This is a genomic window from Mesorhizobium sp. 43Arga (genome assembly GCF_053714255.1).
In genome coordinates, this window is the sequence record NZ_JBSKBO010000010.1 from 168363 (window position 1) to 223530 (window position 55168).

At 63.4% G+C, this 55168-nt stretch carries 60 protein-coding genes and 1 tRNA gene (1 of these 61 running past the window's edge); 39 read left to right on the plus strand and 22 right to left on the minus strand.

Annotation, left to right across the window (positions count from 1 at the left end; genetic code table 11):
* Positions 1 to 150 precede the first annotated feature (150 nt).
* On the minus strand, positions 151 to 555 hold the full coding sequence (locus ACWGS8_RS28545) for a hypothetical protein (RefSeq protein WP_454584062.1): 405 nt from the start codon (positions 553 to 555) through the stop codon (positions 151 to 153).
* Here ACWGS8_RS28545 and ACWGS8_RS28550 point away from each other — a divergent pair.
* Positions 549 to 755, plus strand: coding sequence for a hypothetical protein (locus ACWGS8_RS28550; RefSeq protein WP_454584063.1), 207 nt, complete (start codon positions 549 to 551; stop codon positions 753 to 755). The genes ACWGS8_RS28545 and ACWGS8_RS28550 overlap by 7 nt on opposite strands.
* A 416-nt stretch (positions 756 to 1171) precedes the next feature.
* Positions 1172 to 1558: a YkvA family protein gene (locus ACWGS8_RS28555; protein WP_454584173.1), complete on the plus strand. Its 387-nt coding sequence runs from the start codon at positions 1172 to 1174 to the stop codon at positions 1556 to 1558.
* Between the two features lie 174 nt (positions 1559 to 1732).
* On the opposite strand, the gene ACWGS8_RS28560 is transcribed toward ACWGS8_RS28555, so the two are convergent.
* Entirely contained in the window at positions 1733 to 2551 is an 819-nt protein-coding gene (locus tag ACWGS8_RS28560; RefSeq protein ID WP_454584064.1) for a DUF2066 domain-containing protein, read from the minus strand.
* A 184-nt stretch (positions 2552 to 2735) separates the two neighbouring features.
* Here ACWGS8_RS28560 and ACWGS8_RS28565 point away from each other — a divergent pair, with 184 nt between their 5' ends.
* The 3 genes from ACWGS8_RS28565 (at position 2736) to ldtR (ending at position 4952) form a co-directional block, all read left to right on the plus strand.
* The gene (locus ACWGS8_RS28565; protein WP_454584065.1) at positions 2736 to 3779 is read left to right on the plus strand and encodes an enoyl-CoA hydratase/isomerase family protein; all 1044 of its coding nucleotides are present in this window, start codon (positions 2736 to 2738) and stop codon (positions 3777 to 3779) included.
* Positions 3776 to 4198, plus strand: coding sequence for a DUF6163 family protein (locus tag ACWGS8_RS28570; protein ID WP_454584066.1), 423 nt, complete (start codon positions 3776 to 3778; stop codon positions 4196 to 4198). The genes ACWGS8_RS28565 and ACWGS8_RS28570 overlap by 4 nt, the downstream gene beginning before the upstream one ends.
* A 238-nt stretch (positions 4199 to 4436) precedes the next feature.
* On the plus strand, positions 4437 to 4952 hold the full coding sequence (gene ldtR, locus ACWGS8_RS28575; RefSeq protein WP_454584067.1) for a transcriptional regulator LdtR: 516 nt from the start codon (positions 4437 to 4439) through the stop codon (positions 4950 to 4952).
* 101 nt (positions 4953 to 5053) lie between these two features.
* On the opposite strand, the gene ACWGS8_RS28580 is transcribed toward ldtR, so the two are convergent.
* Positions 5054 to 5587: a hypothetical protein gene (locus tag ACWGS8_RS28580; protein WP_454584068.1), complete on the minus strand. Its 534-nt coding sequence runs from the start codon at positions 5585 to 5587 to the stop codon at positions 5054 to 5056.
* A 356-nt stretch (positions 5588 to 5943) separates the two neighbouring features.
* On the opposite strand from ACWGS8_RS28580, the gene ACWGS8_RS28585 reads away from it, so the two are divergent.
* Positions 5944 to 7197, plus strand: a complete 1254-nt coding sequence (locus tag ACWGS8_RS28585) for a L,D-transpeptidase family protein (RefSeq protein WP_454584069.1) — start codon at positions 5944 to 5946, stop codon at positions 7195 to 7197.
* Between the two features lie 61 nt (positions 7198 to 7258).
* Here ACWGS8_RS28585 and ACWGS8_RS28590 read toward each other — a convergent pair whose 3' ends face one another.
* Complete coding sequence (locus ACWGS8_RS28590; RefSeq protein ID WP_454584070.1) at positions 7259 to 7984, minus strand: helix-turn-helix domain-containing protein; 726 nt, start codon at positions 7982 to 7984, stop codon at positions 7259 to 7261.
* Between the two features lie 406 nt (positions 7985 to 8390).
* Here ACWGS8_RS28590 and ACWGS8_RS28595 point away from each other — a divergent pair, with 406 nt between their 5' ends.
* From ACWGS8_RS28595 to ACWGS8_RS28675, 17 genes are all read left to right on the plus strand, one after another.
* The gene (locus ACWGS8_RS28595) at positions 8391 to 10034 is read left to right on the plus strand and encodes a Na+/H+ antiporter (RefSeq protein ID WP_454584071.1); all 1644 of its coding nucleotides are present in this window, start codon (positions 8391 to 8393) and stop codon (positions 10032 to 10034) included.
* Between the two features lie 194 nt (positions 10035 to 10228).
* Complete coding sequence (glyA, locus tag ACWGS8_RS28600) at positions 10229 to 11542, plus strand: serine hydroxymethyltransferase (RefSeq protein ID WP_019857608.1); 1314 nt, start codon at positions 10229 to 10231, stop codon at positions 11540 to 11542.
* 95 nt (positions 11543 to 11637) lie between these two features.
* Complete coding sequence (locus ACWGS8_RS28605; RefSeq protein ID WP_454584072.1) at positions 11638 to 12216, plus strand: hypothetical protein; 579 nt, start codon at positions 11638 to 11640, stop codon at positions 12214 to 12216.
* A gap of 33 nt (positions 12217 to 12249) precedes the next feature.
* Positions 12250 to 12579: a GlpM family protein gene (locus tag ACWGS8_RS28610; protein WP_454584073.1), complete on the plus strand. Its 330-nt coding sequence runs from the start codon at positions 12250 to 12252 to the stop codon at positions 12577 to 12579.
* A gap of 79 nt (positions 12580 to 12658) precedes the next feature.
* A complete protein-coding gene (nrdR, locus tag ACWGS8_RS28615) occupies positions 12659 to 13138 on the plus strand; it encodes a transcriptional regulator NrdR (protein WP_010915593.1) in 480 nt (159 codons plus the stop codon).
* Positions 13139 to 13140: 2 nt separating this feature from the next.
* Positions 13141 to 14271: a bifunctional diaminohydroxyphosphoribosylaminopyrimidine deaminase/5-amino-6-(5-phosphoribosylamino)uracil reductase RibD gene (gene ribD / locus ACWGS8_RS28620; RefSeq protein ID WP_454584074.1), complete on the plus strand. Its 1131-nt coding sequence runs from the start codon at positions 13141 to 13143 to the stop codon at positions 14269 to 14271.
* Positions 14272 to 14413: 142 nt separating this feature from the next.
* Positions 14414 to 15031, plus strand: a complete 618-nt coding sequence (locus tag ACWGS8_RS28625; RefSeq protein WP_454584075.1) for a riboflavin synthase — start codon at positions 14414 to 14416, stop codon at positions 15029 to 15031.
* A 73-nt stretch (positions 15032 to 15104) separates the two neighbouring features.
* Positions 15105 to 15365: a CopG family ribbon-helix-helix protein gene (locus tag ACWGS8_RS28630; RefSeq protein ID WP_140767921.1), complete on the plus strand. Its 261-nt coding sequence runs from the start codon at positions 15105 to 15107 to the stop codon at positions 15363 to 15365.
* A complete protein-coding gene (locus tag ACWGS8_RS28635) occupies positions 15365 to 15640 on the plus strand; it encodes a type II toxin-antitoxin system RelE/ParE family toxin (RefSeq protein ID WP_454584076.1) in 276 nt (91 codons plus the stop codon). The genes ACWGS8_RS28630 and ACWGS8_RS28635 overlap by 1 nt, the downstream gene beginning before the upstream one ends.
* Before the next feature lie 79 nt (positions 15641 to 15719).
* Positions 15720 to 16214: a 6,7-dimethyl-8-ribityllumazine synthase gene (gene ribH, locus ACWGS8_RS28640; RefSeq protein WP_284278656.1), complete on the plus strand. Its 495-nt coding sequence runs from the start codon at positions 15720 to 15722 to the stop codon at positions 16212 to 16214.
* A complete protein-coding gene (nusB, locus tag ACWGS8_RS28645) occupies positions 16211 to 16711 on the plus strand; it encodes a transcription antitermination factor NusB (protein ID WP_454584077.1) in 501 nt (166 codons plus the stop codon). The genes ribH and nusB overlap by 4 nt, the downstream gene beginning before the upstream one ends.
* A complete protein-coding gene (locus ACWGS8_RS28650; protein WP_454584078.1) occupies positions 16708 to 17925 on the plus strand; it encodes an MFS transporter in 1218 nt (405 codons plus the stop codon). The genes nusB and ACWGS8_RS28650 overlap by 4 nt, the downstream gene beginning before the upstream one ends.
* Positions 17926 to 18105: 180 nt before the next feature.
* Complete coding sequence (gene osmF, locus ACWGS8_RS28655) at positions 18106 to 19017, plus strand: glycine betaine ABC transporter substrate-binding protein OsmF (RefSeq protein WP_454584079.1); 912 nt, start codon at positions 18106 to 18108, stop codon at positions 19015 to 19017.
* 55 nt (positions 19018 to 19072) lie between these two features.
* Entirely contained in the window at positions 19073 to 20236 is a 1164-nt protein-coding gene (locus tag ACWGS8_RS28660; RefSeq protein WP_454584080.1) for an ABC transporter permease, read from the plus strand.
* On the plus strand, positions 20233 to 21171 hold the full coding sequence (locus ACWGS8_RS28665) for an ABC transporter ATP-binding protein (protein ID WP_454584081.1): 939 nt from the start codon (positions 20233 to 20235) through the stop codon (positions 21169 to 21171). Before ACWGS8_RS28660 ends, ACWGS8_RS28665 begins: the two co-directional genes overlap by 4 nt.
* Positions 21168 to 21917, plus strand: a complete 750-nt coding sequence (locus ACWGS8_RS28670; protein WP_454584082.1) for an ABC transporter permease — start codon at positions 21168 to 21170, stop codon at positions 21915 to 21917. Before ACWGS8_RS28665 ends, ACWGS8_RS28670 begins: the two co-directional genes overlap by 4 nt.
* Positions 21918 to 22179: 262 nt before the next feature.
* Positions 22180 to 24321, plus strand: coding sequence for a sodium-translocating pyrophosphatase (locus ACWGS8_RS28675; protein ID WP_454584083.1), 2142 nt, complete (start codon positions 22180 to 22182; stop codon positions 24319 to 24321).
* 232 nt (positions 24322 to 24553) lie between these two features.
* Here the strand turns inward: ACWGS8_RS28675 and ACWGS8_RS28680 are convergent, their stop codons facing one another.
* Positions 24554 to 25069: an outer membrane protein assembly factor BamE gene (locus tag ACWGS8_RS28680; protein WP_454584084.1), complete on the minus strand. Its 516-nt coding sequence runs from the start codon at positions 25067 to 25069 to the stop codon at positions 24554 to 24556.
* Between the two features lie 115 nt (positions 25070 to 25184).
* On the opposite strand from ACWGS8_RS28680, the gene ACWGS8_RS28685 reads away from it, so the two are divergent.
* The 7 genes from ACWGS8_RS28685 to ACWGS8_RS28715 all read left to right on the plus strand — a co-directional run bounded on the left by ACWGS8_RS28685 (position 25185) and on the right by ACWGS8_RS28715 (position 30042).
* Entirely contained in the window at positions 25185 to 25730 is a 546-nt protein-coding gene (locus ACWGS8_RS28685) for a ubiquinol-cytochrome C chaperone family protein (protein WP_454584085.1), read from the plus strand.
* Entirely contained in the window at positions 25730 to 26278 is a 549-nt protein-coding gene (locus ACWGS8_RS28690; RefSeq protein ID WP_454584086.1) for a YceD family protein, read from the plus strand. The genes ACWGS8_RS28685 and ACWGS8_RS28690 overlap by 1 nt, the downstream gene beginning before the upstream one ends.
* A 113-nt stretch (positions 26279 to 26391) precedes the next feature.
* Positions 26392 to 27462, plus strand: coding sequence for a phosphate acyltransferase PlsX (plsX, locus tag ACWGS8_RS28695; RefSeq protein ID WP_032929906.1), 1071 nt, complete (start codon positions 26392 to 26394; stop codon positions 27460 to 27462).
* A gap of 9 nt (positions 27463 to 27471) precedes the next feature.
* On the plus strand, positions 27472 to 28443 hold the full coding sequence (locus ACWGS8_RS28700; protein ID WP_454584087.1) for a beta-ketoacyl-ACP synthase III: 972 nt from the start codon (positions 27472 to 27474) through the stop codon (positions 28441 to 28443).
* 102 nt (positions 28444 to 28545) lie between these two features.
* Positions 28546 to 28869, plus strand: coding sequence for an integration host factor subunit alpha (locus ACWGS8_RS28705; RefSeq protein ID WP_010915609.1), 324 nt, complete (start codon positions 28546 to 28548; stop codon positions 28867 to 28869).
* Positions 28870 to 29077: 208 nt separating this feature from the next.
* Positions 29078 to 29617: a MerR family transcriptional regulator gene (locus ACWGS8_RS28710; protein WP_027046741.1), complete on the plus strand. Its 540-nt coding sequence runs from the start codon at positions 29078 to 29080 to the stop codon at positions 29615 to 29617.
* A gap of 122 nt (positions 29618 to 29739) precedes the next feature.
* The gene (locus tag ACWGS8_RS28715; RefSeq protein WP_454584088.1) at positions 29740 to 30042 is read left to right on the plus strand and encodes a hypothetical protein; all 303 of its coding nucleotides are present in this window, start codon (positions 29740 to 29742) and stop codon (positions 30040 to 30042) included.
* 521 nt (positions 30043 to 30563) lie between these two features.
* On the opposite strand, the gene ACWGS8_RS28720 is transcribed toward ACWGS8_RS28715, so the two are convergent.
* Complete coding sequence (locus ACWGS8_RS28720) at positions 30564 to 31178, minus strand: hypothetical protein (RefSeq protein ID WP_454584089.1); 615 nt, start codon at positions 31176 to 31178, stop codon at positions 30564 to 30566.
* Between ACWGS8_RS28720 and ACWGS8_RS28725 the strand changes: the two genes are divergently transcribed.
* From ACWGS8_RS28725 to ACWGS8_RS28735, 3 genes are all read left to right on the plus strand, one after another.
* Positions 31168 to 31347 carry a hypothetical protein gene (locus tag ACWGS8_RS28725; protein WP_454584090.1) on the plus strand — a complete coding sequence of 60 codons (180 nt, stop codon included), beginning with the start codon at positions 31168 to 31170 and terminating at the stop codon, positions 31345 to 31347. The two genes, ACWGS8_RS28720 and ACWGS8_RS28725, sit on opposite strands and share 11 nt — an antisense overlap.
* 109 nt (positions 31348 to 31456) lie before the next feature.
* A complete protein-coding gene (locus ACWGS8_RS28730) occupies positions 31457 to 31741 on the plus strand; it encodes a helix-turn-helix domain-containing protein (RefSeq protein WP_454584091.1) in 285 nt (94 codons plus the stop codon).
* A 183-nt stretch (positions 31742 to 31924) separates the two neighbouring features.
* A complete protein-coding gene (locus ACWGS8_RS28735) occupies positions 31925 to 32410 on the plus strand; it encodes a YbaK/EbsC family protein (RefSeq protein ID WP_454584092.1) in 486 nt (161 codons plus the stop codon).
* 76 nt (positions 32411 to 32486) lie between these two features.
* Here the strand turns inward: ACWGS8_RS28735 and ACWGS8_RS28740 are convergent.
* From ACWGS8_RS28740 to ACWGS8_RS28760, 5 genes are all read right to left on the minus strand, one after another.
* Positions 32487 to 32563, minus strand: a tRNA-Pro gene (locus ACWGS8_RS28740).
* Positions 32564 to 32617: 54 nt separating this feature from the next.
* Positions 32618 to 33889, minus strand: coding sequence for an O-antigen ligase family protein (locus ACWGS8_RS28745; protein WP_454584093.1), 1272 nt, complete (start codon positions 33887 to 33889; stop codon positions 32618 to 32620).
* On the minus strand, positions 33886 to 35421 hold the full coding sequence (locus tag ACWGS8_RS28750; RefSeq protein ID WP_454584094.1) for an undecaprenyl-phosphate glucose phosphotransferase: 1536 nt from the start codon (positions 35419 to 35421) through the stop codon (positions 33886 to 33888). Before ACWGS8_RS28750 ends, ACWGS8_RS28745 begins: the two co-directional genes overlap by 4 nt.
* Positions 35422 to 35509: 88 nt before the next feature.
* Positions 35510 to 36640, minus strand: a complete 1131-nt coding sequence (locus tag ACWGS8_RS28755) for a glycosyltransferase family 4 protein (protein ID WP_454584095.1) — start codon at positions 36638 to 36640, stop codon at positions 35510 to 35512.
* Between the two features lie 10 nt (positions 36641 to 36650).
* Positions 36651 to 37214 carry a polysaccharide biosynthesis/export family protein gene (locus ACWGS8_RS28760; RefSeq protein ID WP_454584096.1) on the minus strand — a complete coding sequence of 188 codons (564 nt, stop codon included), beginning with the start codon at positions 37212 to 37214 and terminating at the stop codon, positions 36651 to 36653.
* A 256-nt stretch (positions 37215 to 37470) separates the two neighbouring features.
* Between ACWGS8_RS28760 and ACWGS8_RS28765 the strand changes: the two genes are divergently transcribed.
* Positions 37471 to 39750 (plus strand): GumC family protein, encoded by a 2280-nt coding sequence (locus ACWGS8_RS28765; RefSeq protein ID WP_454584097.1) that lies wholly within the window; start codon positions 37471 to 37473, stop codon positions 39748 to 39750.
* A 16-nt stretch (positions 39751 to 39766) separates the two neighbouring features.
* Here the strand turns inward: ACWGS8_RS28765 and ACWGS8_RS28770 are convergent, their stop codons facing one another.
* The 6 genes from ACWGS8_RS28770 to ACWGS8_RS28795 all read right to left on the minus strand — a co-directional run bounded on the left by ACWGS8_RS28770 (position 39767) and on the right by ACWGS8_RS28795 (position 45713).
* Positions 39767 to 40600 (minus strand): GNAT family N-acetyltransferase, encoded by an 834-nt coding sequence (locus tag ACWGS8_RS28770; RefSeq protein ID WP_454584098.1) that lies wholly within the window; start codon positions 40598 to 40600, stop codon positions 39767 to 39769.
* A gap of 5 nt (positions 40601 to 40605) precedes the next feature.
* On the minus strand, positions 40606 to 41352 hold the full coding sequence (locus ACWGS8_RS28775) for an aspartate/glutamate racemase family protein (protein ID WP_454584174.1): 747 nt from the start codon (positions 41350 to 41352) through the stop codon (positions 40606 to 40608).
* A 2-nt stretch (positions 41353 to 41354) separates the two neighbouring features.
* Entirely contained in the window at positions 41355 to 42173 is an 819-nt protein-coding gene (locus ACWGS8_RS28780; protein ID WP_454584099.1) for an ABC transporter permease, read from the minus strand.
* Position 42174: 1 nt separating this feature from the next.
* A complete protein-coding gene (locus tag ACWGS8_RS28785) occupies positions 42175 to 43086 on the minus strand; it encodes an ABC transporter permease (RefSeq protein WP_454584100.1) in 912 nt (303 codons plus the stop codon).
* Between the two features lie 214 nt (positions 43087 to 43300).
* The gene (locus ACWGS8_RS28790; RefSeq protein WP_454584101.1) at positions 43301 to 44590 is read right to left on the minus strand and encodes an ABC transporter substrate-binding protein; all 1290 of its coding nucleotides are present in this window, start codon (positions 44588 to 44590) and stop codon (positions 43301 to 43303) included.
* Positions 44591 to 44624: 34 nt separating this feature from the next.
* Positions 44625 to 45713 carry an ABC transporter ATP-binding protein gene (locus tag ACWGS8_RS28795; RefSeq protein ID WP_454584102.1) on the minus strand — a complete coding sequence of 363 codons (1089 nt, stop codon included), beginning with the start codon at positions 45711 to 45713 and terminating at the stop codon, positions 44625 to 44627.
* Positions 45714 to 45976: 263 nt separating this feature from the next.
* Here ACWGS8_RS28795 and ACWGS8_RS28800 point away from each other — a divergent pair, with 263 nt between their 5' ends.
* Positions 45977 to 46687: a GntR family transcriptional regulator gene (locus tag ACWGS8_RS28800; RefSeq protein WP_454584103.1), complete on the plus strand. Its 711-nt coding sequence runs from the start codon at positions 45977 to 45979 to the stop codon at positions 46685 to 46687.
* Between the two features lie 3 nt (positions 46688 to 46690).
* Here the strand turns inward: ACWGS8_RS28800 and ACWGS8_RS28805 are convergent, their stop codons facing one another.
* The gene (locus tag ACWGS8_RS28805) at positions 46691 to 47920 is read right to left on the minus strand and encodes a GNAT family N-acetyltransferase (protein WP_454584104.1); all 1230 of its coding nucleotides are present in this window, start codon (positions 47918 to 47920) and stop codon (positions 46691 to 46693) included.
* Between the two features lie 90 nt (positions 47921 to 48010).
* Here ACWGS8_RS28805 and ACWGS8_RS28810 point away from each other — a divergent pair, with 90 nt between their 5' ends.
* Complete coding sequence (locus ACWGS8_RS28810; protein ID WP_454584105.1) at positions 48011 to 49069, plus strand: polysaccharide deacetylase family protein; 1059 nt, start codon at positions 48011 to 48013, stop codon at positions 49067 to 49069.
* A 71-nt stretch (positions 49070 to 49140) separates the two neighbouring features.
* Here ACWGS8_RS28810 and ACWGS8_RS28815 read toward each other — a convergent pair whose 3' ends face one another.
* A complete protein-coding gene (locus ACWGS8_RS28815; protein WP_454584106.1) occupies positions 49141 to 49356 on the minus strand; it encodes a DUF2842 domain-containing protein in 216 nt (71 codons plus the stop codon).
* 152 nt (positions 49357 to 49508) lie between these two features.
* Between ACWGS8_RS28815 and ACWGS8_RS28820 the strand changes: the two genes are divergently transcribed.
* Positions 49509 to 50600 (plus strand): COX15/CtaA family protein, encoded by a 1092-nt coding sequence (locus tag ACWGS8_RS28820; RefSeq protein WP_454584107.1) that lies wholly within the window; start codon positions 49509 to 49511, stop codon positions 50598 to 50600.
* An 11-nt stretch (positions 50601 to 50611) separates the two neighbouring features.
* On the opposite strand, the gene ACWGS8_RS28825 is transcribed toward ACWGS8_RS28820, so the two are convergent.
* Genes ACWGS8_RS28825 through speB form a run of 3 tightly spaced genes read right to left on the minus strand, consistent with a single transcriptional unit; the run spans position 50612 to position 53430 of the window.
* A complete protein-coding gene (locus ACWGS8_RS28825; RefSeq protein WP_454584108.1) occupies positions 50612 to 51469 on the minus strand; it encodes an aminoglycoside phosphotransferase family protein in 858 nt (285 codons plus the stop codon).
* Positions 51466 to 52392, minus strand: coding sequence for an N-acetyl-gamma-glutamyl-phosphate reductase (argC, locus tag ACWGS8_RS28830; protein ID WP_454584109.1), 927 nt, complete (start codon positions 52390 to 52392; stop codon positions 51466 to 51468). The genes ACWGS8_RS28825 and argC overlap by 4 nt, the downstream gene beginning before the upstream one ends.
* A 30-nt stretch (positions 52393 to 52422) precedes the next feature.
* The gene (gene speB, locus ACWGS8_RS28835) at positions 52423 to 53430 is read right to left on the minus strand and encodes an agmatinase (RefSeq protein WP_454584110.1); all 1008 of its coding nucleotides are present in this window, start codon (positions 53428 to 53430) and stop codon (positions 52423 to 52425) included.
* Between the two features lie 123 nt (positions 53431 to 53553).
* On the opposite strand from speB, the gene ACWGS8_RS28840 reads away from it, so the two are divergent.
* Positions 53554 to 54762: an acyltransferase family protein gene (locus ACWGS8_RS28840; protein WP_454584111.1), complete on the plus strand. Its 1209-nt coding sequence runs from the start codon at positions 53554 to 53556 to the stop codon at positions 54760 to 54762.
* Positions 54763 to 54858: 96 nt separating this feature from the next.
* A protein-coding gene (locus ACWGS8_RS28845; RefSeq protein WP_454584112.1) for a glycerophosphodiester phosphodiesterase family protein crosses the window boundary here: on the plus strand, positions 54859 to 55168 show its start. The gene runs 749 nt beyond the window's last position; the window shows 310 of its 1059 coding nt (coding positions 1-310); it begins with the start codon at positions 54859 to 54861; its stop codon lies beyond the right edge, outside the window.

Sequence of the window (55168 nt, forward strand, 5' to 3'; positions counted from 1 at the left end):
CCACGAGCCCTTGCCGCTGACCAATGCGACACGATTGTGCCAGCCCGAAGCCGCCAATCTCCCCCTCTGTAACGCGCAACATCGGATGGCATCTGCCGGCTAAAGCTGGGAAAAGATGATAATCGGCGGGAAAGGCCGCCACGGCTGGCGTTATCGCAGCGGTCCGACCGTGCAGCGGCGTAAGATCAAGTGTTTCGACGAAAAGGAGATGCATATCATCGGCGTGCAGCGCGCACCGGGAAAGGCTGCCAGGTGTTGATGGCAGACGCCGGCCGCTGCAGAGGCGGCGCCTTCGTCGCGTTCAAGGCAGATAAGCGCAAAGCGCTCTGGGACCGCGTGCAGGGCAAGGTTGGCGGCCCAGTGCCCAAGGGGCATAAGATGGACAAGGCCGAATGGCTGAAGCCCGGCCTCGTCGGCAGGGTGAAAACGCTGTAGGGCGCGCAGGATCTCCGCCACGCCAAGCTGCTCGATTTCTGGGAGGAGAATTGATGGGTTGCCTTTGGCGGGCGCTGTGATTTTATCGCAGCGTCCGGTTGTTGAGGTGAGCAATGCCAATCCGACACAAGGCTCGTGAGGCTGGGAACTTTGAGCCATCCGAGGTTGAACTGCTGGGGCGTGTTTTCGACCGGCTCAAGGATGATCTTCCACATGATGCGCGCGAGGCGCTCGCGTCCCGGATCATCGCGAACTATATGGCTGGAGTGACCGACGAGGCCGAACTGCTCGCTCTTTCGAAGCAGCCGCTCGGCCGGTAGGGGGAACGGGATGGCCTAGCGAAGAAAGATCAGGAGCACGCCAATTATGCCTGGATGTATCGCGTCCAGGCCCGCAAGGACGGTAAAGAGCGTGCCGTGCCGGAGTATTGGCAGGAGCACGTTGAGGTCTTGCTACAGGGTTTCGACGGGGAGCCTTTGGACGGGGCCGTTGCCCGGAAGCCCGTAAGCAACAACATCGAAGCGGAGCTCGACGAAGCCGCCGTGAACAAGTCGGGAACCTAAAACGGGTAGTGTTCTTATCGCGTCATGACAACTCGCGGCATCAATTTCCTAGACCAGGGCTGGCGGGTAGTGTCTCAGTTTGAATTTTCAATTCTCTGTTCGATGGAAGACCTTCGCGAGAGCTGTTGCGCCAAGGCCCGGCAAGCGCGGCACCTACAAAAAGCGAGTTCCGCCTGACCGTACTTCAATCAGTCAGGCAATGGGCAAAGGCCATCAAGCGCGATGTGCTGGCGTTGTGGTTGGCCGCGCGCGATCCTCGCGTCCCATGGTACGCTAAGGCTATTGCCGGCGCTGTCGCTGCCTATGCGCTCAGCCCTATCGACTTGATACCGGACTTCATTCCGGTCATCGGCTATCTGGACGATCTGATCATCGTGCCGCTCGGCATCATGCTTGCCGTCAAGCTGGTACCTGCCGACCTCATGCAGGAGTTCCGAGACGAGGCGACAAGGCAAGCCAAGCCTGTGAGCCGTGCAGGCATGGCGTTTGTTGTCGCGGTCTGGATTGTCGCGGCGCTTATGCTCGCTTGGTATCTTTGGCCGCCCAAAAATTCAATCTGAGACACTACCGGCTGGCGAACAACGTCCCCGAGACGACCAAGGCGGACGTCACCGGGGACCTAGAAGTTAGTGCCAAATGAAGTTGCGCGGAGGTGCCAAACGATTTTGCGCGCTACACCCTCGTGGGAGATGCTCGGCAGAGCAGAGGGGCGCTGTCCCGTCATGCCCATCCGGTCAAGGCTGGCCATTGCCGGAAAGAATCTGTGCCGCGCCGCCGATTGCCACACGGAACGCCTCGTCGAAGCTGACGCCGCGTACCTGCCAGCGATAGGTCTTGCCGTGACCGGCCAGTCGCCAATCGGCGATCCAGCCGAGCTCCTTGTCGCTCCATACGATGCTGCCGACGAGCGCTTGCGCGCCACCGGCCTGTTTGGCCAGCAGGTCCAGCCTTGCCATGTCGTCGGTGCGCAGCGCTTTTTCTAACCCGGCCAACTGCGCTGCCTTCGGAAATGCCACATGCATCAACAGCGGCTCGCAGGCATTGGCGAAAGACTCGCGCATCGTCTTGCCACGCTCCTCCTGGGCGCTGAGCGCGAAATGCCTCGCGCCCTGTTCGACGGTCAGAAAGACGGTAAGCGTCGGTCGATCGCCAAGCCAGGGCTTGCTGCCGAGCTGCGCGAGCAGCTTGTCGATCGTGGCGGGCTTGTAGAGACAGGTCAGATCATGCGGCCGGTCATGCGTGCCTTGCTCGTCATGGATCGGAATGCCTTCCAGCCGGTCGTGGTAGCGGAAGGTGTCGACGAAGTCGCCGGCCTTGTCGCGCAGAGCGGCGATTTCGGGTTTCGCAAGCAGGCGTTGATCGCCTGAAGCCCTGACCAGAACCCGGTCCAGGCAATCCCTGAAGCCTATCCTGCGGTTCACCTCGCCTTGTCCGGTGACGATGGTCCGCGACTGGTAGAGATCGTCGGTCGTGATGGCGAATGCAGCACGCGGTGCAAGGCCGGTTGTCACAAGTACGACCGTCAAAAGCACGGCACGAAGAAATCCGGGCATGGCCAACTGTTCCCCGAAGCCGTCCACGCCGCAATATCGGCGTCGCTTGCGACGGCGGCGATCTTCGTAGCACCGGCCGCCGCCGGTCGCCAAGACCACGGCGCGGAGGCTGCTGCCATTGACGCACCCAGGCGCCGCCTTTAGCACTTCAGTCCCGCAGGCGCGGGGGAGGGATTCTCTGGCGATGGACTTTGATGGAGGCGACGACATTCGCTTCGAGCGCTTGGGCAGGGCCGGCGTCGTCACGCTGACGCGGCCGCAGGCACTCAACGCCGTCACCCATCGCATGGTCAAGGCGCTGGGCGCGGCCCTGCGTGCCTGGGAGCGCGACGACGGCGTGGATGTCGTCGTCGTCAAGGCCGAGGGCAGGGCGTTTTCGGCCGGAGGCGACATCCTGCACGTCTATCAGGCCGGCCGGGCCGGGAAGCCGCCGGTCGAGTTCTTCGCCGACGAGTATCGGTTGAACGCCCGCATCAACAGCTTCAAGAAGCCCTACGTGGCGCTCATTGACGGCATCGTCATGGGCGGCGGGGTCGGCATTTCCTTTCACGGCTCGCATCGGGTGATGACCGAGAATGCCCAGTTCGCCATGCCGGAGGTCGGCATCGGCTTTTTCCCGGATGTCGGCGCCAGCCATCTGCTGCCCGACCTTGGCGGCTCCTTCGGCATGTATCTGGCCTTGACCGGCAACCGCATCCGCTATGGCGATGCGCTGTGGTCGGGGCTGGCCACCCACACCATCAAGGCCGAAGACCAGGCAAGCTTCCTCGATCGGCTGGCGCTGACCGGCGATCCGGAATCGGTGCTGCGCGGTTTCTTCGTCCCGGCAAAGCGGGAGACCGACAGGCCGACGCTGGAAGCGATCTCCCGCCATTTCGCCCAGCCGTCGCTGCAGGATGTCATCGACAGCCTGAACTGCGCGGCGGGCACCGACGAATTCGCGGCCAAGACGCTGGCGACGATGCGCACGCGCTCGCCCACCAGCCTTCGCGTCGCCTGGCGGCAGATCAGCGCCGGGCAGACCTTGTCGATGGACGAGTGCATGAAGATGGAGTTCCGCATCCTCAACCGCATGCTTGCCGGCCACGATTTCTACGAAGGCATCCGCGCCGCCATCATCGACAAGGGGTCGAAGCCGCAATGGCGGCCGGCAAGCCTCGACGCGGTCGGCGAGGTGGAGGTCGAGGCCTATTTCGCTCCGCTCGGCGACCGGGAACTCCAGGTATGAGCGAGGTGACGTCGAGACGCGTCTTGCTGCAGCCCTCGACGGTCGAGGTGATCTTCGCCTGGTTCCAGCGCGTCATCGCGGGTTACTGCCTGCTGTTCGGCATCCTGTACTGGATCAAGCTGATCGGCTTCTATCCGGGTCCGCTGTGGCGCTTCGATCTGATGCCGGTGCACTGGCAGGTGGCGGCGGTGGTGCTCGCCGTGTTTTTCCCCTTTGCCGCGGCGGGGTTGTGGATGCTGGCCTCGTGGGGGCCGGTTATCTGGTTCATCTGCGCGGTCACCGAGACGGTCATGTATGCGGGTTTCCCCGAGCTTTTCGGCCATCGGCTGCTGGTTGTCATCTCGCACGCGGCGGTGGCGCTGCTCTATATCGTCTTTCGCGTCGTCATCTGGCTGCAGAAACGCCCGGTTCGGCACTAGGCCTTTGAGCACATTGACGACTTGGCGAACGCCCGGATTGAGCCTTGCGATAAGTGCCTAAGCCTTTAGGTTAATTATCCTTGCTCGGGTGACCGTTCGTTAAGCCTCTTCTGAAACCTCTTACCGGTAAGCTCTTGTTAGCCCTAGCGTTTAAGTCGAATTTTATGAGTATTCGATAGTGTCGCGATCAAGGTGAAAAACAAAAAATCACCAGGGCGACAAACGAGAGGCAAAGACAATGATCAATTCGCGTCCGGCGGCGAAGACCGCCACCGTTTCCGATGACCGCCGCGAGGCTATCCGCTCGCTGTACATGGAATCGCTGCAACTGGTCGAGAGGCTGCACCGCCGTCTGCTTGATGTCATCAAGGACGAATTCGACCGCAACGGTCGTTCCGACATCAATGCCATCCAGGCGCTGCTGCTCTTCAACATCGGCAATTCCGAGCTGACCGCCGGTGAGCTGCGCTCGCGTGGTTATTATCTCGGCTCGAACGTGTCCTACAATCTGAAGAAGCTGGTCGATCTCGGCTTCATCAACCACCAGCGCTCGCGCATCGACCGTCGTTCGGTCCGTGTCTCGCTGACGCCGAAGGGCAACGAGGTGGCTGACGTCGTCGCTGGTCTCTATGAGCGCCATGTCGGCTCGATCGAGCAGGTCGGCGGCATCAACACCGACGAGTTCAAGCAGATGAACCGGGCCTTGCAGCGGCTCGACCGCTTCTGGAACGACACCATCGCCTATCGGATGTAAGCCATCCGCACCAGATCTGGCCCGCGCCATAGAAGCGCGGCCGAAATGTCGACCTCTGGTCAAGGCCGGTGCCGAAAGGCATCGGCCCTTTCTTTTTGGGCCTACGGCTTCAGCGGGCAGAATTCCTCGTGGAAGTAGGCAAGCGCCTGTTCGGCCTGGCCTGGCTCGCCGAAGAACGGACCGATCGTTTCGGGCTCACGCGTCAGGTCGCAACTGCCCTCGGTGTCGGTCGTGCATATCTTCATTAGTCCCTTCAGCGCGATGGTTGCAGGCGGATTGTCGAACGACACGCCGGTTACGCCGCCAAGCCGCAGTTCGTAGGTCAGGCGGTAGTAGATGGCGCCGTCCTCCTCAAACTGCTGTTCGGCTCTGTAGGTGCAATCGTCCAGCCGGGTGACGATGAACCTCAGCGTTTCAGTTCTGTCGCCAACCTCGTTCGGGCCAGTACTGGTAAAGATCGCCGGCGATCTGGACACCTGCTTGAGCGGTTCATCGGCCTGCTGCCCGTATTTGGGGATCGCGCCCCGTTCCAGGCCGTGCACGAAATAGGCAACCGTTTCCTCCGGCGTCGGGGGGCTGCCGTTCGGGCCTCCGGCCAAGGCGAAGGCCGCGACGACTGACAGGACACCAAGCATGGGATCGTTCCTCGCGTTGGACTGGCCAGTCAGCATACCATCAAGAGCGTGTGGTTCATTGGTCGATGTCACGGCCGGCTATCGCGGATCGGTACCGAAATGGCACGTACATTTCTTTTCGTGCGGACGGCCGAAGCAAATTGCGGGCCAAGGCCACGTTGCCGCCATATTCCAATGGAACCGAGGATGCCGGTGATGCTGCGGTCAAGGCCGTGCGTTCACCCGGAACCGGATGGTGCGTCACGCGTTTGTGGCCGACCGATGCGGACATGGTTGGCTAATTGTTAAGATTGCCAACTTTAGAGTGCGGGCAAATAGCCCCTTGATCGAATGCTACAAGAATGTCTGGAACGTCCATGAGAACCAGCCGCCGCTTTTTCCTTTCCGGAGCCTCGTTACTCGCCGCCGCCATGGTGGCCGGCCGTGCGAGCGCGCAGGATGTGATCGGGGATATCCTGAAATCCTCGGCCCGCGGCAATTGGGACGACCAGTTCGACGCCCGCGCCAGCGAAGGCGGCAAGGTGGCCTCGACGCTGCCGATCTTCAGCCCGCAGACCGTTGCGTTCACCGAACAGGCGGTCGCGCAATATCAGAATATTGTTGGGCAGGGCGGCTGGGTAGAGGTTCCCGCGACCAAGAAACTGGAACTCGGCGTCGATGACCCGGATGTGGTGCCGTTGCGCAAGCGCCTGATGGTTGCGGGCGACCTGTCGCAGAGCGCCGGTATTTCGACAGCCTTCGATTCCTATGTCGATTCGGCCGTCAAGCGGTTCCAGTTGCGCCATGGCTTGCCGGCTGACGGCTCCATGGGCAAATACACCTATGCGGCGATGAATGTTTCGGCGCAGGTCCGGCTGGGCCAGTTGCAGACCAATCTGCAGCGGCTGAAGGAGAAGGCCGGCACGCTCGGCAGCCGCTATGTGCTGGTCGACATTCCGGCCGCACAGATCGAAGCGGTCGAGAATGACCGGGTCGTGCTCCGCCACACCGCGATCGTCGGCAAGATCGATCGCCAGACGCCGATCGTCAATTCCAAGATCAACGAGATCATCGTCAATCCGTACTGGAACGCGCCGGTCTCGATTGTGCGCAAGGACATCATTCCGCTGATGCGCAAGAACCCCGATTATCTGAAGGACAGCCATATCCGCCTGTTCGCGCCGGACGGCAGCGAGGTCGATCCGCTCACTGTCGACTGGTCGACCGACGACGCCGCCAAATATCGCTTCCGCCAGGATCCGGGGGCGGGCAACGCGATGGCCTCGGTCAAGATCAATTTCCCCAGCCCCGACGGCGTCTACATGCACGATACGCCGCAGCAGAGCCTGTTCGGCAAGATGATGCGTTTCGATTCCTCGGGCTGCGTGCGCGTGCAGAATGTGCGCGACCTCGTCACCTGGATCCTGCGCGACACGCCGGGCTGGGACCGTCAGCATTTCGAGGCGGCGATCAAGACGGGCGAGAATACGCCGATCCAGGTCACCAATCCGGTTCCGGTCCACTTCCTTTATCTCTCGGCCTGGTCGACGGCGCCGGGCGTCGTGCAGTTCCGCGACGACGTCTACGCGCTCGACGGCGCCAGCGAACTGCAGATTACCTCGTCGCTCTAAGAGACTGATAATTCTGACGAAAGGCCGCTCGAAGGGGCGGCCTTTTTTGTTTGCGGGATCGTTAGATCAGCCGCTGGTTGACCAGCCGCGCCACCGCTTGCGCGCGGTTGACGGCGCCGAGTTTGCGCCTGGCATTGTCGACATGGAAGCGCACCGTCGCTTCGGCAATGCCGAGAATGACCGAGATTTCCCAATCCGTCTTGCCTTCGGCGACAAGCGCCAGGCTGTCGCGCTCGCGCGCCGTCAGCCGGACGATGGCGGTGGGCGGTGGCGTCGTCAGGCTCATCAGCCGTTCCGTCAGCACGAGGCCGGCCATCTGGATGGCAAAGCTCTCTTCACCGGTGAAGTCGCGTTGGTGGAAACCGAGATGCAGCGAGGCTATGGCACCGTCGGCGCCATAGGAAGTGGAACACAGTGCGTCATTGATCCCGGCTTCGCCGAGCGCCTCCCAGTAGGTACCGAATTGCGTGCTGTCGCGGGGGGCAAAATCGGAGAAGCGGTAGCGCGTGCGGTTTTCGCGGATCGCGCCCAGCAGCGGATTGCACTCGAAACAGACATAATCGAATGCCGGGCTGCCGGGCCAGTCCGCCGGCGCCAGCCGCGTGATGAAGCCGCCGGCCGCCCAATGGCTGGCCGAAGTCAGCGTCGTTGACGGCCTTCGATAGAGGCGGGTCTGCAGATAGGAAGCGCCGAAGCTTTCCATCGCCGCGAAATAGGCGGTGCTTGCGTCCTCGGCCGTTTCCGACGTCAAGGCCGCTTCGGCATGTGCCAGGATCCGTGACAGCATCGATCGAACCCCCCGCTCGCCAGCCGTCATGCAGCGTGGCACAGCCGTATGTCAGCTGCAAGGCGGCAGCCCGGTGCAAGCCATCTGTCAACCCCGCGCTATCGGGAGGTTGATGCTGGACGATGATCGATTATCCAGAAGAGGAGCAGCGCCGGCATCCGGCACTCACGTGCGAATATCTGGACGCTGGCGCTCTGCATACGCACGCCGACCGTTGGGGGGCGGCGTGCGGCCGGCCACCTGGTGCCCCTAGGCAGCTCTGCGCTGACGCCAGGTGCCGGCCTCTTTCTGTAATCAGCTCGATGCCGTTAATACGGGTCTGCTGCCCGTGCGCCGTTGCCGTCGGCGCTGTCTGGACGCGACGCCGACGATTGCGCATGGTTCGCCAAACAGCCGGAATCGCGCCATGCAAGCCGCCATCTTCGTCCTCGTCGTGCTGGTCTTCGTCGCCGTTTCCGGCGCGCTGGTGCGGTTGGTGCGGCTGCCGCTGCCGGTCTTGCAGATCGCCATAGGCGCTGCCCTTGCCTGGCCGGTGCGCGGCATCCATGTCGAGATCGATCCGGAACTGTTCCTGCTGGTGTTCATTCCACCGCTGCTGTTCAGCGACGCCTTCGGCGCACCCAAGCGCGAACTGATGGCACTGCGCGGGCCGATCCTCGACCTCGCCATCGGCCTCGTCTTCTTCACCATTGTCGGTTTCGGCTATGCCTTGCACTGGCTGGTGCCGAGCATTCCGCTGGTCGTTGCCTTCGCGCTCGCGGCGGTGTTGTCGCCGACCGATGCGGTGGCCGTCTCCTCGATCGTCGACAGGAACGTCGTCCCGGCGCGGCTGATGCACATTCTGGAAGGCGAGTCCCTGCTCAACGATGCGTCGGGTCTGGTCATGTTCCGTTTTGCCGTCGCCGCGGCATTGACCGGCAGCTTTTCCTTTGCCGCCGCTTCGCTGAGTTTTCTCTACGCCGTGGGGGGCGGCATCCTGGCCGGCGTGGCGGCCTTGTTCGTCGCCGCCAAGGCGCTGCAACTCTTGAACCGCATCGGCGGCGTGCCGGCCGAGGCGCAGGTGCTGATCACCATCCTGCTTCCCTTCGTCGCCTATCTCGGCGCCGAGCACTTCGGGGCCTCGGGCATCCTGGCGGCGGTGACCGCCGGTCTCTTGACCGGGAGCACCGGCATATTCCGCTTTCTCGGCGTCTCGGCGCGCATGCAGACGATCGCGCTGTGGACGACGTTTTCCTTCGTCTTCAACGGCGCGCTGTTCATCGTGCTTGGCCTTCAGCTTCCCGAGATCATCCGCAAGGTTCCGCCCGAGCTGTCCAGCCGCCATTGGCTTTTTGAGCCGGTGCTGACGGTTCTGCTGCTGACCCTTTGCCTGATCGCGCTCCGCTTCGTCTGGATCTGGATTGGCGACATCACGGCGGGTTTTGCGGCGCGGCTCGGCAAGCGCAAGGCTGAGCCGTTCGGCCTGCGCGTGCGGCTCGCCGGATCGGTGGCTGGTGTGCGCGGAGCCATCACACTGGCCGGCATATTGTCGCTGCCGCTGGCCTTGCAGGACGGCTCGCCATTCCCCGCGCGCGACCTGGTCATCTTCCTTGCCGCCGGCGTCATCATCTGCTCCCTGTTGATCGCCAGCCTGGCCTTGCCGGTGATCGCGCGCGGCCTGGTCGAGCCCGGGGAAGACGCCGGCGCCGCCGAGGAACGCATGGCGCGTGTCGGCGCGGCGAAGGCGGCGATCGCCCACCTCGAAAGCATCGCGCAGACCGATGAAGAGGAGGGCGATGTGCCCGGCCTCAAGCTCGCCGCCGCCAACGGTATTGTCGCTGCCTATCGGCGCCGCATCGCGGCCTCCGACGAGGCCGATGAGGCGCGCGCCGAGATGCGCGAGGCGGGAAGGTTGGAGATCGACCTGAGGCTCGCCGGCATCGCCGCAGAGCGTGACGCGTTGCGCGCCATGCTTCGCCGTGGCGAGATCAACGACCACACCGCGCGGGCGCTGTTCACCGAGATCACCCTTACGGAAGCCCTTTTGAACGGCAGGCAGACACGGAAATAGGACCGGCGATGCTTGGGCGGCTGCGGATTTGCAGTCTCTGCCGCAAACCGGCCAGCAAATTTCGCGCCGCAAACGTGGCGGGTCGAAAACAACTGTGTTAATGGCGCGGCAATGCGTGTCGCCCAAAAGTGCGCAGCGGTTTTGGGGCAACGATAAGCATGGACAAATTGCCCCGAACCGGAGGATTTCAGGCCATGGCAACAGCAGCGGCAGCGTCGAACAAATTCGAATCCTTCTTCGAAACCACGCTGGAAGACGCCGATCCGGAGATTTTCGGCGCCATCCGCAACGAGCTTGGCCGCCAGCGCCACGAGATCGAGCTGATCGCCTCGGAAAACATCGTTTCCCGCGCGGTGCTCGAGGCGCAGGGATCGATCATGACCAACAAATACGCCGAGGGCTATCCGGGGAAGCGCTACTATGGCGGCTGCCAGTTCGTCGACGTGGCCGAGGAGCTGGCCATCGAGCGGGCAAAGAAGCTGTTCGGCTGCAATTTCGCCAACGTCCAGCCGAACTCCGGCAGCCAGATGAACCAGGCGGTGTTCCTGGCGCTGCTGCAGCCCGGCGACACCTTTATGGGCCTCGACCTCAATTCCGGTGGCCATCTCACCCACGGCTCGCCGGTCAACATGAGCGGCAAGTGGTTCAAGGTCGTCTCCTACGGCGTGCGCAAGGAAGACCATCTGCTCGACATGGACGCCATCGAAAAGACCGCGCATGAGACCAAGCCGAAGCTGATCCTGGCCGGCGGCACCGCCTATTCACGCATCTGGGACTGGAAGCGCTTTCGCGAGATCGCGGATGCGGTCGGCGCCTATCTGATGGTCGACATGGCGCATATTGCGGGCCTCGTCGCCGGCGGCGTGCATCCCTCGCCATTGCCGCACGCCCATGTGGTGACGACCACCACGCACAAGTCGCTGCGCGGCCCGCGCGGCGGCATGATCCTGTGCAACGACGAAGACATTGCCAAGAAGATGAACTCGGCGGTGTTCCCCGGCCTGCAGGGCGGACCGCTGATGCATGTCATCGCCGCCAAGGCCGTGGCCTTCGGCGAGGCGCTTAAGCCGAGCTTCAAGGTCTATGCCGAGAGTGTGGCCGCCAACGCCAAGGCGCTGGCTTCGAGCCTCAAGGAAACGGGCCTCGACATCGTCTCCGGCGGTACCGACAACCATCTGATGCTGGTCGATTTGCGCCCCAAGAACGCCACCGGCAAGCGCGCCGAGGCAGCCCTTGGCCGCGCCAACATCACTTGCAACAAGAATGGCATTCCCTTCGACCCGGAAAAGCCCTTCGTCACCTCGGGCGTGCGTCTCGGCACTCCGGCCGGCACCACGCGCGGCTTTGGCCAGGCCGAATTCCGCGAGATCGGCAAGCTGATCGCCGAAGTGCTGGATGGTCTCAAGGTCGCCAATTCCGACGAGGGCAATGCCGCGGTCGAGGCAGCGGTCAAGGCCAAGGTCGTGGCGTTGACCGATCGTTTTCCGCTCTATCCTTACCTTGGCTGAACGTCCTTAGCGATTGACCAGGCGCGAAGCGTCATCTTTTATCCGCCGTCGGCGCCACCCCTGATCGGGTGGCGCATGGAACTGGAGAAACGATGATGCGCAATTTTCGTATCGCCTCACTCGGCGCTGTCGGCTGGCTGGCCATCTGTGGGCCTGTTTCGGCGCAGACACAGCCCGCTCCGGACATGCCTGCCACGAGCACCTTCGGCCGATGGACAACCATGGTCGATACACTCGACACCGGCCAGGATGCGCACAAGACCTGCGCGGCTTCGACGGCGTTCTTCGATGCGAGCGGCAATTCGGGCACGCTGACCTTGTCGATCTCGACCGGCGATGCGCTGCCGCCTGATGCCTATCCGGCCATCATGCTCACCGTCGACAACAAGCAACTGCCGACCGGCAAGAAGATCGCGGCAACGTTCGGCGATCCCGGCGTCAAGGTTTCGGCGACGGTCTATTCCAACGATGCCGGCATCGGCCGTCCGAGCTGGACGGTCGACAATCAAGCCAAGACCAGTCTCGCGCTGCTGCGAGCCATGCGTCAGGTCGTCTCGCTCGACGTGGCTTTCGGCAAGCAGGCCTTCGCCAGCATCCCGATGGACGGCTTCACCAAGGCCTACCGCAACCTCGGGACGTCTTGCGGCTTCCCGACCAAGGACGTCGCGCCGTGACGGCTCGGTCGCGGTAGGGACCGCGCATGGACATTGTCTGGAAGGTCGGCGGCTGGTGACGGCGCTGATCGTCTGGGCGTCCAAACGGGCAATGTCCTGCCAGGTATCCCGCCGCTGGCGCCGACCTTTGCCGTCATTGCCTTGCTCGCCGTCGGCGCCAAGGGCGATGCGGGCGATTTCCGCTATGCCTGCCTTGCCGGGATGAAGACAATTCCCGCCTACCTTGCCTTCCTCGGCGCCTGCTGGTTATTCATCGACAAGGTCGACTATTGCCTGGCCGTCGCGAGCGGCATCGCCGTCTGGCTGGCCGCCGCGCTGGCAATCTTCCTTGCGCCTCGCTATCTCTGTGCGGCAGTCCGTTGAAGAGACGGAACGGCTTCAATCCCGGTCGGAAAGGCTCTAAGCCTTTCGCCTCACCAGATTCGCGAACCCAAGGCTCTCCATGCGCTGTCCCTATTGCCAGTCCGAAGATACGCAGGTGAAGGATTCGCGCCCCGCCGAAGACGGCGCGGCGATCCGCAGAAGGCGTGTCTGCCCCGACTGCGGCGGCCGTTTCACCACCTTCGAGCGCGTGCAGTTGCGCGATCTGGTCGTGGTCAAGAAATCGGGCCGGAAAGTGCCGTTCGACCGCGACAAGCTGCTGCGCTCGGTCGAGATCGCGGTGCGCAAGCGCAATGTCGATCCCGAACGCATCGACCGCGCGGTGACCGGCATCGTGCGCCAGCTCGAAAGCTCCGGCGAGACGGAAGTGGCCTCCGGCGAGGTCGGCCGGCTGGTCATGGAGGCGCTGAAGTCGCTCGATGACGTCGCCTATGTGCGTTTTGCCTCGGTCTACCGCAATTTCCGCGAGGCCAAGGATTTCCACGAATTGCTGGGCGAGTTGAAGGGCGACGAAGACAAGAGTGAAGAGGACGCCGGCTGAGCATGGTAGCATCGCAACCGAGCGAGGCCGAACAAGCGGCCCTTGATCGCCGTTTCATGGCCGCCGCCTTGCGGCTTTCGCGCAGGAATGCCGGCCGCACCTCCACCAACCCTTCCGTCGGCACGCTGATCGTGCGCGATGACGGCGAGGGGCCGATGATCGTCGGTACCGGTGTCACAGCCATTGGCGGCCGGCCGCATGCCGAGACCGAGGCGCTGGCCGAGGCCGGCGAACTGGCGCGTGGCGCCACCGCCTATGTCACGCTAGAACCCTGCGCCCATCACGGCCGCACCCCGCCTTGCGCCAACGCCCTGGTCAATGCCGGCATTGCGCGCGTCGTGGGGGCCGCCAGCGATCCGGATCCGCGCGTCTCCGGCAAGGGCTATGCCATCCTGCGTGCCGCCGGCATCGAGGTGGTGGAGAAGGTTCTGGCCACGGAAGCCGCCGAGCAGATGGCGGGCTATTTGATTCGATCCCTGCGAAAACGTCCGGAAGTGACGCTTAAGCTTGCGCTTTCGAACGACGGCAAGATCGGCAGGAAAGGCGCCGGCCAGGTTGCGATCACCGGCGAGATCGCGCGCCGCGACGTCTATTTGATGCGCGCGGAGTCCGATGCCATACTGATTGGCATCGGCACGGCGCTGGAAGACGATCCGGCGCTGACCGTGCGCCTGCCTGGGCTGGAAAACCGTTCGCCGGCGCGCATCATCCTCGATCGCCAGATCCGGCTGCCGGAAGCCTCGAAGCTGGTTTCCGGTGTCGACCGCGTGCCGCTCTATGTCGCTGCCTGTCTTGAAGCCGATCCGCACCGTCGCTCCGCACTCGAACGCGCCGGCGTACGCTTCATCGGCACGGAAACCCATGACGGCGTCGTCGCCCTGCCGGAATTGCTAGAAGACCTGGCGGCACTCGGCATGGCAAGCGTGCTGGTCGAGGGCGGCGCCCAGGTCGCCAAGGCATTCCTCGACGAAGATCTGGTCGACCGTATCGTGTTGTTCCAGGGGCCGGAGGCGATCGGCCAGGATGGCATTGCATCGCCGGTCGATGCTGACCATATCCCGGCAGGCTTCCGCAAACTGCGCGAGATGCGCTTCGGCGAGGACAGCTACGCCGAGTGGGTAAGAGACCTCTAGAGCCGGATGATTTCAGGTCGAGTCGACCTGAAATCTGAATCCGGCTCCAAATCAAAGAGATAGAACGTGATGTCTGGACAAACGGTGCCCGTTTGTCCGAGAAAACCGCTTCACACTTTTCGGCATGTAGGGATCAGCATCGATGTTCACCGGAATTGTCACCGATATCGGCACCGTCGCGTCCGTCAAGCCGCTCAGCGAAGGCGTCGGCCTGCGCATCGATACGGCCTATGACCCCGAAACCATCGCCATCGGCGCCTCGATCTCGTGCGGCGGCGTCTGCCTGACGGTCACGGCGCTTCCCGACCATGGCTCGAACGCGCGCTGGTTCGAGGTCGAGGCCTGGGAAGAGGCCTTGCGGCTGACCACGGCTTCGCGCTGGAAATCCGGCACCAAGGTCAATCTCGAGCGGGCGCTGAAGATCGGTGACGAACTCGGCGGCCACATCGTGTCGGGTCATGTCGACGGCACCGCGGAGATCGTCGAGCGCAAGGACGAGGGCGACGCGGTGCGCTTCACGCTGGAGGCGCCGCGCCATCTGGCCAAATTCATCGCGCCAAAGGGCTCCGTCGCACTCGACGGCACCTCGCTCACTGTCAACAAGGTGGAGGGCGCCCGCTTCGACGTGTTGTTGATCCACCACTCGCTGACTGTCACCACCTGGGGCGAGCGCCGGGCCGGCGACCGCGTCAATTTCGAGATCGACACCATGGCCCGCTACGCCGCGCGCCTTGCGGAGGCGGCGAAAGAGGGGCTTTGAGCGCTAAGGTCTGAGCTTCGATCTCGACTAATCAGTTTTAATCGCTATGATTAAGTCTGATTGTGAGGCATGGATGGATACAAAAGTAATCACCGCTCATGTTCCGCTGCCGCTGGCAGAAAAGGTAGATCAGCTTGCTGCTCGCCTTGAGCGCCCGCGCGGCTGGATCGTCAAACAAGCTCTTTCCGCTTGGGTGGATTTGGAGGAGGAGCGCCGACGGCTCACGCTTGAAGCATTGGCCGATGTGGATGCAGGACGGGTCATCGACCATCAGGCCGTGCAGGCGTGGGCTGAGAGTCTTGGCACCGACAAGCCGCTGCCGGTGCCTCGTTGATGGAGTTGAAATGGACCAACAAGGCTTTGTCCGACTTGGTCCGGCTCCATGATTTTCTCGCGCCGACAAATGGCCCGGCCGCCGCCCGTGCTGTGCAGGCGCTTACTGCCGCACCGGCACGGTTGGTGGAGTATCCGCGTATCGGCGAGAAACTGGAAGAGTTCGAGCCACGAGAAGTGCGCCGCATTTTGGTGGGCAGCTACGAAATTCGCTACGAAATACAGGACACGATAATTTCTGTGTTGCGCCTGTGGCATACGCGAGAGGATCGATAGGACTGGCGTCCATCCCAATCTTCCGCTTGCGATCAATCCGGCTTCGGCCTAAGTCACCGGCAACCCCCCGGAGACTTTTATGGCTGGTACATCCCAACACGGCAAAGCCTTCATTCGTCCGAAGGCGAAGGCGCATCTGCTGATTGTCGAAGCGCGCTTTCACGACGACCTTGCCGACGCGCTGCTCGACGGCGCGACGAGCGCGCTCGATGAAGCGGGCGCGACTTACGACGTCGTCACCGTTCCAGGTTCGCTCGAAATTCCCGCGGTGATCACCTTCGCGCTGGACGGCGCGGCGGAAGGCGGCACAAATTACGATGGTTTTGTCGCGCTCGGCACGATCATCCGTGGCGATACCTATCACTTCGACATCGTCGCCAATGAATCCAGCCGCGCGCTGATGGACCTGTCCGTGCAGGACTCTGTCTGCATCGGCAACGGCATCCTGACCACCGAGAACGATGCCCAGGCATGGACGCGGGCCAAGCGCTCGGAAGGCGACAAGGGCGGTTTTGCCGCGCGTGCGGCGCTGACCATGATCGCGCTGAAGGAACAATTGGGAGCCCGATCGTGAGCGAACCCGCTTCGCCCGGACAGCCTGCTATGCGCCATGCCAACAAGCGGGGCGCCGCCCGTCTGGCCGCCGTGCAGGCGCTCTATCAGATGGATGTCGCCGGCAGCGGCGTCTTCGAGATCACCGCCGAATATGAGGCGTTCCGGCTTGGCAAGGAAGTCGACGGCGCGCTTTATCGCGAGGCGGATGCCCAATGGTTCCGCGCCATCCTGACCGGCGTGGTCGAGGACCAGAAGACAATCGATCCGGTCATCCGCCAGGCGCTGACCGATAACTGGCCGCTGTCGAGGCTCGATTCGACGCTGCGCGCGATCCTGCGCGCCGGCGTCTATGAACTGATGAAGCGCGAAGACGTGCCGGTGGCGGTCATCGTTTCGGAATATGTCGACATCGCCAAGGCCTTCTACGAGGACGACGAGCCAAAGCTGGTCAATGCCGTGCTCGACCGCGTGTCACGCCGTGTGCGCGGCGAGGGGCGTGGCAAGGACTCATCGTGACGACCATCGCCGTCGAGACGGGCAGGGAGGCGCGGCGCACCGCGCTGATCCTCGCCGCATCGCAGGCGATCATCGGCTCGGCGGCGCCCATCGCCATTTCGATGGGCGCGCTGGCCGGCCAATACCTGCTTGGTGCCGACAAATCGTTGGCGACGGCGCCGATCACCGGCTTCAACATCGGCGTCGCGCTCGGCGCCTTGCCCGCCGCGGCCATCATCCGCCGCCTGGGCCAGCGCGGCGGCTTCATGACCGGAACCGTCGTCACCGCCCTTGGCGGCCTGATTGCCACACTGGCGCTCTTCCACGGCAGTTTCTGGTTGTTCGCGTTCGCGCTGCTGGTGATCGGCATCGGCGGCGCCTTCGTCCAGCAATTCCGCTTTGCCGCCGCCGACAACGCGCCGCCGCAGTTCAAGGCGCGCGCCATCTCCTTCGTGCTGGCCGGCGGCATCATCACCGCCATCCTTGGGCCGCAGATCGTCATCTTCACCAGGGAACTGTTCGCACCGGTGATGTTTGCCGGATCGTTCGCCTCCATCCTGCCGCTGGCAGCCGTGGGCGCGATTATCCTGTCGTTTCTGCGCCTGCCGGCAAAAGCGGTGAGCAAGGTTGACGTTTCCGGCGGCGATGCCAGGCCCCTGTCCGAAATCGTCACCAGGCCGCGCTTCGTCGCCGCGCTGTTTTGCGCCGTCGGCAGTTATGCGCTGATGAGCTTCGTGATGACCGGTGCGCCTTTGGCCATGGTCGGCTGCGGCCTGTCGGAGAATGATGCGACGCTGGGCATTTCCTGGCACGTCATGGCGATGTTCGCGCCGAGCTTCTTCACCGGCTCGCTGATCCATCGCTGTGGCGCCGAGCGCATCGTCGCCATTGGTCTGATCCTGCTCATCGGCTGTGCTGCCGTTGCCTTGTCGGGCCTGGCGCTGTGGCAATTCTGGACGTCCCTGATCCTGCTCGGCCTTGGCTGGAATTTCGGCTTCATCGGCGCCACCGCCATGGTCGCGGCCAGCTACCGGCCGTCGGAAAAGGGCAAGGTGCAGGGTTTCCACGACTTCGTCCTGTTCGGCTCCGTCGCCTGCGCGTCGCTGCTGTCGGGCATGGTCTACAACGCCTGGGGCTGGGAGATGCTGAACTGGATGATCTTTCCGGTCACCGCTCTTTGCTTCGTGGCGCTGGGCGCGCTCAAGTGGACGGCCCTGCGCAACGCGCGCACCTGATCCGCGAACTGCTGTCGATCTGACATGACGCTGTCAGGATTGCTTCGGTTGAATTTGCCGATCTGAAACAAAATTATTGCGTCCGTACCTATTGTTATGAAACCGTGTGCCCCGACTGGCCGTTGAAGCCATGCTCATATGCGGCCGCCGCATTTCGCTTTCAGCAAGGGGTTTTTCACGATGTTTTCAGTCAAGGTTTTCGCTGGCGCGGCATTGGCGCTGGCCATCACGGCAGCGTCCGCCAGTGCCCAGGTGGTCGTCTCCTCGAAGATCGATACCGAGGGCGGCGTGCTCGGCAACATCATCCAGCTCGTTCTCAACGCCAACAACATCAAGACATCGGACCGCATTCAACTCGGCGGCACGCCGGTGGTGCGCAAGGCGATCACCGCCGGCGAGATCGACATCTATCCCGAATACACCGGCAACGCCGCCTTCTTCTTCGAGAAGGCCGATGACCCCGTGTGGAAGGACGCCGCCAAGGCCTATGAGACGGCCAAGAAGCTCGACTACGACGCCAACAAGATCGTCTGGCTGTCGCCGGCGCCGGCAAACAACACCTGGGCAATAGCCCTGCGTAAGGAAGTGACGGACGCGAACAAGCTCGTCACGCTGTCGGACTTCGGCAAATACGTCGCCGGCGGCGGCAAGGTGGTGCTCGCGGCTTCCGCCGAGTTCGTCAATTCGGCGGCCGCCCTTCCGGCCTTCCAGACCACCTACGGCTTCACGCTGAAGCCGGATCAGCTGATCACGCTTTCGGGTGGTGACACGGCGGCGACCATCGCCGCGGCCGCCAACCAGACCAGCGGCGCCAATGCCGCCATGGTCTACGGCACCGATGGCGGCATCGCGCCCTCCGGCCTTGTCGTGCTCGAGGACGACAAGGGCGTGCAGCCGGTCTACCAGCCGGCGCCCATCATCCGCGAATCCGTGCTCAAGCAACATCCCGAGATCGAGACGTTGCTGAAGCCGGTCTTCGCCAAGCTTGATCTCGTCACGCTGCAGGAACTGAACGGTCGCGTGCAGGTTGGCGGCGAGCCGGTCAAGGGTGTCGCCGAGGACTTCCTAAAGAAGAACGGCTTTCTGAAGTAGGACGATTCCGGTGCGCCGCTCGCGTGGTGCGCCGGAACGACCGACAGGGGAGGGCGTGAACATTCGTTTCGACAAGCTCGGCGTGGTCATTGCCGCGATCGCGGCCTATGCGGCGTTCCTCGCTCCCTTCGCCACGTTCCGTGCCAACCGCATCGTTCCGGGCCAGGCGCGCTCGATTCTCGAGGCGCTGCCGGCAACCGCCGGGCCATTGCTGATGGCTATCGTGATCGTCGCGGCGCTCATAGCGCTGTTCAGGACATCGCTTGTGCTGCGCCTGGCGGCCAGCGTCGTGGCGCTTGCCGCGCTCGCGCTGCTCGTCGGCGTTGCCGGCACATTCTTGACGCCGGCCGGCAACACCTTTGCCAGAGTATCGCCGGCCTCCGGTTTCTGGATACTCATCTTCGCCTTCACGCTGTTGCTGGCGGACGTGCTGACGCGCCTGAATTTGTCGCCATGGGCCCGTGTCGGCGTGCTGGCCGCCGCTGTCGTAGCCATCGGACTGCTTTTGGTGTCGGGGGCCTGGAACGACCTTTCCATCCTGAAGGAATACGCCAACCGCGCCGACAGTTTCTGGGCCGAAGGTTCCAAGCATGTGACGCTGGCGCTTGGCTCGCTGCTTGCTGCGGTCATCGTTGGCCTGCCGCTTGGCATCCTCTGCCATCGTGTCGAAAGGCTGCGGGCCGGTGTGCTCAACGTGCTCAACATCATCCAGACTATTCCCTCGATCGCGCTGTTTGGCCTGCTGATCGCGCCCCTCGGCTGGATCGCCACGCATGTGCCGGGAGCGGCCGCGCTCGGCATTCGTGGCATTGGCACAGCGCCGGCCTTCGTTGCCCTGTTTCTCTATTCGTTGCTGCCGGTGGTGGCCAACACCGTGGTCGGCCTCGCCGGCGTGCCGCGCGCCGCCAACGACGCGGCGCGCGGCATGGGCATGACCGACCGCCAGCGCCTGTTCGGCATCGAATTCCCGCTGGCCTTTCCGGTAATCCTCACTGGTATCCGCATCGTGCTGGTGCAGAACATCGGCCTTGCCACCATCGCCGCGCTCATCGGTGGCGGCGGCTTTGGCGTCTTCGTCTTCCAGGGCGTTGGCCAGACGGCGATGGACCTGGTGCTGCTCGGCGCGGTGCCGACCGTGGCGCTGGCCTTCGCCGCCGCCATCATCCTCGACGCAGTGATCGAAATGACCGCCACCAAGCGCAGGGTTGAAACGGCATGATCGAGATCGAAGGCATCACCAAGCGCTATGACGCGACCACCGTCGTCGACGACGTCTCGATGGTCGTCGAACCCCGCACCATCGCCGTCATTGTCGGCACTTCGGGCTCGGGCAAGACGACGCTGCTGCGCATGATCAACCGGCTGGTCGAGCCGACATCCGGCATCATCAAGCTCGACGGCGCCGACAACCGCTCGGTACCCGGCTACGAACTGCGCCGCAGTATCGGCTATGCCATTCAGGGCCATGGCCTGTTTCCACATCGAACCGTGGCGCAGAACATCGCCACCGTGCCGGTGCTGCTTGGCTGGGACAAGGACCGCATCAAGGCGCGCGTCGACGAGCTGATGACGCTCTACCAGCTCGACCCCCGGGAATTCGGACCGCGCTACCCGCACGAATTGTCCGGTGGCCAGCAGCAGCGGGTCGGCGTGGCCCGCGCGCTCGCCGCCGAACCCAACGTGCTGTTGATGGACGAGCCGTTCGGCGCGCTCGATCCGATCATCCGCGCCAAGGCGCAGGAAGATCTGCTGGCGATCCAGAAGCGCTTCGGGACCACCATCATCCTCGTCACCCACGACATGGAAGAGGCCGTGCATATGGGCGACAGGATCGCCGTTATGGATGCCGGCAAGCTCGTGCAATACGCCAAGCCCGCCGAGATCCTGGCAAACCCGGCCAGCAGCTTCGTCGAGACCCTGGTCGGCGCCAGCGAAAGGCCATTCCGGCTGCTCTCGCTCGGACGGGTGCGTGACGCCGTGGAGAACGGCGCCGCCGAGGGCGAAGCCATCCCCGGCGATGCCAGCCAGCGCGATGCGCTGGCTGAACTCCTGTGGTCGGGCCGGCCGGCGCTGCCGGTCAAAGGCGCCGACGGCGAGCCGCTCGGCCGCGTCACGGTGGATGGGCTGGTCAAGCGGGCGGCGAGGCCGGCATGAAAGCCTGGCTGCCTTTGCTGCTCAGGCTTGCGCTGGTGGTGTTGCTCGTGGCGTTCGTCACCGGTCCGGGCTGGTTTGAGCCGCTGCTCAAGCCGCTGACCGAGAACAACGCGCCGGTGATCTACAATCAGGGCAGCCTGCTGACGCTGACGCTGCTGCATCTGCGCACCGTGCTGCTCGCCACCGTCGCCGCGACCATCGTTGCGGTGGCTCTGGCCATCCTTGTCACCAGGCCGGCGGGCGCCGAATTCCTGCCGCTGTCGCGCAGCCTGGTCAATATCGGCCAGACCTTTCCGCCGGTGGCGGTGCTGGCGCTCGCCGTGCCGGCCGTCGGCTTCGGAGAGAAGCCGACGCTGATCGCGCTGTTTCTCTATGGCCTGCTGCCGATCTTCGAGAATGCGCTGACCGGGCTGACGACGCTGCCGGCCAATGTCGTCGAGGCGGCGCGCGGCGCCGGCATGACCGGCTGGCAAAGGCTCACCAAGGTCGAGCTGCCGCTCAGCGCGCCGATCATCCTTGGCGGCATCAGGCTTTCCGTGGTGATCAGCCTGGCCACCGCCACCATAGGCTCGACGGTTGCCGCCAAGACGCTGGGCGAGGTGATTATCGCCGGTCTCTTGTCCAACAATCTTGCTTTCATCCTGCAGGGCGGCCTGATCGTGGCCGCCCTTGCCGTGCTGATCTATGACGGATTGTCGGCGGTCGAGCGCTATGCGGCGCGGCGAATGGGACGCGAGGCGGAGTAGTCTTTTGCGCCGCTGATGCTCTGTCGGCGCCACTTCCTTGCGTCATTTCAATCGATATAAATGAGGGACCCTGCCGGCAGGTTCGTCGCGGCTTTTGTCTTTTGGGCGAAAGCCGGGCAAAAACTGAACAATATCTTGACGTTCCGAGCCGTGTTTCGCATACACCGATGCGAAGAGGTGGATTCCGTGCGCGGATTCCGGTCTTTGTCTCAACGGCCCAGGGAGGGGTTCATTTGGGCCAACAATCGAGGAAAATTTGGCAATGACCATACTTTACGCCGTCATCGCCTGCGGCCTGCTTTCTGTCCTTTACGCCATCTGGGCGACACGTTCGGTCCTAGCGTCCGATCAGGGCAATGCACGCATGCAGGAAATCTCCGCCGCTATTCGCGAAGGCGCGCAAGCCTACCTGGCGCGCCAGTACACCACCATCGCCCTTGTCGGCGTGGTCGTGCTTTTGCTCGCCTGGTGGCTGCTTTCGATCACCGCCGCGATCGGCTTCCTGATCGGCGCCGTCCTGTCGGGCGCTGCCGGCTTCATCGGCATGCATGTTTCGGTGCGTGCCAACGTGCGCACGGCGCAGGCTGCCTCCAACAGTCTGGCCGCTGGTCTCGACATCGCCTTCAAGTCGGGCGCCATCACCGGCATGCTGGTGGCCGGCCTGGCGCTGCTCGGCGTCTCGATCTACTACCTCATCCTGACCGGTCCCATGGGCCTGCAGCCCAATGACCGCATCGTCATCGACTCGCTGGTCGCGCTCGGCTTCGGCGCCTCGCTGATCTCCATCTTCGCCCGTCTCGGCGGCGGCATCTTCACCAAGGGCGCCGATGTCGGCGGCGATCTGGTCGGCAAGGTCGAAGCCGGCATTCCCGAAGACGATCCGCGCAACCCGGCCACCATCGCCGATAATGTCGGCGACAATGTCGGTGACTGCGCCGGCATGGCCGCCGACCTGTTCGAGACCTATGCGGTGACGGTCGTCGCCACCATGGTTCTCGGCGCCATCTTCTTCGGCGGCACCGCCGTTCTCGGCGCCGCGATGCTCTATCCGCTGGCCATTTGCGGCGCCTGCATCCTGACCTCGATCGTCGGCACCTTCTTCGTCAAGCTCGGATCCAACGGCTCGATCATGGGAGCGCTCTACAAGGGCCTGATCGTCACCGGCCTGTTGTCGATCGCCGGCCTCGGCGTGGCCACCTCGGTATGCTTTGGCTGGGGCGAGATCGGCACCGTCGCCGGCATGGTCATCACCGGCAAAAACCTGTTCATCTGCGGCCTGATCGGCCTCGCGGTGACCGGTTTGATCGTGGTGATCACCGAGTATTACACCGGCACCAACAAGCGCCCGGTCAACTCGATCGCCCAGGCGTCGGTGACCGGTCACGGCACCAACGTCATCCAGGGCCTCGCGATTTCGCTGGAATCGACGGCGTTGCCGGCCATCGTCATCGTCGGCGGCATCATCTCGACCTACCAGCTCGCCGGCCTCTACGGCACGGCGATCGCCGTCACCACCATGCTTGGCCTCGCCGGCATGATCGTTGCGCTCGACGCCTTCGGCCCGGTCACCGACAATGCCGGCGGCATCGCCGAAATGGCCGGCCTGCCCAAGGAAGTGCGCCACTCCACCGACGCGCTTGACGCTGTCGGCAACACGACGAAAGCCGTGACCAAAGGCTATGCCATCGGTTCGGCCGGCCTCGGCGCATTGGTGCTGTTCGCCGCCTATTCGAACGACCTGAAGTTCTTTGCCGCCAGTGGCGACAAATATCCCTACTTCCAGGGCATGGGTGAGATCTCCTTCGATCTCTCCAACCCTTACGTCGTCGCCGGCCTGATCTTCGGCGGCCTGATCCCCTATCTGTTCGGCGGTATCGCCATGACGGCCGTCGGTCGTGCGGCGGGTGCCATCGTCGAGGAGGTGCGCAAGCAGTTCCGCGAGGATCCCGGCATCATGGCCGGCACCTCCAAGCCGAACTATGCGCGTGCCGTCGACCTTCTGACAAAGGCGGCGATCCGGGAAATGATCATCCCGTCGCTGCTGCCGGTGCTGGCGCCGCTCGTCGTCTATTTCGGCGTGCTCTTGATCTCGGGTTCGAAGGCCTCGGCCTTCGCCGCCCTAGGCGCCTCGCTGCTCGGCGTCATCGTCAACGGCCTGTTCGTCGCCATCTCGATGACTTCGGGCGGTGGCGCCTGGGACAACGCGAAAAAGTCGTTCGAGGACGGTTTCACCGACAAGGACGGCGTCAAGCATCTCAAGGGCTCCGAGGCGCATAAGGCCTCGGTGACCGGCGATACGGTCGGTGATCCCTACAAGGACACGGCCGGCCCGGCCGTCAATCCGGCGATCAAGATTACCAACATTGTCGCACTCCTGCTGCTGGCCGTGCTCGCGCACGGCTGAACGGAGCCAGGCCGTTAGATAGAAACCCGCGGGGAGCGATTCCCGCGGGTTTTGTTTTGGCTCGGATCAGGCACTTACTTCAAAACCTCAAGATCGCCGGATTTGATGTGGGCTTGCCCTCTTGCTGGCAAGCCGGGCTCGCCTTGGCCAAACAAAAACCCGCGAGATCGCTCCCACGGGTTTTTGGTCGCCTGAGATGATGCTGCTTCCCGGGGGGAGCAGGGTCTGATGATCAGGGAGTGCCGCCGCCGGGGATGCCGGGCGCCAGCTTGCTGGCGCCGTTGATGATCTGGCTGAGGAAGTTCTGGTCCTTGCCGCCAGTCGGCGTGGTGCGCGAGATGAAGTCGAAAATCTTGCCGTCCTTCATGCCGTAATTGGCGATCTGGGTGACGCGGCCATCGGCGCCGAAATAGACCGCCAGAACTTTCTGGTCGACGAGCCTCGGCTTATCGAAGGCGACGTAGCGCTTGCGCGTCTGCGAAATGTAGTAAAATGCCTCGTTATCGAAGGTCGCGGTGGTCGACGGCGTGCCAAGCGCCAGAAGCACCTGTTCGCGGCTGGAACCGACGGGCACCGAATCGACGGCCTGCTGATCGTAGACATAACCTTGGGTGAACGTCTCGCTCGGACTGAGGTCGCCGATCATCTTGTTGGTGTGACAGGCCGAAAGCGCCGAAACGACGAGCAGCAGCGAGATCGCGCCGGCGGGCCTGGACGAGAAGGTCGACTTGAAATTCAGCGCGCGCAACAACAATTCTCCATTATATCGCCGCAACTTGCGCTGGGCCGCAAAACCGGTAAACCAGCTTGCTTGCCGATGCAACAAGGCCAATTCAACAAACGGTCCCCGGGAGACCATCCCCATGTTCCAGCGCCTTTTTGGTCGCGAACGCCACGCCAACCGCGCCATCACGGACGCGCTTTACGCACAAATCGTGGCGGCGGCGCGGCAGGCTGTATTTTATTCCCACTGGAGTGTGCCGGACACGCCGCTCGGCCGTTTCGAGATGCTTTCGCTGCATATGTTCCTGTTCCAGCATCGCTTGCGCGGCGAGGGCGGCGTGGCGCAGGAGATCGCCCAGGTGCTGATCGACGAGTTCTTCCTCGACGTCGATCATTCGCTGCGGGAACTGGGCATTGGCGATGTCGGCGTGCCCAAACGCATGAAGAAACTGGCGAAGATGTTCTATGGCCGCACCGCCGCCTATGATGATGCGCTGGACAGAAACGATCGCGACGGGCTGACCGCAGCACTTGCCCGCAATGTCCGGCCCGATGCAGGCACATGGCCGGAGGCGCCGCAATTGGCCGACTATGTCGCCGACGCTTGCCGGCAGCTGTCCGCGCAGCCGTCCGAATCGATCGTTTCCGGCACGGCGGTGTTTCCGCTCGCCAAGGGAGGTGCTTGATGAAACATGTTGATCCGCGAAGCCCGGTTTCCTTCTTCGCCAATGTCGCCCGGCTGCCGCAGAAGGGCCTGCCGGTGGTGATCGAGGCCGACGCCGCCCAGCGTGCCGCGCTCGCCGAGGAGCACGGCCTGCTGTCGGTCGAAGCCTATCGCGCTGAACTGCTTGTCGCTTCCTGGAAGCGCAATGGCATCAAGGTCAGCGGCCGTGTCGAGGCCGATATCACTCAGGCCTGCATCGTCACGCTCGAACCCGTTGAAGCGCATATCGACGAGCCGGTCGAGGCGCTGTTGCTGCCCGAGGATTCCAAGCTTGGGCGGCAGGGATTCGAGGGCGGCGGCGAGATCTTGCTCGACGCGGATGGTCCTGACAGCCCCGAAACATTCTCCGGCGACATGATCGATGTCGGCGCGCTCGCCGAGCAGTTCTTCGGACTGGCGATCAACCCCTATCCGCGCAAGTCGGGCGCGTCGCTGGATGCCGGCGGCGAGGCCGAAGCGGTAGAGAATGAATTTCAGCAAAAACTGCGATCCTTGCTGGGAAAATCCTGAAAACCTCGCCCGCGATGGAAAAGTCGGTTGTGTGAAAACCCAAAACCGCTATTTTCGCCGAACCTTCGCGATCACTAAAGCGACCTGCCGCATAACCGTGAGATAAATACCGCGTGATCAGGATTTCCATCGATGCCATGGGCGGCGATCACGGACCAGCCGTGGTTATTCCGGCGCTCATGACGGTCGCGACTCGCCGTCCCGACATCCGCTTCGTCATCTACGGGCGTGAGGAGCTTGTGCGCCCCGAACTGGCCAAGTTCCCCAAATTGGCAGAGGTGAGCGAATTCTTCCATTGCGAGATCGCGGTCAGAATGGACGACAAGCCCAGCCAGGCCTTGCGCCATGGCCGCTGGAAGTCGTCGATGTGGAAGGCGGTAGAAGCGGTCAAGTCAGGCGCCGCGGACGCCTGCATCTCCGCCGGCAACACCGGCGCGCTGATGGCGATGTCGAAGTTCTGCCTGCGCACCATGGCCACCATCGATCGCCCGGCGATCGCGGCATTGTGGCCGACATTGCGCGGCGAAAGCGTGGTTCTGGACGTCGGCGCCACCATTGGCGCCGATGCACACCAGCTCATCGATTTTGCCATTCTGGGCACCGGCATGGCGCGCTCCGTGTTCGGCGTGGCGCGGCCCACCGTCGGCCTGCTCAATGTCGGCGTGGAAGAGATTAAGGGCCAGGAAGAGGTCAAGGAAGCGGGGCGCATGCTGCGCGAGGCCAACATGGCCTCGATGAATTATCATGGCTTTGTCGAAGGCGATGATATCGGCAAGGGCACGGTCGACGTGGTGGTGACGGAAGGCTTCGCCGGCAACATCGCGTTGAAGACCGCGGAAGGCACCGCGCGCCAGATCGCGGGCTATCTGCGCGCCGCGATGAGCCGCACGCTGATGGCCAAGATCGGCTATGTATTCGCCAAGAGCGCCTTTGATCGCCTGCGCGAAAAGATGGATGTCGGCCGCTCCAATGGCGGCGTGTTCCTGGGGCTGAACGGCATTGTCGTCAAAAGCCATGGCGGTGCCGATTCGGATGGTTTTGCCGCTGCCATCGAGCTCGGCTATGACATGGTGCGCAACAATCTGCTCGACCGCATCGAAGCCGACCTGGACCTGTTTCATGCGCGCAACCCGCATGCCCTGTCATCACGGAAATCCGACGTCGTTATCGACGCGAAGGAATAGGAAAGAACTTTGATCAGATCAGTCGTGCGCGGCACGGGCGCCGCGCTGCCCCGCCGCATCATGAAGAATGCCGATTTCGAGGGCATGGTTGAAACCTCGGATGAGTGGATCGCCCAGCGCACCGGCATCCGCCAGCGCCATATCGCGGCTGACGACGAGACGACGGCTTCCCTGGGAGAGGCCGCGGCCCGTGCCGCCCTTGCCAATGCAGGGCTGACGCCGGATGACATCGACGTGATCGTGCTGGCGACGTCGACGCCCAACAACACATTCCCGGCCACCGCGGTAGAGATCCAGAACCGGCTCGGCATGCATCACGGCTTTGCCTTCGACATGCAGGCGGTATGCTCGGGCTTCGTCTATGCCGTGACGACAGCCGACCTCTACATCCGCGGAGGACTTGCCAAACGTGTGCTGGTGATCGGCTCGGAAACGTTCTCGCGCATCCTCGACTGGAACGACCGCTCGACCTGTGTGCTGTTCGGCGATGGCGCAGGGGCACTTGTCCTGGAGGCGGGCGAGGGGGCCGGCACGATTGCCGACCACGGTGTCCTGGCGGCCAGCCTGCGCTCCGACGGCGTGCACAAGGACAAGCTTTTCGTCGACGGCGGGCCGTCGACCACGGGGACGGTCGGTCACCTCAGGATGGAAGGCCGCGAAGTCTTCAAGCATGCGGTCGGCATGATCACCGACGTCATCGAGTCAACCTTCTCGGCCGCCGGCATATCGGCCGACGATCTCGACTGGTTCGTGCCGCACCAGGCCAATAAACGAATTATTGACGCATCCGCCAAGAAGCTCGGGATAGCAGAGCAAAAGGTGGTGGTTACAGTCGATTTGCACGGTAACACCTCGGCTGCTTCCGTGCCGCTGGCGCTATCGGTGGCCGTTGCCGATGGCCGCATCAAGAAGGGCGACCTCGTCCTCCTGGAAGCGATGGGCGGCGGCTTCACCTGGGGCGCCGTTCTGGTTCGCTGGTAAGTGCCGAACGGCTCGGTTTCGGTCCTTGACCTTGACGGATCAATTACTTAGGCTCTGCCGTTGTTGTGCCGATTTTACGTTTTGAACTGATGGGACGGTCGCATGGGGGGAAAGACACTTACGCGTGCCGACCTGGCGGAGGCCGTCTACCGAAAGGTCGGCCTGTCGCGCACTGAATCCGCCGAACTTGTCGAAGCCGTGCTGGACGAAATCTGCGAAGCCATCGTGCGTGGCGAGACGGTCAAGCTGTCGTCTTTCGCGACGTTCCATGTCCGCTCCAAGAACGAGCGCATCGGGCGCAATCCCAAGACCGGCGAAGAGGTGCCGATCCTGCCGCGCCGGGTGATGACCTTCAAATCGTCCAACGTGCTGAAGAACCGCATCTTGCGCTCTCACCAGAACAGCAAGGCCAAGGGCGGCAAATAGCCTTCATTGTACGGTTGAAAACCAGCGCCGCGATCACGCCGGGCTTGAATATTGCTTCACAAACCGCTGAAATAAGACCCGATTCGGCAGCATGGCCGGATTGGTGTTCCGCGTATGATCCATTCCGCGCAAATGGAATGAGCTTTTCTTTGAGCCTGATCTCGCTGAAGACCGTTCCGGATCACGCTCCAGCGTGAGGATTTCGCCCATGGACAAGAGCCCTGACGCCTTCCGCACCATCAGCGAGGTCGCTGAAGATCTCGATCTGCCACAGCATGTGCTGCGCTTCTGGGAGACACGCTTCAACCAGATCAAGCCGATGAAGCGCGGCGGCGGCCGCCGCTATTACCGGCCGCAGGATGTCGAACTGATCAAGGGCATCCGCCACATGCTCTACGACCAGGGCTACACCATCAAGGGTGTGCAGAAGCTGCTGCGCGAGAACGGCAATCATTTCCTGGTTGCCATCGGCAATGGCGACATGGCCGCCGTCGAGGCGATCTCGCAACGAAAGCAGGCCGATCAGGTGCCGCTGACGCCGGCGGCCCAGCCGCGCGGTGGAGATGACGAGTTGGTTGGCCAGCCAAGGGTCAAGCCCAGCCGCCGCTTTTTCGGCCTGGGCAAGAGCGATGAGGAAGGTCCGGTTCAGCCGGACTCATCGAAACTTTCGCGCGACAATCGCGCGCTGCTGCAGGAGGCGCTGTTCGACCTCCTGGAATGCAAGCGCCTGCTTGACCAGGTCCGCTGACATCAGCGCGAAGCGCTTTGAAGCCTCGATACCGGAACCCGCCCTAGGGTGAGGCGTTACGTTTCCTCTGCAAGACGTCGTTCAGCAAGACGACGTCGTATGGCAAGACAAGGAAACGCATGATGGCATCATTTTCGACCCTTTCGGACATCGACCTCGAAAAGCAGGTCGCGGCCCTCTCGAGGGAACTCACGGCGTTGCGTAAGGCCGTGTCAAAGCGGGGTGGCGCCTACTATGAAGGCGGCCGCGATGCCGCTGTCGACACATATTCGGATCTTGCAGGACGCCTGCACGACGCCATGCCGGCAATCCGCAAGCAAGGCAGGGTGATCGAGAAATCGGCCCGTGACCATCCGGCTGCGGCCGCCGCGGTTGGGCTCGTGGTGCTCGGCCTGGTCGCCAGCCTGCTGTTCAGCCGGCGCTGAGATACCACTGTCCTTGGATGATGGTGATCTGGCCTGTTCGCAAACGCCTGGCGCCTGGCATTGCCAGGAGAAGACCAGCCCTGGACCAAGGAGCCAAGGCCGGTCTTGTCGTTGTATTTAGTAGGCCTTCTTCACGGGGTGGTGGCGGTGGTGAGCGCGGTGGTGGCGAACATGATGACGGTGGACGCGGTGATGATGATGGACGCGGTGATGACGATGGTGCTTTGCCATCGGGGTCGCATCGGCGCTCGTCGCACCGATGACCGGCGCCGTGAAAGCGAGTGCAACCGCAAGCCCGAGGGCCGAGAGGAGGGACTTTTTCATGGATCGTTTCCTTCTTTCGCCGGCGGATCTTAAAAATCGGGTCGATGGCCCGACCGCCGTGAGTGGGATTACGCTCCTGATTTCTTTCGTCAGTATTTCCAGATTGTAGAATTTTGTTTCCGGCGTGTTTCCGGGGAGCCGACTTCCCGACACTTAATCGTGAGGGCCGAAAAGCCGGCTCTTGCCGCCAATTTTGGCTACATCGGCGGGATCACGCCATTGGTTCCCACCACGACGCGGCTGGAACTCAGCATCCCGTCAGTCTCGCGCTGGGCGGAAACGAAGACCGTCGCGCCCGGCTTGAGATTGGCTGGCGTGGCCGGGGCGAAGGTCACGACGGGCGTGCTGTCGGGGATCGAAATCTTCTTGGTCTGCCCGTTGTCGTAGGTCAGCGTCACGGCGCGCCCGCTTATATCGGTGACGTCGGCCACGGTGCCGTTGGTCATGCGGCTGTTCGGCTGCAGGTCCCAGGGACGGTCGCCCTCGCCAGTGCCTTTCAGAGCGGCTGGGAAAATCACCACCTCCAGCGCGCCGCTGCCGCCATCCGCCTTCGAGACGGAGGCGATGCCGAGGAAATCGCCCTGCTTGATGTCCTTTTGCGAGGCGCTGGCGACGCCGGAAATCTTCCAGCCGGAATTGAGCTTGATCGCGGAGGTGTCGCCCTGGCGGGTTTTAACGGTCAGCAGCGATGGCTCGAAACTGACCACCGTGCCGCGCACGCGCAGCCCGTCCGCCGCCTGGGCGGTCGCCGCTCCGGCGATGAAAAGGCTGGAAATCGTGCCGAGCACGAGGAGGGACGTCTTGAAGTTCATTGCGGAGATCCTTCTGGGGACGGGCCGGCTGGAACCGGATGGTTTTCACGCCGGCGCATCAGAACAACGAACAGGTGGGCCTAAACCTCCGGGCAAAAAGGTGCCGGGCTGTTCAAAAGAACTTGATGGCGTGCGTGAGACCGCCTCGCGGGTGTCTGCTTCACGATAGCGTGACGGCCGGTTTGGCTCTTGGCAAATCGCTGGCGAGCGGGCATGTTCCTGCTCGTCTCAGGCAGCACTCCATTTTGATCAAACTCTTTCAGCCACCGGAGTTGCCAATGCCCAACAATGCAAAAAGCCATGCCCTCTCCGAACCGTTAGCCAGTGAGATCGGGCCGAATTACACCACCCTCCGAGCCATGCGGGAAGCCCGCGGATACAGTGTGGAAGAGCTTTCCCTGACCTGCGGCCTGTCGGTCGGAGAGATCGAGGACATCGAGAACGGCCGGGCCGCCGATCCGTCGAAGCTGCGTCGTATTGCGTCCGCGCTTCGCCTACCCCATGAGGCTCTCATTGCTCCCGCCGCGCCGACGCCGGCCGCACAAGGCAGACCGCTGGCATAGACCAGACCAGCCAAGCAAAAGAACCCGCCAAGGCCCGCCTGGCGGGTTTTTTGTTGATGTGACGGCGTTCTCCAGCAGGCCGGGCTTGCCGATCTACAGATCGCGCGTGTTTATATCTGCGGCATCCAAATCCGCGCCAATCGCGTCCGCCGTGTATCGAGGTTGAACCGTGGTTTTTTCGATATGAGCCTGGAATCCGTTCGTGCCTTCTTCGCCGCTCATGCACCCGACATAGAGGTCATCGTCACGCAAGCGAGTTCGGCAACGGTGACATTGGCGGCGGAGGCGCATGGCGTCCTGCCGGCGCAGATCGCCAAGACCATCTGCCTGCGCATTGGCGAGCGCACCATGCTGGTCGTAACCAGCGGCATCGCCAGGCTGGACAACCGCAAGTTCAAGGACCAGTTCGGCGGCAAGCCGCGCATGCTGGACGCGGAGGAGGTTATCGCCGCCACGAGCCATCCGGTCGGCGGTGTCTGCCCCTTCGGCCTGCCGTCGCCGCTGCCGGTCTACTGCGACGTCTCGCTGCACGAATTCGACGAGGTGGTGCCTGCCGCCGGCGCGACCAACGCCGCGGTGCGGATTGCACCGCAGCGGATGGTTGAGCTTGCCGGCGCTGAGTGGGTCGATGTGTGCCAGCCTTTGAGCCTGGACCCAATCCGCAGCTGATCAGCAAGGGAATAAGCGATTCGAGGATTGGCTGATCTGGCTGGGGCGGACTTCGGGGGCAAGTCCTGCTTTTAAATGGTCGGAGTGGCCGGATTCGAACCGACGACCCCTTGACCCCCAGTCAAGTGCGCTACCGGGCTGCGCTACACTCCGGACCGAGCGCGATGTATCGTGATAACCCTGCCGGGGTCAACCGAAATTCGGTGTTTATCGCACCGGTGTGGATGCGAACGCTGGTGCGCCCAAAAATGCCGGCCGCAACAGGCGCTGATGGTGGTATTCGAGAGCAATGGCGCCCCACACCAGCCCGAGCAGCAGATACATATGACGCCAGTGGTCGATGTCGATGAAGGTGCCGAGGCCGATATTGCCGATGAAGGCGACATAGGCACACAACAGATAGGGCTGCCACGGCCGGTCGCGCAGCAGGATGCGGAATCCGGCCACTATGGTCCAGACGACGAGCGTCAGGAACGACACGAAGCCGAGCCAGCCATAATCCATCAGCATTTTCAGCCAGATGTCGTGCGTGTCCTCGCCGAACATCTTGCCGAACACCAGTGGCCCGATGCCGAACGGGCGCTCCATCGCCATCTGGAAGCCGATTCCGTAGCGGGCGAAGCGGCCCAGGCGGGCGGTGTCATAGCTCTGTTCGAGACGCGCACGGCTGGAGAACATCTCCGCCACCCCGGGCAGTTGCAGGATGACGATGATGGCGATCGTCAGCAGTGCCAGCGCGGCGATGGTCATGATCACCACGCGCAGCCGGAACTTGCCGCTGGCGCTCTGCAGGAAGAGGCAGCCGGTGAGCAGCACCGCCGACACGGCGAACATGCCCCAGGCGCCGCGCGAGAAGGAGAAGAAGATGCCCAATGTGATGATCAGCAGCGGCACAACCAGCAGCGGCATGCGGGAGACCGAACCGGTCAGGATCAGATAGAGCAGATAGATGCCGGGCAGCACCAGGAACGGCCCAAAAACGTTGGGGTCCTGGAAGGCGCCGGCTGCGCGGTCGTATTTGGTGAACATTTCGGCGCCGGGGAAGGCGTGGAAATAGCCCGCTATGCCGAGCAGCGAGGTCGCCACCGCCGAAACGACATAGGCATTGAAGATCGGCCGGTAGAGGCCTGGCTGCGTGGCTGTCACCGAGGCGAAAAACACCGCGCTGAAGGCGAGAAACAGCGATACGCAGAGATAAAGCGGCGTGAAGGCGAGGTCCGCCATCTGCGTCATGGAGATCATGCCGCCGATATTCATCGTCACCAGCAGCACCAGCAGCGGCATGACCGCGCGCGAAATCCGCAGGCCGAAGAACGCCCAGATGGCGATCAGCCCGGCCATGTAGATTTCGTAAGGCGCCGGCTCGCTGATGACGAAGCCGGACAGAAGGATGCCGACCACCACCGCACTGGAGGAAATCAGCGCGATCAGCTTGGCGTTGACCGCGCCCTGCGGCAGCTCATGGGAAATCGCGCTCAATAGGCGTTTTCCGTGTTGAGCAGCCGGATCGGCGTCAGGAACAGGATTCTGAGATCAAACAGCAGCGACCAGTTCTCGATGTAGTAGAGGTCGTATTCCGTGCGCATGCGGATCTTCTCGTTGGTGTCCATCTCGCCGCGCCAGCCATTGATCTGCGCCCAGCCGGTGACGCCGGGCTTGACCTTGTGACGGGCGAAATAGCCGTCGACCACCTCGTTGTAGAGCAGGTTGTGCGATTGCGCCGCGATCGCATGCGGGCGCGGGCCGATCAGCGACAGAGTACCAAGCAGCGAATTCACGAATTGCGGCAGTTCGTCGATCGAGGTCTTGCGGATGAAGCGGCCGACACGGGTGACGCGCGGATCGTTCTTGGTCACCGTCTGCTTGGCGGTCGGATCCGACCGGTCCGTGTACATCGAGCGGAACTTGTAGACCTCGATGATCTCGTTGTTGAAGCCGTGGCGCTTTTGCTTGAACAGCACCGGTCCCTTGCTGTCGAGTTTTATGGCGATGGCGGTCGCCAGCATCACCGGCGAGAAGACGATGATGCCGACCAGCGAGAAAATGATGTCGAAGGCGCGCTTGGCGACCGAATCCCAGTCGTTGATCGGCTTGTCGAATATGTCGAGCATCGGCACCGAGCCGATGAACGAATAGGCGCGCGGGCGAAACTGGAGCGCATTGGAATGCGCCGAAAGCCGGATGTCGACCGGCAGCACCCACAGCTTTTTCAACAGCTGCAGCACGCGCGTTTCGGCGGTCAGTGGCAGCGACACGATCAGCATGTCGATGCGGGCGATGCGGGCGAACTCGATCAGTTCCGAAATGGTGCCGAGCTTGGGATAGCCGGCGACGATCGGCGGCGAGCGCTTGTCGGAGCGGTCATCGAAGATGCCGCAGATGCGGATGTCGTTGTAAGGCTGCTTTTCGACCGAGCGGATCAGGATTTCGGCCGCCTTGCCGCCGCCGACGATGACGGCGCGCCGCTCCATGCGGCCGTCGCGCGCCCAGCGCCGGATCAGCCTCGACATCACCAGCCTGAGGCCGAAGAGGAGAACGAAGCCGACGACGAACCAGGTGCCGAACAAAAGCCTGGAATAGTCTTCCGACACCTTCGTGGCGAAGGCCGTCAATGCCATCAGCGCGAAGGCGCCGGCCCAGACCAGCAGGATGCGGCCGAAATTGGCGATCGGCCGCATCAGCGAAACCACCTGGTAGCAGTCGGTGACATCGAGCAGCACCACGGCGAGGAACGACGCGGCGGCGATCGTCACCGGATATTGCCAGGCGAGATAGTTGAAGAACCCGACAAAGTAGAAATAGACGCAGAGCCCCGAAAGGAACAGCAGCCCGAATTCGACCATGCGCAGGACGCCGCTGACCATGATCGGCGACATCGTATCGCGCCGGTATTGCGAGGCGACCTGCCGGGCAACGTCATTCATGCCGCCGGGCGCATCGCCATCGGTCGGGCCGTCGAATTTTCGTACCGCTTCGGGTGAAAAGCGGTGTGCGGGGTCGATCTCATTCATGGAACAGTCCGCAAGCTTCCCAGGGTGATTAGCAAAAGAGAGCTAAGAAACCCTTGAAACAACGCGTGGCTTTGGAAAGGCTCAGGCGTTACCAGCCGAGCGCGGCGAAATAGGCCTTCTCGATTTCGGCGGCCATGACGTCGGCGCCGAAGCGCGCCCTGAGGCCCGGGCGATCGGGCATCAGCCGGCCATAGGCAGCCAGATCGGCCAGTGCCTCGCTCATCTTGTCGGCGAGTTCGGCCGGATCGGGGCGGATCAGGGCAGGGGAGCCGGAACCGAAAATCTCCGGAATGCCGCCGACGGAAGTGGCGATCATCGGTCTTGCCGCGGCAAGGGTCTCCAGCACGATATAGGGCATGGCTTCCGCGCGGGATGGAACGACCACCAGCGCCGCAAGCGCGAAGGCTTCCCTCGCCGGCATTGGCGACAGGAAGCGGACATGGCCTTGAAGTCCCAGGCGCTTTACCTGTGCGTGGTAGCGCGGCAGGTCGTCGCCGTCGCCGACCATCACCGCGCTCAGCGCGCGGCCAAGCCGCGGGCCGGCGGCGGCCAGGGCATCGATGAAGATGTCGGGTCCCTTCAGGTCCCGCATCATGCCGATATAGATGAGATCCGCCGCGTCGGGTCCGATGGATACCGGTTCGAATTCGGCGGCGCGCAGCCCGTTGTAGACCAGGATGTTCGGGATCGGCGGCTCGCCCACCTTCCTGCGATAGGTCCGCCGCTCATAATCCGAGACGAACAGCAGGCAATCGGTGAAGTGCGCCATGGAGCGCTCGAGCGCGAAGAACAGCTTCCCCGTGGCCGTCGCTTCGTCATAGTGGAGGGAGCCGCCATGCGGCGAATAAAGGCGGGCTACGCGAGACCTTGATACCCGCAACAATGAGCCGAACAGACGGGCATAGGCGCCACCCTTGGCGCCGTGCCCGTGCAACACGTCCGGCCGCAATTCCTTGATGATCCTGTAGGTGCGCCGGGCCGAGGCGAGATCGCCCGGGCCGACATGGCGCTGCATTGGCGTGCGATGGATGCCGAGCGCCAGCATGTCCTTCATCTGCTCGAACAGGCGCTCCTCGAATTCGCCGCCCGTGGTCGAATCGCAGACGATGCCGACCACATGGCCGGCGGCGACCTGCGCTTCGGTCAGGTCGCGCACATGCCGGAAAATTCCTCCGACAGGTGAACGAAAGCAGTGGACGATCCTGAGCTTGTCCGCCACGTGGTGTCTGTCAGAACAGGCGTTCGCGGACGTAGACGGTATCTCCGGGCAGCAGCGGGTCGGAGGTGACCACGCGGCCGGTCATCACCTTGCCGTTGATGTCGCGGGTGATGTCGACACTTTCCTGGTTGGCGCGTGGCGAGAAGCCGCCGGCAATGGCGATGGCCTTCTGCACGGTCAGGCCGGGCACATAGGAATACTGGCCGGCGGCACCCACTTCGCCCATGACGAAGATCGGCCGGTAGCGATCGATCTCGACCGAGACGTCGGGGTCGCGCAGATAGCCTTGCCGCAATTTGTCGGCGATCTCCTTTTCCATCTGCTGCGCGGTGTGGCCACGCGCCGGCATGGCGCCGACAAGCGGGAAGGAGAGGTAGCCGGATTGGTCGACGCTGTAGGTATTGGTCAGGCCCTCCTGTTCGAACACGGTGACGCGGATACGGTCGCCGGCACCGAGACGGTAGGGCTGATCGAGAACCTCGTGGAAGGCAGCCGGCGTCGGGCGGTAGCTGGAGCAGCCGGCGAGCATCGATACGGCAAGCAGAGCGTGAAAGAGGGAAGCAGTGCTTTTCATGACCGGAAACGTACCTTCGACTGGCCGCTGCGGCGTCGCAGCAAACATCTGGGATCGGGTCCGTTATCAGCCTGTTAGGGTTAATGGCCGGTAAAGGAGCCGGCCGATAGCGCTGTACGAAGCAGGGGTTTTGCCATTTTTATCGTTTTTCTTGGGCGTCGCCAGTAATCCCTAATGGAGTGTTGCCGCGATCTTAACGGCTGAGTTACCATAGTTGTTTACGGTGCATCCTGACCCAGTTTCGGAGTAGGGATGCATGTCCGTTCAGTCCGCGGCCGCAGATGTCGACGTTGACCTTAGGCAGCTCTTCGCCAGCCTGGCGAGGAACTGGCTGCATATATTGCTCTTCGTTCTGGTGGTGACCGGTCTGGCGTTTGCCTTCGCTTCTTTCGCGACCAAGCATTACAAGGCCCAGACGCAAGTGGAAATCGCCCCGCGCGAATCCGTCTACACCCGCCCGGCCGGCAGCAACAATGACGGCGACAAGCCGATCCTCGACGAGCAAGGCGTCGCCACCCAGGTCCAGATCATTTCGTCCAACGAAATCCTCAAGCAGGTGGCGCAGAAACTCGGCCTGGCGCGGCTGCGTGAGTTCGACGAAACGATCAACATGTCGGCGCTCAGCCGCGTGCTGATCCTGCTTGGTTTGAAGAACGACCCGATGGATGTTCCGGCCGACGAACGCGTGTTGAAGAAGATGCGCGAGAAGCTCAACGTGTTCGGCGTTGAAAAGACCCGCATCATTGCCATCGAGTTCTCCTCCGAGGATCCCAAGCTTGCCGCCGCCATCCCCGATGCCATTGCCGCCGCCTATATTGCCGGGCAGGGCGCGGCCAAGAGCGAATCGAACACCGCCGCCGCGGACTTTCTGGCGCCCGAGATCGCCGACCTGTCGAAGCAGGTCAGGGATGCCGAGGCCAAGGTCGCGGCCTATCGCGCGCAGTCCGACCTGCTGATGGGCGGCAACAATGCCACCCTGGCCACCCAGCAGCTGGCCGAGCTGTCGACCGAATTGTCGCGGGTGCGGGCCAATCGCGCCGCGGCCGAAGGCACCGCCGACAGCGTGCGCAAGGCGCTGCAGAATGGCGGCTCGCTGGATTCGCTGCCGGAAGTGCTGTCGTCCGATCTGATCCAGCGGTTGCGGGAACGGCAGGCCGAGCTGCGCGCCACCATCGCCGATCTGTCGACGACGATGCTCGACAATCATCCGCGTGTGCGCGCCGCCAAATCACAGCTCGCCGATCTCGACGCGCAGATCCGCAGCGAAGCCCAGAAGATCATGAAGGGCCTGGTGATGCAGGCCGATGCCGCCAAGGCGCGCGAAAGCCAGCTCGTCTCCGACGTCAATCAATTGAAGGCGGCTTCGGCGCAGGCCGGCGAACAGCAGGTCGATCTCGACGCGCTGCAGCGAGACGCCGCCGCCAAGCGCCAGCAGCTCGAGCTCTATTTGACCAATTACCGCGAGGCGGCTTCGCGTCAGGACCGCAACTATGTGCCGGTCGACGCCCGCGTCGCCTCACCGGCGTCGGTGCCCTCCGAGCCATACTTCCCCAAGGTTGGGCCGATCGTCGGCGCAGCTGCGGCGGCTTCGCTTCTGCTGGCGGCCATATTCACGCTGCTGCGGGAACTCTTCTCGGGCCGCGCCATGCGCCCGGCCCCAGGCGCCCGTTTTGCGCCGATCGACGAAGTGGCGATGCCGGCAACCGCGCGCCAGCAGCCGGACGCCCCTGAGCCATCCCGCCTGGAGCCGGCTGTCGCCAGCGCGTTTGCCGATCGTGGCGCCGACACGCAATGGCCCGAAGCGGTCGCGGAACAGGAGATGGCGGCGCAGTTGCGGCCCGTTGTCGAGCCCGAGCCTACCGTCAAGGCGGAGCCTGTCGCAGAGGCCAAATCGGTCGCCGAGCCGGAGCCGGTTGTCGAGCCCCAGAGGCCGCGCTCGGTGCTCGGTGAGATCGACATCGAGAAGGCAGCGGAAAAGCTGATCGCCAGCGGGGCCGCCCGCGCCATATTCGTCTCGCCCGAAGGCGACGAGGCAGCCGCATCGGCGATCCTGGTGGCGCGCGAAGTGTCCGACGCCGGCCTGCGCGTCCTGTTGCTCGACCTCACCGCCTCGGGCGCTGCTTCGCGGCCGATGCTGGACAGCGGGCTTTTTCCGGGCATCACCGATCTGCTCGCCTCGCAGGCGCAGTTCAGTGACGTCATCCATGCCGATCTCTATTCGGACTGCCACGTCATTCCGGTCGGCACCGCCGATCCGGTCCGCGCCATGCGCGCCGCCGACCGGCTGCCGATCATCATGCAGTCGCTGACCACCGCCTATGACCTGGTGGTGGTCGAGTGCGGGCCGGCCGACGCGCAAGGCATCAGCCGTCTCGGCGGCGAGGCCACCGAAGTGTTCCTGTCCATGCTCGAGCCGGACGACGAGGTCACCAAAGCCGCCGTCAAGCTGATCGAAAGCGGTTATCCCGATCTGACGCTGGTGACGCCGATTGGCCAAGAGCCGCCGGGCACACCGGGACGGCGCTCCGCGGCCTGAAACCCGCGCGCCCGGCCTATCCCAGCTCCAGCGTCGTCACGCCGAATACCCTGTCGGCATCGAGCTTCGGCGGCGTGCCTCTGTACATGCGGGTGGTGCTGAAGGTCGGTGAGAAATCGGCCGCCTCGAGCGCCGCAATGAAATCCACTTGGATGGCCGGCACGTCGATGTTCAATTCGCCACCGCACGCGCCAGACAGTTCGTCGAGCAGTTCGAGCGCGGTCTGCACGTCGTCGGCGAAGAGCGGGCCGATCTTGATGCCGCTGCGACAGGCTCGCGCCACCGCATAGCCGGCCGCTCCCTGCGAAGTGATCGCGGCCACGGCATGGTGTGGTGGCTGCAGCCATCGCTGCAGGAAAGACCACCGGGGTGCGGGAAAGCAAAGCGCATCATAGGCGATGATGTCGGGCGCCGGTTGCGCACGCACCATGCGAGACCGCTCGGCGCGAACGGGCAGGGCCGCAGGGCGCCCGCTGTAGCGGATGGTCTCGTAGACCGGCTCGAACCCCTTGCTCCGATAGTTGGCCTGCTGCTCCTCGACGCCGTCGAGGCCGATGGTGCGTCCGGCCAGCCTCTCCATGCCGGCCGTCCAAATCGCCTTGCCGTAGCCTTTGCCGCGCATGTCCGGGCGGCAGATGTAGAGGCCGATGAAACCGAAATCCTGCCCATAGGCCAGGGCCGAGATCGCGGCGACCATTTCGTCCCCGACAAAGGCACCGATGAAACCTTCCGGATCCGCAGCCTGGAACATCGCGGCGTCTTCAAGGCCGGGATTCCAGCCCTCCGCAGCCGCCCAGTCGATGAGGTCGGCCAATTCCCCCAGCGACAGCGTGCGGATGGTCGGATTCATGGTGCTCACTCCGCGGCGACAGCTCCGGGCGAGAACGATTTCAGCATACCGCGATAGGGCTTGGCCAGCGGGCTGGCATAGGCGCCGCGCTTCGATGTCGACAGGCCGAGCGCAATCAGCGCTTCGGCCTGCTTGATCGCCGCGCCGACGCCGTCGATGACAGGCAGTCCGAAATCCGCCTGCAACTGGTGCGCAAGGTCCGCCATGCCGGCGCAGCCAAGCACGATCGCTTCGGCGCGATCCTGCTCGACGGCCCGGGCGATTTCGTCGCGCAACTTGCCGGTCGCGCCTGATGCCGGATCCTCGAGCGCCAGCACCGGAATGTCGGCGGCCCGCACACGCGCACGTCCCGCCATGCCGTAGCGCTGCACCAACCCTTCCACCGGCACGCGCGAGTGTTCGGTGGTGGTTACGACGGTGAAGCGCTGGGCGATGAAGGACGCCATGCTGAGTGCCGCTTCGCAGATGCCGATGACGGGGATGGCGGCCATGGCCCGCGCGGCGTCGAGCCCGGTGTCGTCGAAACAGGCGATAATCGCCGCTTGCACACCGCGGCGTTCGCCGGCGGCGATCTCCATCAAAAGGCCGGGCACGGCCAGAGCCTCGTCATAATAGCCTTCGATCGAGGCCGGTCCCGTGGATGAGGTGACGGCGACGATTTCGGTCCTGGCGCCGGCGACCGCCCGCGCCGCCGCACCGATCGTCTCGGTCATGCTCGCCGTCGTGTTGGGGTTCACCACCAGGATCTGCACGGTCACGCTCTCGCCCGGCGGCGGCCGACATAGAGGATGGCGCCCAGGGTCGCCAGGATCACCAGGAAGGAGAACACCGTCGTCACCGTGCCCAGCGCGTAGAGCACCGGGGTCGTCACATTGGTGGTCATCCCATAGATCTCGAGCGGCAGCGTGTTGAAGGTTCCCGATGTCATCAGGGTGCGGGCGAACTCGTCATAGGAGAGCGTGAAGCCGAATAGGCCGACGCCGATCAGGCTCGGTGCGATCATCGGCAGCACGACATGGACGAAGGTCTGCCAGGAGGTGGCGCCGAGATCGCGCGCGGCCTCCTCGTAAGCCGGCGAGAAGCGGTTGAAGACGGCGAACATGATGAGCACGCCGAACGGCAAGGTCCAGGTCAGGTGCGCGCCGAAGGCCGACGTATACCAGGCCGGGCGCAGGCCGACCTGCTGGAAGACCACGCCTATGCCCAGTGAAATGATGATCGAGGGCACCACCAGGCTGGCGACCGCCAGATAGAACAATGCCGTGGCGCCGCGAAATTTTTGCCGGAAGGCAAGGCCCGCCAGCAGCGACACGATGACGGTGACGACCATCACCATCAGGCCTAGCACCAGCGAGCGTTTGAAGCTGCCGCCGAAATCGCCCACCGACTGGCGTTCGAACAGATTGGCGAACCAGTGCAGCGACACGCCATTGAGCGGGAAGGTGAGGCCGCCGGTCTCGCCCTGGAACGACAGGATCAGGATCGCCGACAGCGGGCCGTAGAGAAACAGCACGAACAGCGCGAAGAAGGCCGCCAGCACGTAGAATTCGAGGGTGCGTTTTTCGTGGCTCACGTCAAAGCTCCCGGCGGATATCGACGATGCGCAGGATGCCGGCGACCATCAAGAGCACCAGCACCAGCAGGACCACGGCGTTGGCGGCGGCGGCCGGGTACTGCAGCAGCGACATCTGGTTCTTCATCATCAGCGCCACGGAAGCGCTCTGGCCGCCCGACATCACCTGCACGGTGGAGAAATCGGCCATTACCAGCGTGACGACGAAGATGGTGCCGATCGCCATGCCGGGCTTGGCCAGAGGAATGATGACGTTCCAAAGCACCTGCCAGCCGGAGGCGCCGGCGTCGCGCGCCGCCTCGACCAGCGAGCGGTCGATACGCATCAGCGTGTTGAAGATCGGCGTCACCATGAACAGCGTGTAGAGATGCACCATGGCGAGCACGACCGCGAATTCGGAATAGAGCAGCCATTCGATGGGTTTGGGCACCAGACCCATATGCACCAGAGTGGAGTTGATCAGCCCGTTGCGGCCGAGCACCGGGATCCACGAGATCATGCGGATGATGTTGGAGGTCAGGAACGGCACGGTGCAGACCAGGAACAGCACCATCTGCATGGCTGTGGTGCGAATGTGGAAGGCGAGGAAATAGGCGACCCAGAAGCCGATGAACAAGGTCAGCGCCCAGACGATAACAGCGAATTTGATGGTGTTGAGATAGGTCTTCCAGGTGACCCAGGAGCCCAGCACGTCGGAATAGTTGGTGGTGAGAAAATCCGGATACATGGCGGCGAAGTCGTAATCCCAGAAGGACACGACGACGATCATGATGATGGGCAAAAGCAGGAAAGCACCAAGGATCAGCGCCAGCGGAGCCGACTGCAGATAGGGCGTGACGGCGCCGAGCGAGAAGCGGCGGCGACGCCTGGTGGGGCTGGCGGCGATGGTGGGGCGTTCGAGGGCGACTGTCATCTGGGCTCTCGGGTCAGGTTTGCGGTGCCGGCGGGACGGCCTTTCCTTCTCCCCTTGTGGGAGAAGGTGGCCTCGCGAAGCGAGGTCGGATGAGGGGTGTTCCAGCTTGCCAATGGCGGCACTCCGTCGCGCACCCCTCATCCGTCTCGGCGCTGCGCGCCGGTCCACCTTCTCCCACAAGGGGAGAAGGGGAAGAGGAGAGGCGCTTGTTCCTTTACGCCGCGATGAACTCGTTCCAGCGCTTCACCATGTAGCGGTCCTCGTCCATGACCGAGTTCCAGCAGGCGACCTTGCCCATGCGCTCCTCGAAGGAGCCGCCATCGCGCACGGCGCCGGCCTTTTCCATGACGGTGCCGTCCGGCGCCTTGATCTCACCCTTGGCCGGCTTGCCCTCGATCCAATAGCCCCACTCGTCCTCGGTCATGAACTTCTTGGCCGAGACCATGTTGGCAGAGTAGTAGCCCTGGCGGTTGAGGTAGCCGCCGACCCAGCCCGACGTGTACCAGTTGATGTATTCATAGGCAGCGTCGAGCTCGGCGCCCTTGAGGTGCGCGGCAAGGCCGAGGCCGCCGCCCCAGGAGCGGTAGCCTTCCTTGAGCGGCTGGAAGCGGCAAGGGATGCCCTTGGAGCGCACGGCGGCCACCGCCGGCGACCACATGGACTGGATGACCACTTCGCCCGATGCCATCAGATTGACGCTCTCGTCGAAGGACTTCCAGAAGGCGCGGAACTGGCCGCCCTGCTTGGCCTTGATCAGGAAATCGATCGTCTTGTCGATCTCGTCCTTGGTCATGTTGCCCTTGTCGGCATATTTGATGTTGCCCGTGGCTTCCATGATCATGGCGGCATCCATGATGCCGATGGAGGGGATGTTGAGGATGGCGGTCTTGCCCTTGAAGGCCGGGTCCATGATGTCGGCCCAGGTGGTTATATCGCGGCCGACGAGATCGGGGCGGATGCCCAGCGTGTCGGCATTGTAGATGGTTGGCACCATGGTGAACCAGTTGGTCGGCGCCTTGGCGAAGGTTTTGGAGTCCTGCGCCTCGACATAGCCCACCGTGTGCGGCGCGGTGCCCTGGGCGATCACGCTGTCGGGGGTGAGCTTGCCGGTTTTGAACAGCGGCACCAACTCGTCGTAATATTTCAGCTTGCTGACATCCATCGGCTGCAGCACGCCGGTGGGGAACACCTTCTTGCAGATCCAGTATTCGATATCGGCGATGTCGTAGCTGTCGGGCTGGGTCACGGCCCGCTGGGCGGCGGCGTCGGAATCGGTTGCCGTCATCTCCAGTGTGATGCCGAGGTCGGCCTTGCACTTGTCGGCGATGGCGTTGAGGTTCGACACGCCGGTGCCGAACTGCCGCAGCGTGATGTTGGACTGCGCCCAGATGGTCGGGAAGCCGGTGATGACGCCCGATCCGGCAGCGAGGCCGACGGCGGCCGCACCCGTCTTGAGCAGCGAGCGGCGGGAGATGCCAGTCTTGGTTTGTATTGTGTCTGTCATGTCTATTCCCCTGTCTTGTTTTGCTTGGTTGATTTCATGAATGAAGGCGACCGAGGACAATCGCATCCTCGGCATCCCAGGCGAGCGGTACGGCGTCGCCAATGGCGACGGGTTTGGCGAAGAAGTCGGAATCGTTGATGATGACGGTGAAATCGTCGATGCCGGCACCAGTGACGGAGAACTTCACCGTGGCGCCACGATATTCGATATTGGCGACGATGCCGGTGAAGCCGAGGCCCGCCGCGGGTGCCTCGCCGATACGCACGTGGTCGGTGCGGATGGCGATGTCGATCGGCGCGCCCATTTCCTGTGCTGCGCCGCTGGCGGCGAGCGAGCTGCCGCCATTGACGTCGAAAACGACCATGCCGTCCCGGCTGCCGGTGACCCGGCCGGAGATGACATTGTGGTCGCCCATGAAGCGCGCGACGAAGGCCGTGGCCGGCCGCTCGAACACGTCGCGCGGCGGCGCCGCCTGTTCGATGCGGCCGTCATTCATCACCACGATCAGGTCGGCAAGCGCCATCGCTTCCTCCTGGCTGTGGGTGACGTGGACGAAGGTGATGCCGAGCGACGTCTGCAATTTCTTCAGCTCGGCGCGCATGCGGATCTTCAGGAACGGATCGAGCGCCGAAAGCGGCTCGTCGAGCAGCAGTGCCTCGGGATCGGTGATCAGGGCGCGGGCGAGTGCGACGCGCTGCTGCTGGCCGCCGGAAAGCTGCGCCGGACGGCGCGTCGCATAGGCCTCCATCTGCATCAGCTTCAGCATTTCGAGCGCCTTGGTGCGACGCTTCTCCTTGTCGACCCCTTTCATCTTCAGGCTGAAGGCGACATTGTCGATGAGATCGAGATGCGGGAACAGCGCATAGGACTGGAACATCATCGCCGTGCCGCGCTTGGCCGGCGGCAGGTCGGTGACGACGGTGTTGCCGAGCCGAACGTCACCCGACGAGATGCTTTCGTGGCCGGCGATCATGCGCAGCGTCGAGGTCTTGCCGCAGCCGGAGGGGCCGAGCAGGCAGCAATAGGTGCCCGCCGGTATCTTCAGGCTGATATCCTCGACGGCGGTCGTCGTTCCATAGACTTTCGAAACGGACACGATGTCGATCTCGGCGGCTTTGGACATTCAGGCTTCCCCGTTTGGTCGCATTAACCAATGCATCATGCGTGCCAATATCGAGGTGACTGGCCAAGTATTTGAAGTGTCTGGCAAATCAGGCCTGCTGGCCGTTGCCTATCTGGCGGGCTGCCTTGTGCATTGCACAAATTATGGGCTATTGTGCGCGATCTGCACAAAAATCGTATGCAATCTTTTTTGGCTTTGTGTTCACTTTGCCCCTCGTGCGCGGACGGCGAGTCGCGTTAGAAGGGTGCGGGAACATCATCGCCATGAATATTGCCGATCAGATCTATTCCACCGACAGCGCCAATCAGGATCGCGCGCAGGCGATCCGTGACAATCTGCGCGACGCCATCGTCGATCGCCGTCTGGCGCCGGGCACCAAGCTGTCGGAGGGCGAGGTCGGCACACTGTTCGATGTGTCGCGCACCGTGGCGCGCGCGGCCCTGCAGATGTTGTCCTTCGAAGGACTGGTGCGTACGGAGCGCAACCGTGGCGCGTTCGTCGCCAACCCCTCGCCCGAGGAAGCGCGCCAGGTGTTCGCCTCGCGCCGGCTGATCGAGCCCGGCATTGCCATTGCCGCCTGCGGGCGCGTCACATCAGCCGACATCGCTGCTTTCAGGGCGCAACTCGACGAGGAGGGCCGCTTCATCGCCGAGCGCGGTCCGACCGCGCGGCGTTCCGAGATCAAGGCGTCCGGCGATTTTCATCTGCTGCTTGCTTCCGTCGCCGGCAACGCCATCCTGCAGCGCTTCATGGAGGAACTGGTCGCGCGCTCCTCGCTTGTCATCGCCCTTTATGGGCGGTCCGGCGTATCGGCCTGCGGGCACAGCGAGCACACGGACATTGTCGGTGCGCTGGAGAGCAGCGATTGCGAACGGGCCAGCCAGCTGATGCTGCACCACATCGACCATATCGAAGCCGATCTCGATCTGCGCGTCAGAGCGGGCCCGGCGCTTCGCGAGGCTCTCAATTTCTGAGGGCTAGTTTTCGTCGTCCGTTGCAGCTGGCGCTGCCTGTCCGGCTGCCTTACGGCGCAACATCTTGGTCAGCCTCCAGATCGCCGGGCTGTTCTTGACGAAGGCCTTCAGCCGCGCGCTCTGGCGAAGCGTCTGCGCCAGCGCGCGGCCCTTCAGCGTCAGCGGGACGAGCACCTCGAAATGCCGGGTTTCGACATCGCACCACTGCCGCTTGTACGGCTCGTCGCCGACGGAGAAATCATAGATGGCGAAACCCGTCTCGCAGGCTGCCTGGATGTTGTCGAAGAACAGGAAATCGCCGGGACTGCTGTAGGCGAGATCATCCTCGGCGATCGCGCCAAATTCGCAGATCAGGCGTTTCCCGGAACGGCTCGACCCGGTGATGGCGCGCAGCTTGCCGGCGACTTCCAGGCCATGCAGCACGAAAGAGGGCGTGTCCTCGGCCAGGGCTTGCGTGAACAGGGCGCGGAAGAAGGCGCGTGTCTGGTCGCCGCCGAAGACATTGGCAATGCCCATCTTGCGAAAGCGGAGCTCCTTCATCTCGAAGAAGGCGTCGAGCAATCTCTCAACCTCGTCCGGGCTGCGCGCCTCGATACGCCGATGGCTGCCGACGGCCTCGAATTTGCGCGTCTGCGCCCGATGTTTCTTGCGTTTGCGCTTGCCGCTGGCGCGCAGCAGCAGCGCATCGAAGCCACCCGCAAGGTCGACGGCCAGCGAAAGGTTGGGGCTGGCGAAATGATCGAGCGATGCGAGCGGATTGGCGATGCCATCGAGATCGGGCAGCAATCGTTCCAGCGCGACGAGATCGATGTCGGGGCGGGCCTTGGCGATGGCCGCAAACACTGAGCCGACGGCCGCGCTATCCGCCCTGGTCAGCCATTGCGGGTCGGCGGCGGCGAAATTGCCATTGGCATGGCGGCCACCCATGAGACGGGCGACCCGCAACGGGCCTTGGCTGACAACCTCCAGCGCCAGCGCGAAGATCGGCTTGCCTCCGAGCGTGAGCGTGGCCACGAGCAGATCCGGCTTGACCTGCGCGGCCCAGTTCAGGATCCATGTCGTGCCCTGCGCTGGTGCGCTAAGCGCCGACCGGCAGAACCCTGCATAGGCCGCGAGCCCTTCTGCACCCGTGACGGAGACCGATGGCCCGGCGGCGTCCTTCGGCAGGGCGCGTGGCGAAGCCTCGGTCGCGGCGAGCCGATTGCCGTCAAATGACGCCATTGCGTCAACCATACCTCAATCCTTAAGGCGTATTGATCCCGATTTGGGGGGCGCTCAGGCGTATTCCGTGCTTGGATCAGCCTAGGCGCAAAAGGTGAATGAATGATCGACGGTGGGGAGGCAATCCGGAAACTGGCGCTCAACGTCGCCCGCTATACCGGCCTCGCACCGCTGGCCAGGCCATTTGTCGGCGGCATCGGCGCCATCCTGATGCTGCACCGCGTGACGGCGACTCCCGAGAAGCCGGACAGCGTCAACCGGCACCTCAACATCGCGCCCAGTTTCCTCGACGCGGTGATCGCCGACATGAAGGCGGACGGCTATGTCTTCGTCTCGATGGACGAGGCCGTGCAGCGCATCAAGACAGGCGGCAAGAGCGGCCGGTTCGCCACCATCACCGCTGACGATGCCTATCGCGACAACATGACCGAGGCGCTGCCGGTGCTGGAAAAGCACGGCGCGCCGATCACCATCTATGTCGCGCCGGGGCTGATCGACGGCACCGCCGATCTGTGGTGGGATGTGGCCGAGGATATCGTCAATGCGTGCGACCGCCTGACTTTGTCGACCTCGAATGGTCCGACGGTGATCGATTGCGCGACCCCCGCCAGGAAAAGCCAGGCCATAACCCGGTTGCACGCCTATCTCGCCACCGAGGTCCGCGAGGAAGATTTGCGCACGGTGCTGCGCGATCTCGCCAGTTCAAATGGCGTCGACGCGGACGCGTCGCGTTTACAGACCCTGATGAACTGGGATGAGATCCGCACCGTCGCCGCGCATCCGCTGGTGACGATCGGCGCCCATACGATCAACCACAGCAATCTGAAGCGGCTTTCCGAAACCGATGCACGGCGCGAGATCGGCGCCGTGAAGGACATGCTGCGAGCAGAGCTTGGCAGGGAGCCGCTGCATTTCGCCTATCCCTATGGCTATCCAAGCGCCGTCGGCTGCCGCGAAGTCGGCTTTGCCGCTGACGCCGGCTATGTCTCCGCCGTGACGACCCGCCATGGCGTGCTGCGCGCCGAACATGCCGGCTTCCTGCATGCCTTGCCGCGCATTTCGGTCAATGGCCGCTACCAGAGCCTCGCCCACATCCGCACTATGCTGTCGGGCGTGACGACGCCGCTCGCCAATGCCGGCAAGATGGTCGTCACCGTCTGACCGGCATTTGCCGTCAATCCGCTTGCGCATTGATCCAGCCGCGTATGAGCTGCGAGCCGAAGTAGCCCGTTTCAACGCTTCACCCGCGGCTCCAGCATCAGCCATTTGATGATGCCCATCGCCGGCAGCACCCAGAGCAGGCCGCTAACCAGGAAGAACAGGAATTGCACCAGCGCGCTGGACTCCGACAGCCGCGCGACGGCGAAGATCGATGCGACCAGCGCATAGATGATGACCAGTGCCACCAGCAGGAACATTCCGATCAGCTTTTTCAGGCGAATAGGCATGGCTTGGCCTCGTTGATCGCTATCGCTTAGGCCGAACGCAAGACACGCGCAACCAGCGACATCGGGCGCGACGGCGTGCCGCGCTGCATGGTCTTGCCAGCACGGATGCGATGGTCCACCAATCCGCCAACTCAACCGGACGGGACAAGATCATGGCTGCCATATCAGCCGCCGCGCCATACGTCGCCCGCGACCGCGACCTGCGCAACCGCGCGCTTGTGCGCGGCTGGCTTTATGTCGTGCTCCTGGTGCTGTTTGCCCTGGTGCTGGTCGGCGGCGCCACGCGGTTGACCGAGTCCGGTCTTTCCATCACGCAATGGCAGCCTGTCCACGGCGTCATCCCACCGCTCAACGACGCCGAGTGGCAGGAGGAATTCCAGCGCTACCAGCAGATCCCGCAATACACTGAGCTCAACAAGGGCATGAGCATCGAGGCGTTCAAGTCGATTTTCTGGTGGGAGTGGGCGCACCGTCTGCTGGCGCGCAGCGTCGGCCTGGTTTTCGCCTTGCCGCTGCTGGTCTTCTGGGTGAGCCGCCGCATCGAGCGCGGCCTTGGGCCGAAACTCGTCGGTATTCTTCTCCTCGGCGGCCTGCAGGGCGCCATCGGCTGGTGGATGGTGGCCTCCGGCCTGGTCGACCGTGTGTCGGTGAGCCAGTACAGGCTGACGACGCATCTGACGCTGGCGGCGCTGATCTTCACCGCCACCATGGTCGTCGCGCGTGGGCTGGCGCCGCATTCCGAACCGGCGGCCGATCGTTCGACGCAGCGTCTGGCCGGCTTCATCGTGCTCCTGGCGTTGATCCAGATTTACCTCGGCGGCCTGGTCGCCGGGCTTGATGCCGGCTTGAGTTACAACACCTGGCCGCTGATGGACGGCAAGATCATTCCCGGCGATCTGCTGATCCTCGAGCCGGCATGGCGCAACTTCTTCGAGAGCCCGAAGACGGTGCAGTTTATCCACCGACTCGGCGCCTATACGGTCTTCGCTGTCGCGCTCTGGCACATGATCGCCACGCGTCGGCGGCTGCCCGGCTCGACCCATGCGCGGCGCGCGACGCTGTTGTTTGTGCTGGTGCTGGTGCAGGCCTCGATAGGCATCGGCACGCTGTTGATGCAGGTGCCGCTGCATATGGCGCTGACGCATCAGGGCTTTGCGCTGATCGTGCTGGGTTTCGCAGCCGCGCACTGGCGCGGCACCAAGGGCGCCTATCCCTTGCCGCAGGAGATCGTGCTCAGGAGTTGATGCGGAGCCTCTCAGCTCGCCCCGAGGTCAGAAACGCGCCAGTATGCCCGGATCGCCTCGGCGATCGACAATTCACGATTCTCCTCAACCGCGTTGTCGTCCTCGTGGTGCCAGGCCGCGGACAGGCAGCCATAGGCGATGGCATGGTCCAGTATCGCCGCCGGTGACTGCCCAAGCGTCTTGGCAAAGACTTCGGCCATGTGCGCGATCCGCTGGGGATCGAGGCAAAGCGCGTCGCGGTTGAGTGGGTTGTAGAACATGTTGGCGGCATCAAAGCCGGGGTCGCCGAGCACGCCCTTCGGATCGATCACCAGCCATCCGCGCGGCCCGTGCAGGATGTTGTCGTGGTGGAGATCACCATGCAGCGGCCTGATGTCATGCGGATCGGACAGCAGCCCTTCGGCGATGGCGGCGGCCTCGACATAGATGCTGGCGTGACCCGCATCTCGGTCTGTTGTGGCTTTCCTGAACAGGCTGGCATATCGCTCCCTGAGTGGCTGCAGCTCGGGCGGGTGCGGGTGTTGTGACGGCGAAAACAGTTTCGCCATCAGCTCAGCCGCGATCGCGGTTGCGGCGTTGTCTCCCTGTCGGTCGAGGACTTCCGAAAGCAGGGTTTCGCCGCCATATTCGAGCAGCATGCTGTGGCCGTCGCGGCCAAGCAGGCGCACCGCGCCTTCGCCGCGCCGCCAGGCCAGAAAATGCTCGCCGCGCAATTCGTCGGCGACATCGTCGAAAGGCTTGAGCGCCTTGACGACGGCCAGCGAGCCGTCGTCGCGAACAACCTTCCAGATGCGGCTCGAAAAGGTCTCGGCAATGAGTTCGGGCGCGCTGACTTTCCAGCGCGCCGGGAAGGCTGGTGCGACCATCAAAGGCCGAGCATCAGGTCCATGTTCTGGACAGCTGCGCCCGAGGCACCCTTGCCGAGATTGTCATAGACCGCCAGCAGCAGCGCCTGCGCGCGTTTGTCGTTGGCAAAGACATAGACCTTCATGCGGTTGGTGCCGTTGTAGATCTCGGGATCGATCTCCGGCATGCGCTCCAGATGCGCATAGGGCGCCACCTCGACCACGCCGCCCTTGATGGCGGCGAAATGGTCGGCAATCGCCGCATGAAGTTCGGCGCCGGTCGGCACACGGGCGAGGCTGCCGAGCTGCAGCGGCACCACGGTGATCATGCCCTGGGCGAAATTGCCGACCGCCGGCTGCATGATCGGGTCATGCGACAGTTTCGCATAGGCCCGCAGTTCCGGCACGTGCTTGTGCTGCAGGGTGAGGCCATAGGGCAGGAACTCCGAGGCGTCCTCGCCCTTGGCGACATAATCCTCGATCATCGGACGTCCGCCGCCCGAATAGCCGGAAATGCCGTTGACGGTGATCGGGAAATTGGCCGGCAGCAGGCCTGATGTGACCAGTGGCCTGAGCGTTGCGATCGGTCCCTGCGGCCAGCAGCCGGGATTGGCGACGCGCTTGGCCGTGGCAATCGTCTTGGCTTGCTCCTTGTCCATCTCGGCGAAGCCGTAGGCCCAGCCTTCGGCGACGCGATGCGCGGTCGAAGCGTCGATGACCTTGGTGGTGTTGTTGGCGATCAGCGAGACGCTTTCCTTCGCCGCATCGTCAGGCAGGCACAGGATCGCGATATCGGCGGCATTGAGGAATTCGGCGCGCGCCGCCGTTTCCTTGCGGCGCTCGGTCGGGATGGAAATGATCTCGAGGTCGCCACGCTCGGCAAGCAGCGCCCGGATCTGGAGGCCGGTGGTGCCGTGCTCGCCGTCGATGAAGATTTTCGGTTTCATGACCTGATCAAATTCCCTGATATTCCGAGACTATATGCCGTTACCGTGATTCACCGCGGCACCGTTGTGATTGCCGTTGTTCATCTCTTCCTGCCGCGCCTTCCGTTCAGCCAGCAGGCCGAGATACTGCATCGCGACCATCGAGCCGGCGATCGCCGTTATATCGGCGTGATCATAGGCCGGCGCAACCTCCACGACATCGGCGCCGACAATATCGACCTGGTTGAGCTGGCGCAGCGTCGACAGGATCTTCGCAGAGGACGGCCCGCCGGCCACCGGCGTGCCGGTTCCGGGCGCGTAGGCTGGGTCGAGGCAGTCGATGTCGAAGGTGAGGTACGTCTTCTTGCCGCCGGTGCGGTCGACGATGGCGTAGGCGATGTCGGAGGCGCGCATCTCCTCGATTTCGTGGCCGTAGAGGATCTTGATGCCGAACGTGTCGGGCGCGTGCGTGCGGATGCCGATCTGGATCGAACGGTCGGGATCGATGATGCCTTCCTTGACCGCGCGGCCGACGAAGGATCCGTGGTCGATGCGCTTGCCGTCATCCTCCCAGGTGTCCTGATGTGCGTCGAACTGCACCAAAGCGAGCGGTCCGTGGATCGCGGCATGCGCCTTGAGCAGCGGCCAGGTGACGAAATGGTCGCCGCCCAGCGTCAAAAGGAAGGCGCCTGATTTCAGGATCTTGGCCGCTTCGCGTTCGATCGTGGCCGGCGTCTTCTGATGGTTGCCGGAATCCAGCAGGCAGTCGCCGTAATCGACGACCGCGAGATGTTCGAACAAATCGCGCGAGAACGGATATTGCGGGTCATTGTCGAGGATCGCCGAGGCGCGGCGTATAGCCTGCGGCCCGAAACGGGCTCCGGGCCGGTTGGTAACGGCGGCGTCGAAGGGAATGCCCCACACCACCGCGTCCGCGCCCTTCACGTCCTTGGTGTATTTGCGCCGCATGAATGACAGCGCGCCGGAATAGGTCGGCTCAAGAGCGCCGCCCGTTTTGGAGCGGGCGGTGAAGGCATGGTCGATGTTCTTGGTCGCCATTACTGGTCCTCGTTTTCATCGGGGTGCAACAACTACAGAACCGGCATGGAAGATGCCAGTCACAGCTTGGGGAGACGAAACGGCGCCGCCCGGGTGCCACGGCAAGACAGGATTTGTATCATCATGACGCAGGCCGCGTTTCTTAATCCGTCCGATGCCGTGGTGTCGACCCATGCCGGTACGATAGCAGGCGAGCGCTTCCAGGTTCTCGATTCGTGGCGCGGCATCTGCGCGCTTCTTGTGGCGCTGTTTCATTTCCCGACCGCTTCCGCGATCTCGCAGAGCGCCTTCATCGGTTCGTCCTATCTTTTCGTCGATTTCTTCTTCGTCCTTTCCGGCTTCGTCATCGCCAGCAGCTATGCTGATCGGCTGAGTCAGCCGGTACACGTCTCCCGCTTTGCGCTGGTGCGGTTCGGCCGCATCTACCCGCTGCATCTCGTGATGCTCGCGGCCTTTGCGAGCTTCGAACTGCTGCGACTGATGCTGCCGCAACTGCATGGCACTGGGGCTGCCCCCTTCACAGGCGGTTTCGATTTGAAGAGCCTGCTTGCCAATCTGCTCCTGCTGCAAGGGATGGGCTTTGAGGATCATCTGACCTGGAATGCGCCAAGCTGGAGCATTTCGGCGGAGTTCTTCGCCTACCTCCTGTTCGCCGGCGTGATCTTCATCGCCGGCGCGCGTGCCTGGATATGGCTTGTCGCCGCCGCCATCACCGCGCCGCTGTTCCTGCTCGCCTTCTCCACGCATCATATGGATGTGTCCTACGATTTCGGCTTCATCCGCTGCCTCTACGGCTTCTCGCTCGGCGCCCTGCTGGCCTGGTTTCAGCATGATTCCATTGCAGGGGCGCGACAACTCCTCGGCAGAAACGGCCCGCGGCTGAGCTGGACCCTTGCCGAAATCGTCATGGTGGCGGTCATAGTCGCTTTCGTCTCACTGGCGGGCAGCAATGATTTCGGCATCGCCGCACCCCTGGTGTTTGCGCTGGCGCTGTTTCTGTTCGCCCATGAGGGCGGCTGGATTTCCGCCGTGCTGCGGGCGCCGTTCATGTTGACGCTCGGTGCGCTGTCCTACTCGATCTACATGGTCCACATCTTCGTGCAGGCGCGCCTGATCAACGTTGCCGGGCTGGTGGAACGCAAGCTTGGCCTCGGCCTCGTTGGCGACATCGTCTTGCGCGGTTCGCGGGCGACCGGCTTCGGCACCGGCTGGGCCGGAACGGTGGCAATCGTCGTCATGCTCGTCGCCACCATCGCCGTGTCATGGGTCACCTGGCGTCTGGTCGAAATGCCTGCACTGGCCCGGTTCCGCCGGCTCTCGAAACGCATCTGACACCGCCTTTCCTGAGAAACGGCTAGCCGGCTTCGTTCACCTCCCTGTCACGGGCATCGCCTATCCCGGCTTCGATCCGGCAAGGAGCGATTCTCGATGCGGACGACCTGGCTGAGCCTTCTGCTTTGCACGACCTTTGCGGCCGTCTCCGGTCAGGCCTCGGCGGGCGAAAGCCGCGCCAGGCAGATACTCGACCGCTTCGAGCATGCTAACCAGTGGCGCGACCATGTCATGGTGGCCGCGCATCGCGCCGGCAGCATGCAGGCCGGCAAGACGCTCTATGCGGAAAATTCGCTCGCCGCCGTCGAGGGCTCGATCGCCATGGGCGCCGAGATCGTCGAGGTCGACATCAGGCGCTCGAAGGACGGTGAGCTCGTCGTCATGCATGACAGCTGGCTCGACCGCA

Excerpts from the sequence above, each read along its gene's own strand:
- ribH (WP_284278656.1), top strand. The coding sequence starts at position 15,720 with ATGGCTGGTACATCCCAACACGGCAAAGCCTTCATTCGTCCGAAGGCG.
- ACWGS8_RS28560 (WP_454584064.1), bottom strand. The coding sequence starts at position 2,551 with ATGCCCGGATTTCTTCGTGCCGTGCTTTTGACGGTCGTACTTGTGACA.
- ACWGS8_RS28550 (WP_454584063.1), top strand. The coding sequence starts at position 549 with ATGCCAATCCGACACAAGGCTCGTGAGGCTGGGAACTTTGAGCCATCC.
- ACWGS8_RS28760 (WP_454584096.1), bottom strand. The coding sequence starts at position 37,214 with ATGAAAAGCACTGCTTCCCTCTTTCACGCTCTGCTTGCCGTATCGATG.
- ACWGS8_RS28735 (WP_454584092.1), top strand. The coding sequence starts at position 31,925 with ATGAGCCTGGAATCCGTTCGTGCCTTCTTCGCCGCTCATGCACCCGAC.
- ACWGS8_RS28710 (WP_027046741.1), top strand. The coding sequence starts at position 29,078 with ATGGACAAGAGCCCTGACGCCTTCCGCACCATCAGCGAGGTCGCTGAA.
- ACWGS8_RS28605 (WP_454584072.1), top strand. The coding sequence starts at position 11,638 with ATGCGCAATTTTCGTATCGCCTCACTCGGCGCTGTCGGCTGGCTGGCC.
- ACWGS8_RS28715 (WP_454584088.1), top strand. The coding sequence starts at position 29,740 with ATGGCATCATTTTCGACCCTTTCGGACATCGACCTCGAAAAGCAGGTC.
- speB (WP_454584110.1), bottom strand. The coding sequence starts at position 53,430 with ATGGCGACCAAGAACATCGACCATGCCTTCACCGCCCGCTCCAAAACG.
- ACWGS8_RS28765 (WP_454584097.1), top strand. The coding sequence starts at position 37,471 with ATGTCCGTTCAGTCCGCGGCCGCAGATGTCGACGTTGACCTTAGGCAG.
- ACWGS8_RS28840 (WP_454584111.1), top strand. The coding sequence starts at position 53,554 with ATGACGCAGGCCGCGTTTCTTAATCCGTCCGATGCCGTGGTGTCGACC.
- ACWGS8_RS28785 (WP_454584100.1), bottom strand. The coding sequence starts at position 43,086 with ATGACAGTCGCCCTCGAACGCCCCACCATCGCCGCCAGCCCCACCAGG.
- glyA (WP_019857608.1), top strand. The coding sequence starts at position 10,229 with ATGGCAACAGCAGCGGCAGCGTCGAACAAATTCGAATCCTTCTTCGAA.
- ACWGS8_RS28570 (WP_454584066.1), top strand. The coding sequence starts at position 3,776 with ATGAGCGAGGTGACGTCGAGACGCGTCTTGCTGCAGCCCTCGACGGTC.
- ACWGS8_RS28770 (WP_454584098.1), bottom strand. The coding sequence starts at position 40,600 with ATGAATCCGACCATCCGCACGCTGTCGCTGGGGGAATTGGCCGACCTC.
- ACWGS8_RS28730 (WP_454584091.1), top strand. The coding sequence starts at position 31,457 with ATGCCCAACAATGCAAAAAGCCATGCCCTCTCCGAACCGTTAGCCAGT.
- ACWGS8_RS28580 (WP_454584068.1), bottom strand. The coding sequence starts at position 5,587 with ATGCTTGGTGTCCTGTCAGTCGTCGCGGCCTTCGCCTTGGCCGGAGGC.
- ACWGS8_RS28720 (WP_454584089.1), bottom strand. The coding sequence starts at position 31,178 with ATGAACTTCAAGACGTCCCTCCTCGTGCTCGGCACGATTTCCAGCCTT.
- ACWGS8_RS28585 (WP_454584069.1), top strand. The coding sequence starts at position 5,944 with ATGAGAACCAGCCGCCGCTTTTTCCTTTCCGGAGCCTCGTTACTCGCC.
- ACWGS8_RS28635 (WP_454584076.1), top strand. The coding sequence starts at position 15,365 with ATGGAGTTGAAATGGACCAACAAGGCTTTGTCCGACTTGGTCCGGCTC.
- nrdR (WP_010915593.1), top strand. The coding sequence starts at position 12,659 with ATGCGCTGTCCCTATTGCCAGTCCGAAGATACGCAGGTGAAGGATTCG.
- ACWGS8_RS28800 (WP_454584103.1), top strand. The coding sequence starts at position 45,977 with ATGAATATTGCCGATCAGATCTATTCCACCGACAGCGCCAATCAGGAT.
- ACWGS8_RS28805 (WP_454584104.1), bottom strand. The coding sequence starts at position 47,920 with ATGGTTGACGCAATGGCGTCATTTGACGGCAATCGGCTCGCCGCGACC.
- ACWGS8_RS28670 (WP_454584082.1), top strand. The coding sequence starts at position 21,168 with ATGAAAGCCTGGCTGCCTTTGCTGCTCAGGCTTGCGCTGGTGGTGTTG.
- ACWGS8_RS28595 (WP_454584071.1), top strand. The coding sequence starts at position 8,391 with ATGCAAGCCGCCATCTTCGTCCTCGTCGTGCTGGTCTTCGTCGCCGTT.
- ACWGS8_RS28820 (WP_454584107.1), top strand. The coding sequence starts at position 49,509 with ATGGCTGCCATATCAGCCGCCGCGCCATACGTCGCCCGCGACCGCGAC.
- ACWGS8_RS28750 (WP_454584094.1), bottom strand. The coding sequence starts at position 35,421 with ATGAATGAGATCGACCCCGCACACCGCTTTTCACCCGAAGCGGTACGA.
- ACWGS8_RS28675 (WP_454584083.1), top strand. The coding sequence starts at position 22,180 with ATGACCATACTTTACGCCGTCATCGCCTGCGGCCTGCTTTCTGTCCTT.
- ACWGS8_RS28630 (WP_140767921.1), top strand. The coding sequence starts at position 15,105 with ATGGATACAAAAGTAATCACCGCTCATGTTCCGCTGCCGCTGGCAGAA.
- argC (WP_454584109.1), bottom strand. The coding sequence starts at position 52,392 with ATGAAACCGAAAATCTTCATCGACGGCGAGCACGGCACCACCGGCCTC.
- ACWGS8_RS28590 (WP_454584070.1), bottom strand. The coding sequence starts at position 7,984 with ATGCTGTCACGGATCCTGGCACATGCCGAAGCGGCCTTGACGTCGGAA.
- ACWGS8_RS28625 (WP_454584075.1), top strand. The coding sequence starts at position 14,414 with ATGTTCACCGGAATTGTCACCGATATCGGCACCGTCGCGTCCGTCAAG.
- ACWGS8_RS28685 (WP_454584085.1), top strand. The coding sequence starts at position 25,185 with ATGTTCCAGCGCCTTTTTGGTCGCGAACGCCACGCCAACCGCGCCATC.
- ACWGS8_RS28790 (WP_454584101.1), bottom strand. The coding sequence starts at position 44,590 with ATGACAGACACAATACAAACCAAGACTGGCATCTCCCGCCGCTCGCTG.
- ldtR (WP_454584067.1), top strand. The coding sequence starts at position 4,437 with ATGATCAATTCGCGTCCGGCGGCGAAGACCGCCACCGTTTCCGATGAC.
- ribD (WP_454584074.1), top strand. The coding sequence starts at position 13,141 with ATGGTAGCATCGCAACCGAGCGAGGCCGAACAAGCGGCCCTTGATCGC.
- osmF (WP_454584079.1), top strand. The coding sequence starts at position 18,106 with ATGTTTTCAGTCAAGGTTTTCGCTGGCGCGGCATTGGCGCTGGCCATC.
- ACWGS8_RS28810 (WP_454584105.1), top strand. The coding sequence starts at position 48,011 with ATGATCGACGGTGGGGAGGCAATCCGGAAACTGGCGCTCAACGTCGCC.
- ACWGS8_RS28665 (WP_454584081.1), top strand. The coding sequence starts at position 20,233 with ATGATCGAGATCGAAGGCATCACCAAGCGCTATGACGCGACCACCGTC.
- ACWGS8_RS28815 (WP_454584106.1), bottom strand. The coding sequence starts at position 49,356 with ATGCCTATTCGCCTGAAAAAGCTGATCGGAATGTTCCTGCTGGTGGCA.
- ACWGS8_RS28690 (WP_454584086.1), top strand. The coding sequence starts at position 25,730 with ATGAAACATGTTGATCCGCGAAGCCCGGTTTCCTTCTTCGCCAATGTC.
- ACWGS8_RS28565 (WP_454584065.1), top strand. The coding sequence starts at position 2,736 with ATGGACTTTGATGGAGGCGACGACATTCGCTTCGAGCGCTTGGGCAGG.
- ACWGS8_RS28705 (WP_010915609.1), top strand. The coding sequence starts at position 28,546 with ATGGGGGGAAAGACACTTACGCGTGCCGACCTGGCGGAGGCCGTCTAC.
- ACWGS8_RS28795 (WP_454584102.1), bottom strand. The coding sequence starts at position 45,713 with ATGTCCAAAGCCGCCGAGATCGACATCGTGTCCGTTTCGAAAGTCTAT.